At 67.6% G+C, this 57,335-nt stretch carries 47 protein-coding genes and 2 tRNA genes (1 of these 49 cut by a window edge); 32 read left to right on the forward strand and 17 right to left on the reverse strand.

What is annotated here, in order from left to right:
• The first annotated feature begins 141 nt into the window (after positions 1-141).
• The 5 genes from FBZ90_RS21575 (at position 142) to FBZ90_RS21595 (ending at position 4,623) form a co-directional block, all read left to right on the forward strand.
• A complete protein-coding gene (locus tag FBZ90_RS21575; protein WP_145735056.1) occupies positions 142-1,140 on the forward strand; it encodes a cysteine synthase A in 999 nt (332 codons plus the stop codon).
• Between the two features lie 14 nt (positions 1,141-1,154).
• The gene (gene sseA / locus FBZ90_RS21580) at positions 1,155-2,021 is read left to right on the forward strand and encodes a 3-mercaptopyruvate sulfurtransferase (RefSeq protein ID WP_145735057.1); all 867 of its coding nucleotides are present in this window, start codon (positions 1,155-1,157) and stop codon (positions 2,019-2,021) included.
• An 8-nt stretch (positions 2,022-2,029) separates the two neighbouring features.
• The gene (locus FBZ90_RS21585; protein ID WP_145735058.1) at positions 2,030-2,653 is read left to right on the forward strand and encodes a GNAT family N-acetyltransferase; all 624 of its coding nucleotides are present in this window, start codon (positions 2,030-2,032) and stop codon (positions 2,651-2,653) included.
• A gap of 105 nt (positions 2,654-2,758) precedes the next feature.
• Positions 2,759-3,481 carry a GNAT family N-acetyltransferase gene (locus FBZ90_RS21590; protein ID WP_246130654.1) on the forward strand — a complete coding sequence of 241 codons (723 nt, stop codon included), beginning with the start codon at positions 2,759-2,761 and terminating at the stop codon, positions 3,479-3,481.
• Complete coding sequence (locus FBZ90_RS21595; protein WP_145735059.1) at positions 3,478-4,623, forward strand: FUSC family protein; 1,146 nt, start codon at positions 3,478-3,480, stop codon at positions 4,621-4,623. Before FBZ90_RS21590 ends, FBZ90_RS21595 begins: the two co-directional genes overlap by 4 nt.
• A 6-nt stretch (positions 4,624-4,629) precedes the next feature.
• Here FBZ90_RS21595 and FBZ90_RS21600 read toward each other — a convergent pair whose 3' ends face one another.
• Together FBZ90_RS21600 and FBZ90_RS21605 are read right to left on the reverse strand one after the other, a co-directional pair.
• Positions 4,630-5,007, reverse strand: coding sequence for a hypothetical protein (locus FBZ90_RS21600; RefSeq protein ID WP_145735060.1), 378 nt, complete (start codon positions 5,005-5,007; stop codon positions 4,630-4,632).
• 328 nt (positions 5,008-5,335) lie between these two features.
• The gene (locus tag FBZ90_RS21605; RefSeq protein ID WP_145735061.1) at positions 5,336-5,647 is read right to left on the reverse strand and encodes a hypothetical protein; all 312 of its coding nucleotides are present in this window, start codon (positions 5,645-5,647) and stop codon (positions 5,336-5,338) included.
• A gap of 374 nt (positions 5,648-6,021) precedes the next feature.
• Here FBZ90_RS21605 and FBZ90_RS21610 point away from each other — a divergent pair, with 374 nt between their 5' ends.
• From FBZ90_RS21610 to FBZ90_RS21625, 4 genes are all read left to right on the forward strand, one after another.
• A complete protein-coding gene (locus tag FBZ90_RS21610; protein WP_145735062.1) occupies positions 6,022-7,350 on the forward strand; it encodes an amidohydrolase in 1,329 nt (442 codons plus the stop codon).
• A gap of 101 nt (positions 7,351-7,451) precedes the next feature.
• Positions 7,452-8,633, forward strand: coding sequence for a cystathionine beta-lyase (metC, locus tag FBZ90_RS21615; protein ID WP_145735063.1), 1,182 nt, complete (start codon positions 7,452-7,454; stop codon positions 8,631-8,633).
• On the forward strand, positions 8,630-9,076 hold the full coding sequence (gene hisI / locus FBZ90_RS21620) for a phosphoribosyl-AMP cyclohydrolase (protein ID WP_145735064.1): 447 nt from the start codon (positions 8,630-8,632) through the stop codon (positions 9,074-9,076). The genes metC and hisI overlap by 4 nt, the downstream gene beginning before the upstream one ends.
• Positions 9,077-9,212: 136 nt before the next feature.
• The gene (locus tag FBZ90_RS21625; protein ID WP_145735065.1) at positions 9,213-12,257 is read left to right on the forward strand and encodes a response regulator; all 3,045 of its coding nucleotides are present in this window, start codon (positions 9,213-9,215) and stop codon (positions 12,255-12,257) included.
• A gap of 73 nt (positions 12,258-12,330) precedes the next feature.
• Here the strand turns inward: FBZ90_RS21625 and FBZ90_RS21630 are convergent, their stop codons facing one another.
• Complete coding sequence (locus FBZ90_RS21630) at positions 12,331-15,327, reverse strand: autotransporter outer membrane beta-barrel domain-containing protein (RefSeq protein ID WP_145735066.1); 2,997 nt, start codon at positions 15,325-15,327, stop codon at positions 12,331-12,333.
• Between the two features lie 331 nt (positions 15,328-15,658).
• On the opposite strand from FBZ90_RS21630, the gene FBZ90_RS21635 reads away from it, so the two are divergent.
• Positions 15,659-16,012, forward strand: a complete 354-nt coding sequence (locus FBZ90_RS21635) for a hypothetical protein (RefSeq protein WP_145735067.1) — start codon at positions 15,659-15,661, stop codon at positions 16,010-16,012.
• Positions 16,013-16,156: 144 nt separating this feature from the next.
• Here the strand turns inward: FBZ90_RS21635 and FBZ90_RS21640 are convergent, their stop codons facing one another.
• Positions 16,157-18,022, reverse strand: coding sequence for a flagellin N-terminal helical domain-containing protein (locus tag FBZ90_RS21640; protein ID WP_145735131.1), 1,866 nt, complete (start codon positions 18,020-18,022; stop codon positions 16,157-16,159).
• A gap of 549 nt (positions 18,023-18,571) precedes the next feature.
• Between FBZ90_RS21640 and FBZ90_RS21645 the strand changes: the two genes are divergently transcribed.
• The 5 genes from FBZ90_RS21645 (at position 18,572) to FBZ90_RS21665 (ending at position 20,777) form a co-directional block, all read left to right on the forward strand.
• A tRNA-Pro gene (locus FBZ90_RS21645) sits at positions 18,572-18,648 on the forward strand.
• A gap of 109 nt (positions 18,649-18,757) precedes the next feature.
• On the forward strand, positions 18,758-19,063 hold the full coding sequence (locus FBZ90_RS21650; protein ID WP_145735068.1) for an ETC complex I subunit: 306 nt from the start codon (positions 18,758-18,760) through the stop codon (positions 19,061-19,063).
• A gap of 49 nt (positions 19,064-19,112) precedes the next feature.
• Positions 19,113-19,189 (forward strand) — tRNA-Arg (locus FBZ90_RS21655).
• 125 nt (positions 19,190-19,314) lie between these two features.
• Positions 19,315-20,037: a helix-turn-helix transcriptional regulator gene (locus tag FBZ90_RS21660; protein ID WP_186455974.1), complete on the forward strand. Its 723-nt coding sequence runs from the start codon at positions 19,315-19,317 to the stop codon at positions 20,035-20,037.
• A 317-nt stretch (positions 20,038-20,354) separates the two neighbouring features.
• Positions 20,355-20,777 carry a hypothetical protein gene (locus FBZ90_RS21665; protein ID WP_145735070.1) on the forward strand — a complete coding sequence of 141 codons (423 nt, stop codon included), beginning with the start codon at positions 20,355-20,357 and terminating at the stop codon, positions 20,775-20,777.
• 77 nt (positions 20,778-20,854) lie between these two features.
• Here the strand turns inward: FBZ90_RS21665 and FBZ90_RS21670 are convergent, their stop codons facing one another.
• Complete coding sequence (locus FBZ90_RS21670) at positions 20,855-22,609, reverse strand: DUF885 domain-containing protein (RefSeq protein WP_186455975.1); 1,755 nt, start codon at positions 22,607-22,609, stop codon at positions 20,855-20,857.
• Positions 22,610-22,889: 280 nt separating this feature from the next.
• On the opposite strand from FBZ90_RS21670, the gene FBZ90_RS21675 reads away from it, so the two are divergent.
• Both FBZ90_RS21675 and chrA read left to right on the forward strand, forming a co-directional pair.
• On the forward strand, positions 22,890-23,423 hold the full coding sequence (locus tag FBZ90_RS21675) for a nuclear transport factor 2 family protein (RefSeq protein WP_145735072.1): 534 nt from the start codon (positions 22,890-22,892) through the stop codon (positions 23,421-23,423).
• Positions 23,424-23,500: 77 nt separating this feature from the next.
• Complete coding sequence (chrA, locus tag FBZ90_RS21680; protein ID WP_145735073.1) at positions 23,501-24,850, forward strand: chromate efflux transporter; 1,350 nt, start codon at positions 23,501-23,503, stop codon at positions 24,848-24,850.
• Positions 24,851-24,879: 29 nt separating this feature from the next.
• Here the strand turns inward: chrA and FBZ90_RS21685 are convergent, their stop codons facing one another.
• A complete protein-coding gene (locus FBZ90_RS21685) occupies positions 24,880-25,788 on the reverse strand; it encodes a DMT family transporter (protein WP_246130655.1) in 909 nt (302 codons plus the stop codon).
• Positions 25,789-26,294: 506 nt separating this feature from the next.
• Here FBZ90_RS21685 and FBZ90_RS21690 point away from each other — a divergent pair.
• Positions 26,295-26,879, forward strand: a complete 585-nt coding sequence (locus FBZ90_RS21690) for a flavin reductase family protein (RefSeq protein WP_145735075.1) — start codon at positions 26,295-26,297, stop codon at positions 26,877-26,879.
• A gap of 187 nt (positions 26,880-27,066) precedes the next feature.
• Positions 27,067-27,273 carry a hypothetical protein gene (locus FBZ90_RS21695; protein ID WP_145735076.1) on the forward strand — a complete coding sequence of 69 codons (207 nt, stop codon included), beginning with the start codon at positions 27,067-27,069 and terminating at the stop codon, positions 27,271-27,273.
• A gap of 36 nt (positions 27,274-27,309) precedes the next feature.
• Here FBZ90_RS21695 and FBZ90_RS21700 read toward each other — a convergent pair whose 3' ends face one another.
• Positions 27,310-29,394 (reverse strand): TonB-dependent receptor plug domain-containing protein, encoded by a 2,085-nt coding sequence (locus FBZ90_RS21700; RefSeq protein WP_186455976.1) that lies wholly within the window; start codon positions 29,392-29,394, stop codon positions 27,310-27,312.
• A gap of 271 nt (positions 29,395-29,665) precedes the next feature.
• Between FBZ90_RS21700 and FBZ90_RS21705 the strand changes: the two genes are divergently transcribed.
• The 4 genes from FBZ90_RS21705 (at position 29,666) to FBZ90_RS21720 (ending at position 35,716) form a co-directional block, all read left to right on the forward strand.
• Positions 29,666-30,484, forward strand: coding sequence for a ferritin-like domain-containing protein (locus FBZ90_RS21705; protein WP_246130674.1), 819 nt, complete (start codon positions 29,666-29,668; stop codon positions 30,482-30,484).
• Positions 30,485-30,627: 143 nt separating this feature from the next.
• Positions 30,628-32,505, forward strand: coding sequence for a DUF885 domain-containing protein (locus tag FBZ90_RS21710; RefSeq protein ID WP_145735079.1), 1,878 nt, complete (start codon positions 30,628-30,630; stop codon positions 32,503-32,505).
• Positions 32,506-32,875: 370 nt separating this feature from the next.
• On the forward strand, positions 32,876-33,721 hold the full coding sequence (locus tag FBZ90_RS21715; protein ID WP_145735080.1) for a glycosyltransferase family 2 protein: 846 nt from the start codon (positions 32,876-32,878) through the stop codon (positions 33,719-33,721).
• A gap of 285 nt (positions 33,722-34,006) precedes the next feature.
• Positions 34,007-35,716 (forward strand): hypothetical protein, encoded by a 1,710-nt coding sequence (locus tag FBZ90_RS21720; RefSeq protein ID WP_145735081.1) that lies wholly within the window; start codon positions 34,007-34,009, stop codon positions 35,714-35,716.
• An 87-nt stretch (positions 35,717-35,803) separates the two neighbouring features.
• Here the strand turns inward: FBZ90_RS21720 and prfB are convergent.
• From prfB to FBZ90_RS21740, 4 genes are all read right to left on the reverse strand, one after another.
• Positions 35,804-36,926 (reverse strand): peptide chain release factor 2 gene (prfB, locus tag FBZ90_RS21725; RefSeq protein ID WP_145735082.1). Its coding sequence is split into 2 segments (ribosomal slippage): positions 35,804-36,856 and positions 36,858-36,926, totalling 1,122 coding nucleotides; the frame shifts between segments, so codons are not numbered across the junction.
• A 151-nt stretch (positions 36,927-37,077) separates the two neighbouring features.
• A complete protein-coding gene (locus tag FBZ90_RS21730; RefSeq protein ID WP_145735083.1) occupies positions 37,078-38,574 on the reverse strand; it encodes a methyl-accepting chemotaxis protein in 1,497 nt (498 codons plus the stop codon).
• Between the two features lie 292 nt (positions 38,575-38,866).
• Positions 38,867-39,520, reverse strand: coding sequence for an OmpW/AlkL family protein (locus FBZ90_RS21735; RefSeq protein WP_145735084.1), 654 nt, complete (start codon positions 39,518-39,520; stop codon positions 38,867-38,869).
• Between the two features lie 114 nt (positions 39,521-39,634).
• A complete protein-coding gene (locus tag FBZ90_RS21740; protein WP_145735085.1) occupies positions 39,635-40,156 on the reverse strand; it encodes a hypothetical protein in 522 nt (173 codons plus the stop codon).
• Positions 40,157-40,292: 136 nt separating this feature from the next.
• Here FBZ90_RS21740 and FBZ90_RS21745 point away from each other — a divergent pair, with 136 nt between their 5' ends.
• On the forward strand, positions 40,293-40,679 hold the full coding sequence (locus FBZ90_RS21745) for a hypothetical protein (RefSeq protein ID WP_145735086.1): 387 nt from the start codon (positions 40,293-40,295) through the stop codon (positions 40,677-40,679).
• Here the strand turns inward: FBZ90_RS21745 and FBZ90_RS21750 are convergent.
• Both FBZ90_RS21750 and FBZ90_RS21755 read right to left on the reverse strand, forming a co-directional pair.
• Positions 40,676-41,392 carry a helix-turn-helix transcriptional regulator gene (locus tag FBZ90_RS21750; RefSeq protein ID WP_145735087.1) on the reverse strand — a complete coding sequence of 239 codons (717 nt, stop codon included), beginning with the start codon at positions 41,390-41,392 and terminating at the stop codon, positions 40,676-40,678. The genes FBZ90_RS21745 and FBZ90_RS21750 overlap by 4 nt on opposite strands.
• Before the next feature lie 51 nt (positions 41,393-41,443).
• The gene (locus tag FBZ90_RS21755) at positions 41,444-41,917 is read right to left on the reverse strand and encodes an OsmC family protein (protein ID WP_145735088.1); all 474 of its coding nucleotides are present in this window, start codon (positions 41,915-41,917) and stop codon (positions 41,444-41,446) included.
• 145 nt (positions 41,918-42,062) lie between these two features.
• On the opposite strand from FBZ90_RS21755, the gene FBZ90_RS21760 reads away from it, so the two are divergent.
• Positions 42,063-43,484 (forward strand): sigma-54-dependent transcriptional regulator, encoded by a 1,422-nt coding sequence (locus FBZ90_RS21760; protein ID WP_145735089.1) that lies wholly within the window; start codon positions 42,063-42,065, stop codon positions 43,482-43,484.
• Positions 43,474-44,853, forward strand: coding sequence for a sensor histidine kinase (locus FBZ90_RS21765; protein WP_145735090.1), 1,380 nt, complete (start codon positions 43,474-43,476; stop codon positions 44,851-44,853). Before FBZ90_RS21760 ends, FBZ90_RS21765 begins: the two co-directional genes overlap by 11 nt.
• Here the strand turns inward: FBZ90_RS21765 and FBZ90_RS21770 are convergent.
• From FBZ90_RS21770 to FBZ90_RS21785, 4 genes are all read right to left on the reverse strand, one after another.
• Positions 44,837-46,093, reverse strand: a complete 1,257-nt coding sequence (locus FBZ90_RS21770; protein WP_145735091.1) for an MFS transporter — start codon at positions 46,091-46,093, stop codon at positions 44,837-44,839. The genes FBZ90_RS21765 and FBZ90_RS21770 overlap by 17 nt on opposite strands.
• A complete protein-coding gene (locus tag FBZ90_RS21775; protein WP_145735092.1) occupies positions 46,090-46,650 on the reverse strand; it encodes an isochorismatase family protein in 561 nt (186 codons plus the stop codon). Before FBZ90_RS21775 ends, FBZ90_RS21770 begins: the two co-directional genes overlap by 4 nt.
• Positions 46,651-46,676: 26 nt before the next feature.
• Positions 46,677-47,141, reverse strand: a complete 465-nt coding sequence (locus FBZ90_RS21780) for a MarR family winged helix-turn-helix transcriptional regulator (protein ID WP_145735093.1) — start codon at positions 47,139-47,141, stop codon at positions 46,677-46,679.
• Positions 47,142-47,238: 97 nt separating this feature from the next.
• A complete protein-coding gene (locus FBZ90_RS21785) occupies positions 47,239-49,110 on the reverse strand; it encodes a lysozyme inhibitor LprI family protein (protein ID WP_186455977.1) in 1,872 nt (623 codons plus the stop codon).
• A gap of 181 nt (positions 49,111-49,291) precedes the next feature.
• On the opposite strand from FBZ90_RS21785, the gene FBZ90_RS21790 reads away from it, so the two are divergent.
• The 6 genes from FBZ90_RS21790 to FBZ90_RS21815 all read left to right on the forward strand — a co-directional run.
• The gene (locus tag FBZ90_RS21790) at positions 49,292-50,185 is read left to right on the forward strand and encodes a hypothetical protein (RefSeq protein ID WP_145735095.1); all 894 of its coding nucleotides are present in this window, start codon (positions 49,292-49,294) and stop codon (positions 50,183-50,185) included.
• Positions 50,182-51,300, forward strand: a complete 1,119-nt coding sequence (dprA, locus tag FBZ90_RS21795) for a DNA-processing protein DprA (RefSeq protein WP_145735096.1) — start codon at positions 50,182-50,184, stop codon at positions 51,298-51,300. The genes FBZ90_RS21790 and dprA overlap by 4 nt, the downstream gene beginning before the upstream one ends.
• Positions 51,301-51,367: 67 nt before the next feature.
• The gene (gene topA, locus FBZ90_RS21800; RefSeq protein WP_145735097.1) at positions 51,368-54,046 is read left to right on the forward strand and encodes a type I DNA topoisomerase; all 2,679 of its coding nucleotides are present in this window, start codon (positions 51,368-51,370) and stop codon (positions 54,044-54,046) included.
• Between the two features lie 33 nt (positions 54,047-54,079).
• The gene (gene rnr, locus FBZ90_RS21805; RefSeq protein ID WP_246130663.1) at positions 54,080-56,428 is read left to right on the forward strand and encodes a ribonuclease R; all 2,349 of its coding nucleotides are present in this window, start codon (positions 54,080-54,082) and stop codon (positions 56,426-56,428) included.
• A 2-nt stretch (positions 56,429-56,430) separates the two neighbouring features.
• Positions 56,431-56,844 carry a VOC family protein gene (locus FBZ90_RS21810; RefSeq protein WP_145735098.1) on the forward strand — a complete coding sequence of 138 codons (414 nt, stop codon included), beginning with the start codon at positions 56,431-56,433 and terminating at the stop codon, positions 56,842-56,844.
• Between the two features lie 188 nt (positions 56,845-57,032).
• Positions 57,033-57,335: the 5' portion of a DUF983 domain-containing protein gene (locus FBZ90_RS21815; RefSeq protein ID WP_246130664.1), read on the forward strand. 81 nt of this gene lie beyond the right edge of the window; 303 of the gene's 384 nt are visible here — the first part of the coding sequence; the start codon lies at positions 57,033-57,035; its stop codon lies off the right edge, out of view.

Genomic DNA, 57,335 nt, shown 5'->3' on the forward strand with positions numbered 1-57,335 from the left:
GGGGGCCGCGCTTGAAGGGTGGGCGCGGGCTCATTAGTCTCTGATCTTTCCCTCGCGGGCCATCGTGGCCCGCTGGGGCCCTCGCGGGTCTCGCGGCCCGCTGGGGCGGCGCCCCGACCCCTGGTGATATGGAAGACAGCCTTGGACATACGTGACGGTTTCATCGGAACGATCGGCCACACCCCCCTGATCCGGCTGGAAGCGGCCTCCAAGGCGACGGGCTGTGACATCCTGGGCAAGGCGGAGTTCCTGAACCCCGGCGGCTCGGTCAAGGATCGGGCGGCCCTGGCCATCATCCAGGACGCCATCACGCGCGGCGCGCTGAAGCCGGGCGGCACCATCGTGGAAGGGACGGCCGGCAACACCGGCATCGGCCTGGCGCTGGTGGGCAACGCCTGGGGCTTCAAGACCGTCATCGTCATGCCCGAGACGCAGAGCCAGGAAAAGAAGGACATGCTGCGCCTGATCGGCGCCGACCTGCGCCTGGTGCCGGCCGTGCCGTACAAGGACCCGGGCAACTACGTCCATGTCAGCCGCCGCATCGCGGAAGAACTGGCGGCGACGGAACCCAACGGCGCCATCTGGGCCAACCAGTTCGACAACCTGGCCAACCGCGAGGGCCATCGCGCCACCACCGGCGTCGAGATTTGGGAGCAGACGGACGGCAAGGTCGACGCCTTCACCTGCGCCGTGGGCACGGGCGGCACCCTGGCCGGCGTGGCACTGGCGCTGAAGGAGCGCAACCCCAACGTCCGCATCGTCATGGCCGACCCCATGGGTAGCGCCCTCTATAACTGGAAGAAGACCGGGGAGCTGGTGTCCACCGGCACCTCCATCACCGAGGGCATCGGCCAGGCCCGCGTCACCGCGAACCTGGCGGACGCGCCCATCGACGATGCGGTGCAGATCCCTGACGAGGAGGCCCTGCCCCTGATCTTCGACCTGGTGAAGACCCAGGGCCTGGTGCTAGGCGGGTCCAGCGGGATCAACGTCGCCGCCGCCATCCGCGTGGCCCGCGACCTGGGTCCCGGCCATACGGTGGTGACCATCCTGTGCGACTTCGGCACCCGCTATCAGTCCAAGCTGTTCAACCCCGAATTCCTCAAGGAACGGAACCTGCCCGTTCCCGGTTGGCTGTAAGGAGGCCTGACCCCGTGACCCCCAGTTCCACGTCACCGAGCGCGCTCGTCACCACCGACTGGCTGGCCCAGCACCTGAATGACACGGACATCCGCGTCGTCGACGCCAGCTATCACATGCCCGCCGTCCCGCGTGAGGCCAAGGCCGAGTTCGCGGCCCAGCACATTCCCGGCGCCGTGTTCTTCGATATCGACGGCATCGCCGACAAGACCATCCCCCTGCCCCACATGCTGCCCACGGCGGAAGCATTCGCCCAGGCGGTGACGGAACTGGGCATCGGCCGCGACAGCACCGTCATCGTCTACGACGTCTATGACCTGTTCAGCGCCGCCCGGGTGTGGTGGACCTTCCGCGTGTTCGGCCATGACAAGGTCTACGTCCTGGACGGCGGCCTGCCCAAATGGCTGGCCGAGGGACGGCCGGTGGAGGCCGGACCCGCCACGCCGAAACCGGCGGGGGAACCCATCGCCGCGCACCTGGACCCCGCCCTGGTCCGCAACGCAGATGCCGTGCTGGCCAACATCGACCGCAAGGTGGAGCAGGTGGTGGACGCCCGCTCGCAAGGCCGATTCGAGGCGACCGCGCCGGAGCCGCGCGCCGGCCTGCGCGGTGGCCACATCCCGGGCAGCCGCAACGTCCCCTTCAACGAGCTGATCGCCGGCGGCCGCCTGAAGCCGGCGGATGAGCTGGCCGCCCGCTTCCAGGACGCGGGCGTGGACGTCAACCGCCCGCTGGTCACCAGCTGCGGCAGCGGCCTGACCGCCGCCATCCTGGCGCTGGCGCTTTATGAGATCGGGCAGCCGGACGTCGCCATCTACGACGGGTCCTGGACGGAATGGGGCGGTCGCGCCGATCTGCCCGTCGCCACCGGCCCCGCCTGAGGCCACGCATGGAACTCGAAGCCGGCGTGCCATTGGGCAACGTACCGGCGGGCAAGCTGCCCGTCACCATCACCTATCTGGAAATGGCGGAGCCACCCGTCGGCCCGCAGGCCATACGGCCCGCTGGTGTCGACGGGCCGGTCCACGCCGTCAATTGCCCGCCGGCCTATTACCGCTTCCTCTACGACACGGTGGGGGAACCCTGGCTGTGGGAGTATCGCCGCCGCATGGCGCCGGAGCGCCTGGCCGAAATCCTGGCCGACCCGGCGGTGGAGGTGCACGTCGTGTCCATCCAGGGCGTGCCCGCCGGATATATCGAGCTGGATGCGGACAAGCTGGCGGCGGACGGCACCATGGACGTGGCCTATTTCGGCCTGATGCCCTGGGCCATCGGCCGGGGCATTGGCCCCTGGCTGCTGGACTGGGGCGTGCGCCGCGCCTGGGCCAGGCCCGGGGCAAGGCGGCTGACGGTCAACACCTGCACCTTCGACCATCCATCGGCGCTGGGCCTGTACCAGCGCGTCGGCTTCCACCCTCTGCGCACGGAGGACAAGCTGGTGGATGACCCTCGCCTGACCGGCCTGCTGCCCCTCTCCGCCGCCCCCCAGATTCCCCTGGCCCGGCAGCCCTGACGGCGCGCCTGTCCTGCCACCATATGCCGCAGGCCGGCGGCGCAGGGTTGATGGAAATCCTGTCGTTACACCCCGCATCGGAAACCGATACGGGGCTGAGCGAAAATGGGCGTCGGGGAGATGGGCGTCGGGCAGGTGGGCAGGACGCCGCCCGGCAAACTGCCGGTCCTGATCACCTTCATGGAAATGGCCAAGCCGCCGCAGACACCGCCCCGCCCCGCCCCCGGCATCGCGCAGGGTCCGGTCTTGGCCCGGAACTGCACCTTGGCCTATTATCGTTTCCTGTACGATACGATCGGCGAACGATGGCTGTGGTCATTGCGGCGCAGCATGGACCAGGATGAGTTGTCCCGCATGCTGGCCGACCCGCAGGTGGAGGTGCACGTGATCCATGTCGACGGCATGCCCGCCGGCTTTGTGGAGTTGGACTGGCGTCTGTTGCCGGCCGACGGCACGGTGGCCATCGACTATCTTGGTCTGATGCCCTGGGCCATCGGCCGGGGGCTGGGTTCCTGGCTGCTGGACTGGGCGGTTCACCATGTCTGGCAGCGGCCCCGCGTTCGCCGCCTGACCATCAACACCTGCAGCTTCGATCATCCGGCGGCCTTGCCGCTATACCTGCGCACCGGCTTCCGCCGCCTGCGCCAGGAACGTAAATTCTCCGACGACCCCCGGTGGACCGGCGTCATGCCGCCGACCGCCGGGCCGCACATTCCGCTGGCCGAACCACCGCTCCCCACCCCGTCCCCGCCGGAGATGCAGCCGACCGCCACCGACGCGCCGCCCCGGCGCCCGATCGCCTTTCGCCCCTTGGCCTATCGCCCATGACGATGATGGCGGTTCTGCGCGCGCCGGAACTGCGGCTGGCGTTCCGGGTCACGGTCGCCGGTGTGGCGGCATTGGCCATGGCGCGCCTGGTGAATCTGCCCCAGAGCTATTGGGCGGTGATCACCGCCATCATGGTCATGCAGACCAGCATCGGCGGGTCGCTGAAGGCGGCGCTGGACCGCTTCGCCGGCACCCTGGCGGGGGCGGCCTGGGGCGCCCTGGTCGCCTCGGTCGGCCTGCGGGATTCCCCGCTTCACCTGTGCCTGACGCTGGCCGTGGCGCTGGCGCCGCTGGCCTGGCTGGCGGCACGCCACCCAGTGTTCAAGCTGGCCCCCGTCACCGCGACCATCGTGCTGCTGACATCCGCCAGCAGCACCCAATCGTCCCTGGCGCTGGCGATGGACCGGGTGTCCGAAATCGTGATCGGCAATATTGTCGGCCTGGCCGTGGCCCTGTTCGTGCTGCCCTCGCGGGCCTACGGGACGGTGCTGACCACCGCCGCGCGGGTCACCGACCTGTGCGCCGACATGCTGGACGCGCTGCTGGACCCGGCGCTGCCGGAGGAGGTTCGCCAGGGCCTGTCCAAGCGTCACGCGCAGCTATGGGCGGCCCTGCGCCCCTTGGACACGGCGGTGGAGGAGGCACAGCGCGAACGCCGCACCTGGCTGGGCGACCAACGCGACCCTGCCCCCCTGGTCCGCACCCTGACCCGGGTGCGTCATGACCTGGTGATGGTCGGCCGCGCCACCGCCGACCGCGCCGCGTCCGATGGGGCGGCGGCCCGGCGGCTGGAAGGTCCCCTGGCGGACGTGCGGCGCCAGGGCGTGCTGTTCCTGCGCCATGCCGCCACCACCCTGCGCACGCAAGGCCAGGCACCCGATATCGAACCAGTGCAGGCGGCGGCGCGCGCTTACCTGGATACGGTACAGGCACTGCGGGCCGAGGGCGTGCTGCGGGAATTGCCCCGAGGCGTCACGGGACAGATTTACACCCTGTCCTTCGCGCTGGAGCAACTGACCCAGGATCTGACGGACCTGCACGCACGCGCGGCGGAAATGAGCCCGCCGCCCCGGCATGGGCGCAAACCGGGGGCGACGGCGGTTCCCCAACCCGCGGAACCGCCGGCCGCGCAAGATGGGTAGGTCCCCTCAGTGGGCGGTGTCGGCCACCTGCTCCGCCGGCAGGGTGGCGAAGTCGCGGGCCACGACCTTCAGGTCGCGGATGGTGCGGTCATAGCTGCTGGCGATGGCGGCGCGGCCATCGGGCGTCCAGGCGATGACACTGCTGGCGCTGAGATTGTCCAGGCAAGCCAGGCGGGCCTGGGCGGCCTTGCCATAGGCGCGGACCTCGGCGGTGGCGGCGCTGACATCGGCCGGGGTGGCCGTGGCGGACAGGTGGTTGACCGGGGCGACGGGGGGCTTGCCGCAGGCGCGCTCGACACCCAGCGACTGCGCCATGGCGGGCGCCGCGGCGGTGACCAGACCACCCAGGACAAGGGCGGCGAAAACGCGGGAAACAGAAGCCATAATCATCTCCGATGGCGAAAGGTGGTGCCCTTGACGGTCGCGCCCTCCCCCGCGGATTGATTGGCGAAACAGCAATTTCGCATACGCACATATTTATTGTGCGTTGCGGCAAAGCTACTGCCGCCAGGTTGGCCCGTCAACCATCGCACCTGAAGGTGATAACGCTATCAGCGATGTGGACCTAGCCCGGAACGTATTGCCGCAAAAGAGAATTATGCTTCTGATACACTGACATGCGGTTTTCGCAGCCTTGCCATGCGCAAAGCACGCCAAAGGCGGCCAGTTTCCCGGCCGCCTTGATTCAGCACCTGTTGGATGGGTCTTGGGCTCAGTCGCCGGAGGGGGCGGGCGCCATGGTCGGCCCGCTGGTGCGGGCGGAGGCATCACCATTGGCGGCGACCTGGGCCAAACAGGCGCCACGGGCCTTGGCCTTGGCGGCGTAGCGATTGACCTGGGCAACGAAAGCGTCGCCGTCGATGGCGGTCGGTGGCGCATCGAGGTGCTTCAGGGACAGGACGGGGGCCACCCCACAGGGGCTGGACGAAGCGCCGCCGGCACCCGCCGCCACGGCACTCCCAGCCCCGGCAAGGGCGACCATGGTGAAAAAAGCGTAAATCTGGGCGCGGGTTGCAAAAGTCATTAGTCTTATCCTCCAAGAAACAGTGACCCCACTATCCGGGCGTCACTCCGCCCCTTCATGGACATGGCGCCACCATTATTTGAAATAATGAACTTTCTGTTAAAAATACTCTTCTGCCCCCGCCCCATTCAACAGCTCGGAGGGTAAAGACATGACACCAAGGCCATAGGGCGGTCCGCGCAAATGGGGGAGGCCAGATCAGCGGGACACCCTCTCCGGAGATCGAAAGGGATAACCCGCCCCATCGCGCATACCTGCCATGCGCCACCATGCGGATGCGACAGGCTGGCCGGGACGGGGTGGATGGGTACCCTTTCCCCAGAAGGCCAAGCCAGTCCAAGGCGATGGCGGCAAACAACAAGGGGCGGTGACAGATGGGCAAGCGGCATTTTGGCTGGACGTTGGCCTTGGGTGCGGGCGTTGGGGCGCTGCTGGCCTCGGGAACGGCGGCCTGGGCCGGCGACCGGGAACAGGCGCAGGCCACGGTGGACACCCGCGCGGCGGTGGAACAGCCCAAGATCATCGCCTGGCGTCGCGACATCCATGAGCACCCCGAACTGGGCAACCAGGAGACGCGCACGGCGGCCCTGGTGGCCAAGCACCTGAAAAGCCTGGGCCTGGAGGTGCGCACCGGCGTGGCCAAGACCGGCGTGGTCGCCGTGCTGAAGGGCGGCAAACCCGGCCCGGTGGTGGCGCTGCGCGCGGACATGGACGCCCTGCCGGTGACGGAGCAGGTGGACCTTCCCTTCGCCTCCAAGGTGAAGACGCAGTATGAGGGGCATGAGGTGGGCGTGATGCACGCCTGCGGCCACGACACCCACGTCGCCATGCTGATGGGCGTGGCCGAGGTGCTGGCTGGAATGAAGGACCAGTTGCCCGGCACGGTGAAGTTCATTTTCCAGCCGGCGGAGGAGGGCCTGGCCAAGGGCGAGGTTGGCGGCGCGGAACAGATGCTGAAGGAAGGGGCGTTCGAGAACCCCAAGCCGGACGCCGTCTTCGGCGTGCACGTCATCTCCACCCTGCATGCCGGCGACGTGGGCTACCGCCCCGGCCCGTTCATGGCGGCGGCGGATGAGTTCGTCATCACCGTGCATGGCCGACAGAGCCATGGCGCCCTGCCCTGGACCGGCGTCGACCCCATCGTCACGGCATCGCAGATCGTGCTGGGCCTGCAGACCATCGAAAGCCGGCAGATGGAAGTGATCAAGGAGCCGTCGATCCTGAGCGTCGGCAGCATCCACGGCGGCAACCGCAACAACATCATTCCCGACACGGTCACCCTGAACGGCACCATCCGCACCTTCGACGAGGGCATGCGCGCCGACATCGACAAGCGCCTGCGCCGCACCGTGGCCGGCATCGCCGAGTCCGCCGGCGCCACCGCCGACGTGGACATCATCAAGGGCTATCCCGTCACCATCAACAACCCGGAGCTGACGGCCAAGATCGTCCCCACCCTGCAGCGCGTGGCGGGCAAGGACCATGTGAAGCTGATCGACAAGGTCACCCCGTCGGAGGACTTCTCCTTCTACGAACAGCAGGTGCCGGGCGTATACCTGTTCGTGGGCATCACCCCGCCGGACGCGGACCTGTCCAAGGCCGCCTCCAACCACTCGCCCAAGTTCTTCGTGGACGAGTCCGGCCTGATCGTCGGCGCGCGCACGCTGGCCCATCTGACGGTGGATTACCTGTACGGGCTGTAACGCAACGGAGGCATGATGGGGCGCGGCGGCGGGGCCGCTTCCCCTGGAGCCGGGGGTGGTGCCAAGATGGCCGCCCCTTTCCGTTTATGACTTGGCGCCTCATGTCTGACGACACGAAAAACCCCGCCACCTTGCTGGTCCACGCCGGCCGCAACCCGCTGGACAATTACGGCGTGGTCAACGTGCCGCCCTATCGCGCGTCCACCATCCTGTTCTCCTGCCTGGATGAGCTGGAGGGCCACGATCCCGAGCATCGCGCCCCGCGCTATGGCCGCCGCTCCACCCCCAGCAGCCTGGCGTTCGAGGACGCGGTGGCGGCGCTGGAGGGCGGGCACCGCGCGGTGGTGGCCAGTTCCGGCCTGGCCGCCGTCACCACCGCCCTGCTGGCCTATGCCAAGGCCGGCGCCCATCTGCTGGTGGCCGACACCGTCTATGGCCCATCCCGGGACTTTTGCGACACGGTGCTGACCCGCCTGGGCGTGGTCGTGGAATATGTCGACCCGCTGATCGGCGCCGACATCGCGCACAAGCTGCGTCCCGAGACCACGGCCATCCTGCTGGAATCCCCCGGGTCCCTGACCTTCGAGGTCCAGGATATCCCCGCCATATCCCGCGCCGCCCATGACAAGGGCGTGGCCGTCCTGGTGGACAGCACGTGGTCGGCCGGCATCTGCAGCAAGCCGCTGGACCTGGGCGCCGACGTCGTCATCCATGCCGCCACCAAGTATTTCGTGGGCCATGCCGATGCCACGGTGGGCGTCATCGTCGGCACGCGCGAGGCGTGGCAGCGGGTGAAGAACACCGCCTTGCAACTGGGCCAGAACGTGGGCGGCGACGACCTGTACCTGGCCATGCGCGGCATGCGCACCCTGGCCGCCCGCATGGCCCGCCATCAGGAAACCGCGCTGGCCATCGCCCGCTGGCTGAAAGGCCGGGAGGAGGTGCAGCGCGTTCTGCATCCCGCCTTCCCCGACTGCCCCGGCCATGACATCTGGCGCCGCGACTTCACCGGGTCCAGCGGGCTGTTCACGGTGGAACTGAAAAAGCAGCCGCGCGCCGCCGTAGCCGCCCTGGTGGACGGCATGTCCCACTTCGGCATCGGCTTCAGCTGGGGCGGGTTCGAGTCCCTGATCCTGCCGACCGACCCGCGCAAGATCCGCACGGCCACGCCGTGGACCGGCACCGGCACGCTGATCCGCCTGCACGCGGGGCTGGAGGACGCCGACGACCTGATCCGCGACCTGGAGCGTGGACTGAACCGCATGACGGGAGCCGCCGCATGACCACAGCGATCAGCTATCCCCTGCCCCCGGCCGTGGTCGAGGCGACGGTGGCCGCCATCCGCTTCGACGCCAATGGCCTGGTGCCGGCCATCGCCCAGCAGCATGACACGGGCGAGGTGCTGATGATGGCCTGGATGAACGCCCAGTCCGTGGCTGAGAGCCTGACCACTGGGCGCGCCTGCTATTGGTCGCGGTCCCGCCAGTCCTTCTGGCGCAAGGGCGACACCTCGGGCCAGGTGCAGCATCTGCGCGAACTGCGCGTGGATTGCGACGGCGACACCCTGCTGCTGCTGGTGGATCAGGTGGGCGTGGCCTGCCATACCGGCCGCCGTTCCTGCTTCTACCGGGCGGCGGCACCGGACGGCCTGTCGACAATCGCCGATGTAGTCACTGATCCCCTCGTCCTGTATCCGCCGCATGCCCATGACCATCAGGCACCCTAGCTAAAAGATCAGCAATCCTTATCCGTTTGAAGTATTGTCCCCGATTGACGGCCTGTGTTTGGCCGCCAATGATTGGCAGTGGAAACCGGGCCGGTTTTTGGGTGGAACCGACGGTTCCCCGTGGGGGAAGACGGGAATGACTGGCGCTGTTCAGGGGGCTGGTGGCCGACGGGGACTGGCATCCCCTCGCTCCAGGGGCGTGGCGCCGGCCACCACCCTGTTCATGGCCCCCACTACGCCGTCGCAACATGCGGCGGCCTTCCTGGTCGGCCTGGCGCTGCTGGGGCTGTTCCTGGTCGGGGCCATGGGGGCGAAAACGCCGGTGGGCAACATCCCCGGCCTGCTGCCGGCCTATGCCGTCATCATCCTGGTCACCGACCTGCTGACCGCCTTCTTGATCGCCAGCCAGTTCCTGCTGTCAGGGCAGCGCCCCCTGCTGTGGCTGGTCGGTGGCTATGCCTATTCCGGCCTCATGGCCGTGTTGCAGGTGGCGGCATTGCCGGGCGCCTTCGCGCCCCTGGACCCGGATGGGACGCTGTCGCAATCGGCCCTGTGGCTGTACATGGCGTGGCATACCGCCTTCCCCATGGCGGTGTTGGGCTTCGCCTATTGGCAACGGCGGGAACCGGCGCCGGTCGCGGTCGAGTTCCGCCGACGGTTGACCTTGGGCGTGGGTATTGGCGCCGCGGTGACGGCGGCCTTGACCATGGTCGCCGTGCTCATGTCCATCGACCGCTGGCTGCCGCACGTCACCCTTGTCAACACCTACAACAACGACGTGACGGTCAAGGCCGTCTACCTGGTGATGCTGCTGATCAACTTCTGCACCCCGGCTGTCCTGGCCTCGGTGACGAAGGTGCGGACGGTGGGCCATCTGGGGCTGTTGATCTCCACCGTCGCGCTGGCGATGGACACGCTGTTGAACGGGCTGGGGCTGGCGCGCTTCACCCTGGGCTGGTTCCTGGCGCGCGCCGACGGCGCCGTGGCGTCTAGTGTCGTTCTGGTACTGCTGTTGGCGGAGATGGTCAGCCTGTACCGGCGCGTGCATGTGATGAACGGGCAGTTGAACGCCCAGCGGGAACGGTTGCTGACCCTGACAGGCGACCTGGACCGGGCCCGGCGGACGGCGGAGGAAGCCCGCCAGGTGGCGGAGCAGGCCAACGCCGCCAAATCGGATTTCCTGGCCAACATGAGCCACGAGATCCGCACGCCCATGAACGGCATCACCGGCATGGCGCAGATCCTGCTGGACACGCCGCTGACGACGCAACAGCGCGGCTACGCCGAGATCATCCGCGACAACGCCGACGCCCTGCTGGGCGTCATCAACGATATCCTCGACATCTCCAAGCTGGAGGCCGGCAAGGTCACGCTGGAGCGCATCCAGTTCAACCTGGATGAATTGGTGGATGGCGTGCTGGCCATCCTGGGCCCCCGTGCGCGGGACAAGGGGCTGGAGATCGGCGCCCTGGTGCATGACGACGCGTCCGGCATGTGGTGGGGCGACCCCACGCGGGTGCGCCAGGTACTGCTGAACCTGGTGGGCAACGCCATAAAATTCACCGCCAAGGGCGCGGTGTCGGTGGACATAACCCTGCTGGGCGAGGGCCCCGCCCTGCCGCAGCAGTCGCGGCGGCTGCGCGTCAAGGTGCAGGACACCGGCATCGGCATCGATCCCGCCCAGGCCGGCAAGCTGTTCCAGATGTTCGAGCAGGCCGACAGCTCCATCACCCGCCGGTTCGGCGGAACCGGCCTAGGGCTGGCCATCAGCCGCCAGTTGGTGGAGCTGATGGGCGGCAGCATCGGCGTGGAGAGCACGCCCGGCGCTGGTGCCACCTTCTGGTTCGACGTGCCGCTTGAGCGGGGGATGGCGCCCAGCCGCACGGTCCAGCCCCTGGGCGATCGCCTGCGCGGCCGCCACGCGCTGGTGGTGGATGACACCCCCGTCAACCGCCTGATCTTGGTCCACCACCTCATGACCTGCGGCATGACGGTGGACGAGGCGCCGGGCGGCATCCAAGCCCGCAACCACCTGCTGTGGATCCTGGCGGTGCAGGACGGCAGCCTGACCGGGGCCTGCGCGGAGGGAAGCCGGGCGACACTGCCCGATGTCATTCTGATCGACCACCATATGCCGGACCTGGATGGCCCCGGCCTGGCCACCTGGATCAGGGAGGAGCCGCGGCTGGCCGGGGTCCGCCTGCTGCTGGCCAGTTCGCTGGAAACGCCCGCGGCGGCTGGTGACAAACTGTTCGACGCCGTGGTGCCCAAGCCCATACGCCGGCCCCAATTGCTGGAAGGCCTGGCCCAGGCGTGCGGCCTGCAGGTGGAGCCGGCGCCCGTCGCACCGGTGGCGTCCCCCGCGCCCCAGGGCGGCCGGGGCCGCATCCTGGTGGCGGAGGACAATGTCACCAACCAGACCATCGCGTCGGTGCTGCTGGAAAAGGCGGGCTACCAGGTGCAGATTGCGGAGAACGGGGAACAGGCCGTGCGCGCCTGCCTGCAGACCCGGTTCAACCTGGTGCTGATGGACGTGCAGATGCCCGTCATGGACGGCATCGAGGCGACGCGCCGCATCCGCGCCGCCGACCATCGCACGCCGCTGATGCCCATCATCGCCATGACCGCCAATGCCATGACCGGCATGCGGGAGGATTACCTGGCGGCCGGCATGGACGACTATGTCTCCAAGCCGTTCAAGGCCGAGCACCTGCTGGACATGGTGGCGCGCTGGCTGGCGGAGCGGGCACCGCCGCCCGCCGAGCTGGAAGAGGACACCCTGCTGCTGGAGCCCAGGGTGCTGGCGCGGCTGGAGCGGACATTGCCCCCGGAGGAGTTCCGCGTTCTAGTCGATGGCATCATCAACCGCGGCCGGAGCCGCCTGGAAGCCGTCCTGGATCTGGCGGCGGCCGACGCGCCGGCGGCGCTGCGCGACGCCACGCGTGACTTGGCGGCCATGGCCGACAGCTGCGGCCTGGTGCAACTGGCCCGCGAAGCGCGGCGTTTGGGTGACAGCCTGGCTGGCACGGACGCTGGGCCGGGTGCTGGGCCACATGGGGGGCCACATGGGGGGTCACATGGGAGGGCAGATGTCGCCGCCCGGTTGCCACCGCTGGCGGACCTGGGCCATCGCTCCTGGGACGCCTTGCGCCAACGCTTCCTGGGAGCGCCCGTTTCCTGACATCCAGACTGCCCCGACATACAGAAAAGGGCCGCCCGCAGTGGGGCGGCCCTTCTGACAGTGGGACGGGGAATCAGAAGCGGAACTTGCTCACGAACCGGGCGTCATACCCGATGTAGCCATGGCGGCTTTCGCCCCCCAGTTCCAAGGCGATGTCGGAGTAGCGGTTACCGCCCTGGACGGTCAGCCGGGCGATGGGCCCGCCCCCGACCATGGACTGGGGCACCAGGGTGAAGCTGGAGCCACCGGCGAAGCTGGCGGTGGTGTCGCCCGCGCCATCGCCGAACACCTGCTTCCAGCCCACGGTCAGGGCCGGCTTCCACTGGAAGTCACCACCGAGCTGGGTGCCGAAGGTCAGCGCCGCCTCGGCGTTGCCCTGCTGGCCCGTGCGCTCGCCGATCTTCAGGTTGAAGGCGTCGGTTCCACCGCTTTCCTGGTGGGCGCCATCGGACAGGACGAAATAGTCCAGCGATGTCGTGGGACGCACGAACATGAAGCCCAGCGACTGCTCATACCCCAGACCGATATGGGCATCGCCCATGTAACCGGTCCAGTGCGCGCTGGCGTCCCGCTCGAACGAGGCGCTGTCGTCATCAGTGCCGGTGAAGACGCGCGTGCTGGAGAAGCGGATGTAGCCGGCGTTCACGCTGGCGTTGGCCATCAGTCCGCCGTAGCGGTCGCGCCAGTAGGCGCCGCCGGTGAAAACCTGGCCCTTCACCTGGTTGCCGCTGGAAGCGTCGGGGTCGTTGACCGCGGTAATCATGTAGGCGCTGGACAGGCCGACGATACCGACATTCTCGACCGACTTCTCGTAGCCCCCCATCAGGGCCACACCATTGCCGTTGTAGCCCGGCCCCTGGTCACGGTTCTGCGACACGGCGAAGCCCAGTTCCTGGACCCAGGCGCCGCGCTTCTCATCCACCATGGCGACGGTGGGGTCGGCCTGGGTGCGGGCCAGCGCCATCATGCCGCGGTTCAGCAACTGGAACGGACCGCCGTTATAATCCGGCAGCATCTTTTCATAGAGGCTGCCGAAGGTGCTGGCGCTGGTGGCGTTGAAGAACGCCTCGCCCATCTGCGTGTCCTTGTCGAAGGCGCCGTAGATGGCGTTGAAGGCGCTGGCGCCGACGGTGATGCCCGCCTCGGCCGCGCTGCGGCGCGCCACGTTCACCGTCACCGTGCCGGCCGTCGTATCGGCGGCGATGCTGGCCTTGTACCAGTAGGACACGTCGCCCAGCAGCGACTGGTCGGTGGTTCCCACACTCAGGCTGCTAGCCTTGATGACCGTGAAGCTGTTGCTGTCGGTGACCTTGCTCTTGAAGATCAGGCCGATCTTGGTACCCGAGGCCAGCGACGCGGCGCCGGAAACGTTGAACAGCGTGTTGGTGTTGTTGGCCGGGTCAGCGGTGAAGTCGATCTCGCCGCTGGAGCCCACGGTCAGCGAACGCATGTTGATGGTGCTGGTGCTGGTGTCACGCAGCTTACCGTTGGTCACCGTGGCGGCCAGGGTGCCATCGCTGGTCAGCGCACCAGAGTAAGTGGCACCGCCATCGATGGTCAGCGTGTTAGTGCCGCTGCCGTAGGACAGCGCGCCGGTCACGGTGCCGCCGGTCAGGTTGACGGTGGCGTCGCCCGAACCCAGCAGAATGTCGCCGGTGATGGTGCCGCTGCTGTTGATGGTGACGCCGCTGGTGTTGGCCCGCAGATCCAGGGCCGTGGCCGTGCCGGTGATGCCGGTGTTGTCCGTGGATTCGGACACCTTCGCCAGGATGGTGCCGGTGTTGGTGATCTGCGTGACGGTGCCGGACGCGTCGGAAATCGCGACCGCGTTGCTGGCGACCGGGGTGGTGGCGCCGGCGAAGCCCGTGGCGTAGGCCGCGACGGTGCCGCTGATGGTCAAGGTGCTGATGGAGGCGCCGCTGGCAATGGAGATGGCGGTCGCCTGCGAGGACTGCGATGAGACGGTGGTGCTGATGGAACCGGACACGGTGATGTTGGGCGCGCTGGCACCCGAACCGACCTGGATGCCGGTGGAGTCCGCCTTGTAGGACAAGGTGGTCAGGCTGCCGGCCAGGTCGATACCGCCATCGATCACGACCGAGCCGCCCAGGCCGCCGATCTGCACGCCGGTGGTGCTGAAGCCGTCATAGACGCCGCTGGCCACGACGGCGCCCGCCAGTACCAGGCCATAGGTGCTGCCCGGCACGGCGCCCAACTCGACTGTGTAGCTGGTATTGCCGATCAGCAGCGCGGGAGCCGAGCCGTAGGAGGTGATGGACCCCGTCGACAACAGGTTGAGGCCACCGGTCGTGGTCGCGGAAATGCGGAAGGCAGCGCCGCCCTGAAGTTCGTCGTTGGCGGTCAGCGCCGCGAAACCGGCGGTAGTGGTGGGGCGCGTGGTCGACAGGTAGCCGGTGGAACTGACGGAACCCGAGACCTGGACCGTCCCTTCCGTCACGCCGTCCAGCGCAACGCCAACCGAACCAGTGCCAAGCGCGCTGACGGTACCGGAAATCAGGATGGTGCCGGCGGTGATCGCCGTAGTCTGGATGCCGTAGGAGTTGTTGCCGGTGACCGACACCGTGCCGCTCATGGTCAGGCTGCCGTCCATCTCGGTCGCGACCCGGATGCCGGCACTGTCGTTGCCCCGCACCGTGATGGTGGCCGAGGTGTTGATGTCGCCCGTGAACACCCCTGTCCCGGAGACCCAGATGCCGTTGCGCCGCTCGGCCGACGTCAGCGGGATGGTGGAGCTGACGCTGCTGTCGGTCAGGGTCAGGGTGCCGCTCAGGCTGACGCTGCCGGTGTTGCCCCCCTTCACCAGGATGCCCGTCGTGTCGTCGCTGCCGGTGATGGAAATCGTGCCCGAGCTGCTGACGGTGTTGCTGCTGTCGAGCGTCACCGCCGTCCCGCTGGAGGGGCTGACCGTGCCGGTGATGGTAAGGTCACCGGTTGTGGACGTCGCAACCCCGCTGGACCGGGTGTCGGAGATCGTCGTCGCCGCGTGGAGGTCGGTCAGGGCGGCGAGGCACAGGGGCGCGGCGGCCACCGGCGCGAGAAGACGCTTCATTTGCTGAGAAATCCTGCCTGTTCAGACGAATTAAGAAGTTCGGGGCCGGCCTTATGGGACACGACCGGTGACGGGTCGGCTGGGGTTGCGGTGGTGGCGCGGGACCTGGGTCACTGTCCCGGGGGCGCGAGTTACACGCGGTGGACATCGAATCCCGGCGCGGGTCGGCGAAAAAAATTCCCACATTCGCAAGCATCGGCGTATTTGCCGCAGCCCGGCACGCGGGGCGGGAGGAGCCTTGGAAGGCGATGCCATATCCCATTTGCAACTGGCGGCGGCGCCGGAAGCTGGCGTAAGGTTCCGCGTCCCTGGCCTGTCGGAACGCGAGCGCATGAAGGAACTCCGCTGCATCGTCTTTACCGACCGCGAAGTGGTGAGCGCCATCACCGAACGGCGGCGCAAGCTGAACGAGGCCTTTCCCGAAGGCGAGGTCAGCGCCCTGGAATACACCATCAACCGCGGCGTCACGGCCCGCGTGTCCGTTACCCAGGAAGGGGTGGCCAACGACGTCGCCATCCCCGAGCAGGAGCTGCAGGCGGCCCTGGTGGGCTATTGCATGTCGCGCAACGTTCCCCTGCCCGTCGTGTCCGACAAGGCACTGTACGTCATCAAGGGTCGGGCCACCCTGATGATCACCATGAATTTCCGCAAACCCGCCCGCCTGGTCGTTTTGGGAACGGAATGACCCCGGTTTCCAGCGCTTGATGAAATGAAGAAGGGCGGCCCCGCGAGGGACCGCCCTTCTTCGTTGTGCCCACCAGCCGAAATGGGGGCCGTCGGAATGGGGGACCATGGAGATGGGGACTGCGCCCCATCCCCCCGTCACCGATTAGAACAGCTTCAGGATGGCCTGCTGGCTCTGGTTGGCGAGCGACAGGGTGGTGACACCCAACTGCTGACGGGTCTGCAGGGTCAGCAACTGCGCGCCGGCCTGGTTCTGGTCGACCTGGACCAGGCTGTCGGCACCATCCGAGAGGACGTTGTTGAAGGCGTCGGTGAAGTCGGAGCGGGTCTGGATGACGTTCAGGTTGGTGCTGAGCGTCTGGCCGGCCGACCGCAGCTGGTTGGTGGCATAGGTCAGCTGGGCCACCGCGGCGTCGATGTCCGACCGGTCCAGGAAGTTGTTCTGGGCATAGTCGAGGCGCAGGCCCTGACCGTCGGTGGTGACGTTCGTGGACTTCACCGTCAGCGAGTTGGTGTTGGTCTCGTTGAACTGCACCGACAGGTCGTTCTGCGTGTTCGCCGGCGTCTGCTGCGTCGTCGTCATGTTGGCGAAGGCGCTGGTCGATGCCGCCTGCATGATCTTGGTCGGGTCGACGTTGATGCGCACCGTGCCCGTGGTGAAGGACATGGCGTTCTCGCCATCCGCCAGTTTGCCGCTGCCACGGTCATTGGCGCCCGACCGGGTGATGGACACGCCATTCAGGTCGGTGGCGGTCACGGCGACGTCCACGTCCTTTTCAATGGTCGAGGTGCCATTGCCCGTGGTTCCCAGGGCCTCAAGGGTGGTGCGGTCCACCGTGAACGACACCACCGTGCCTGACGAGAAGGACACGGAAATGTCCTTCGTCAGGGCGTTGGACGCCGAGGTGCCCAGGGTGAAGGTGTTGGCGGTGCCCGTGCTGCCGGGAGCCGTCAGCGTGAAGCTGTTGGTGGTGCCGCCGGGATTCGAAAGCGTGAACGTGGACAGCGAACCGCCGGCGACCGTGGCGGCATTGATCTTGCCGTACAAACCAGCAGCGATGTTCTTCTCACGGGTGGCGGCGTCCGGCGCGGCGACATCACCAGCCGACGCGGTATAGGTGAAGGACGTGCCGTTGACCGTGGCGGTGAAGGTGTCACCCTTGTCGACGTTACCGGTGATGGTGATCGTCGACGTCTGCGGGGTGCCGGACACGCCAGCGGTGGTCAGGGAATTGGAAACCGCCTGGGTGTTGTCGAAGAAGGTGATGGACCGGGATTCGCCACCTTCCGTGATCACGGCCGTGCGGGTCTGGCCGACGGCGCCGCGCATCTCGATGGACACGTCGGAGAAATTGCCGGCGGTCGAGCTGAGCTTGCCGGAAACCTTCAGGCCGAACAGGCCGCGGGCGGTTTCGGCCGAGGCGATGTCGCCGGCACTGCCCGAGATATCACCCGTGCCGGACACGCGGATGGAATAGGTGTCCGACGTGGTCACGTTGGTGACGCGGCTGTTTGACAGGCCGGTGATGGAGTTGATGGTCGCCCGCGACACGGAGGTGGCGTCGAAGGTCTGGCCGCTGCCGGCCAGCAGGTTCTTGCCGCCGTAGCCGCTATCGGCCGCCAGCTTGTCGATCTGGTCCTTGATGGCGTTGAACTGGTCGGCCAGCGACTTGCGGGTGGCGATGGCGCCCGGATCATTGCCCAGGTTGGAGTAGGCCGAGGTCGTCAGACCCTTGGCCTGGTCGATCAGCTTCTGGATGGAGGTGACGCCCTGGTTGCCCGCCTTAATGGTGCTGATGGCCTGGCCCATCGCATCCTTCAGGGTGGACAGGTCGCTGGCACGCTGGTTCAGACCCTGCGCGGCGAAGAAGGCCGTGGGGCCATCCAGCGCGCTGTTGATCTTGTTGCCCGTGGACAGTTGAGCCTGGAGCTTATCGATCGAGCTGTTGGTGTTCTGCAGCAACAGCAGGTTCGAACGCATTGCCGAAGAAAGCGCGACTTGAGAGGACATCATTCATCTCCTTTTGAGCTGCCGGAGGGCGGCCGTTTGGGCCGGTCTGATCCTTCTGGCGAGAGCAAGCTGCTGGTCCCATGACACCGAAAGCACCACCCGCCCGCTGCCGGGGGGGCCTAAGTCCCCGTCTCCGGGCGGCGGCCCCTCCCCGCCGACGCGGCGGGAATTGGTCCGTCCGGGAAAGTCCGGGGGCACTACGCTGTTATGGACGCCATCAACCTCCTCTGATGGACGGTTAGGTTCGGCTCACGAACCGCAGAAACCGTGCCAACAGCCGGGCGAGATGTTTACGTATCTGTGAATAAAGGGATTTTCGGCGTCCCGGGGGAAATCCCCCACACGTTCGCAAATAAATGGGCCGGCCATATTTTCCCTGTGCCCGGTCAAATTTGCCGGGCCGGCCGATCAGGGGCGGTCGGGATTTCCTGGTGCAACGTCCCCAGGCAGAACCGGGGCGCGGGGCGTACCAGCCTTGCCGGCGGGCGGGCCGCTTTCCTGATTGACCATGGGCCCGGGAACCGCGTAAACCCTAGCTCGCGATGGTTTCGGGGCGTAGCGCAGTCTGGTAGCGCGACGGTTTTGGGAACCGTAGGCCCCCGGTTCGAATCCGGGCGCCCCGACCATCGCCCGGACCGGCGCCGGCGGGCGACGTCCGGCTCCCAAGCCGCCCGGCGGCCGTTCAAGCCGGACGGCGGGCACCAAGCGTTGTGTTCAACCGGGGACGTTCCAGAGATGCAGGTTCGTATCTATCAGCCGGCCAAGACGGCCATGCAGTCCGGCCGCGCCAAGACCCACTCGTGGATCCTGGAATATGAACTGGCCACCCCCCGCCGGCCGGAACCGCTGATGGGCTGGACCAGCTCGGGCGACACCCTGAACCAGGTGAAGCTGACGTTCGAAAGCGCGGACGAGGCCATCGCCTATGCCACGCGCAAGGGCTGGACCTACGAGGTCATCACCCACAACGACCGCATCGTCCGGCCGAAGAATTACGCCGACAACTTCCGCGCCGACCGTCCCCGCGTCGGCCGTTTCTGATACCCTGTCGATATCGGGCGTCCCGGCCATGGGGTCGGGACCGCCCTGGGGCCCCATAGCTCAGTTGGATAGAGCAACCGCCTTCTAAGCGGTAGGTCGCTGGTTCGAATCCAGCTGGGGTCGCCATTCCCCAAGGGCTTCTTCCTTCTGTATCCTGGCTGCGCCCGGCACCTCGAACGTTGGGGATTGGACGAAAAGGTCCGCTCGGGCCATACTCGCACTGGCATCCAATGTCGTGGGCGGGCGTCTCCATGAACCAACTCGACCGATCCCTCGACAAGCTGGCAGCGGCAAAAACCATCCCGCAGGTCGCCGAGGCGCTGGGCGCGGAAACCGCGCGCATGGGATTCGAATGGTTTGTTTATGACGTCCTGGTGCATCCCAACGGTTGGACCGGCCAGTTGGTGTGTGGGAACTATCCCCAAGCCTGGGTCGATCATTATATTCAGCAGCGCTATACCCGCGACGACATCGCCATGATCCGGGCGATGCAGTCGGTGGTTCCCAGTGCCTGGGGTGGGCCTGCCACCCACCTGCATCTGACGGAACGGCAGCGCATCGTCCTTGAGGAAGGCGCGGAGGCTGGATTGAGATCCGGAGCCATTGTGCCGGTCCACGGCCCCGGCCCCGGCAAAAGCGTGCTTGCCGTCAGCAGTTCCCTCACAGGTGAGGGATTCACCCGCCTTTTCGCCAATCATCGGCACGAGTTGCAGGTGATCGCCACATACGCCCAGGAACAGATCATCAAGTTGGACGTCGGCAAACCAAGGGCCTCCCTGTCGCTATCCCCTCGTGAGGCTGAAATCTTGACCTGGACCGCTGTCGGCGAATCCGCCCTGCAAATTGCGGGTCGCCTGAACATCTCGTCCCATACCGTCCACCAGCATATCGACAGCGCCCGAAAGAAGTTGGGCGCCCGGAATAAGGCACAAGCCGCCTCCATCGCCATCGCGCACGGCCTTATCCGAATTTAGGGCCAAATCTCCAAAGGTGCATCCCCCTTGGGCGCAAATCTGCCTGCGGACAGCCTCACCGGAAGCCGGCTGCGTCCCGCGCCCATGCTCGCCAACCACCGGCATTGCCCTGCATCCGACGTGAGGACTCGCCTCCCTAAAAATCGGGATATTGGCCATCACGCATTTTCGCGCTAGAATCTACCGAATAAAACAACAGTTAATAATGGCAGGCGCGGGCCATATGCTGGGCCGGGATACTATAACCCGGCAATAATATATTAGTCTCCCTACCTGCCAAGACGCAGATCCCATTTACTCTAATTGGGGAAAACAAAATGTCTTCAGAGAATATTTTCAAAAATCAACAAATATTCTCGGCGGAGAACGTCAGGGTGATCCGGGATTATTGTCTTGATAATAACACGATATGCTTCGGCGCTTCTGTCGCCTACATTACCTGCTACCAGCAAGACGGGAGGTTGATGGCCCATTTGGTGGCGAACTGTCTGGTCATCGGCCTAGGCCATGGGAAAACGGGGCTCACCCTTCAACTAGCGGCCCCCCTCGGCGACGGTAACTATATCCGCATGGCCGATACTGAAGTGACCAGCCTCATGGTCGCCCTACCCTGTTTCGAGGGCCCAGTCATCGCCTTCGCCGACAACCGTTACATCGAGGCCATCAGAGGCTTCTTCAACACCCTCGGCGACGCCTCGACCGAACCTTCGCCACCCCGCCTGCGGCTCGTGAAGCCATAGATGCTTCCGGCCTTCAGTGAGTCGCCATCACGACTCTCCACTTTTATTCCGTCACGCGATAGCCAACCCGGCACCACTCAGGGCCGGGCGCTCTGCCGCGCCCCCTGGCGGGCCAGCCAGCGCCCCATCTGGTCGTGCAGGATGTCCATGGGCATGGGGCCGTCGTCCAGCAGGGCGTCGTGGAAGGCGCGGATGTCGAAGCGCGATCCCAGCGCCTGTTCCGCCCGCCGCCGTTCCTCCAGGAACTTCAGCTCCCCCACCTTGTAGGCCAGCGCCTGGGCCGGCCAGGCGATGTAGCGTTGCGTCTCGCCCAGCACGGCGCGTTCCGGCAGGGCCGTGTTGTCGCGCAGACAGCTCGCCGCCTGGTCGGCGCTCCATCCCTTCCAGTGGATGCCCACGTCCATCATCAGGCGGCAGGCCCGCCACATGTCGAAGGACAGGCGGCCGAAGCGTTCATAGGCCGTGCGGTAGACGCCCATGTCCTCGCCCAGTTGCTCGGCATACAGCGCCCAGCCCTCGATGAAGGCGGTGGGCTCATCCTTGCGGCGGAAGGCGGGCAGGTCGGTGCGCTCCTGCCCCAGGGCGATCTGCAGATGGTGGCCCGGCACGCCCTCGTGCAGAATCCAGGCGGGCAGGCCGAACAGCGGGTCCTCGAAGGAGCGGGAGCCCACCACCACCCGGCCCGGCACACCCTTGACCGGGTCACCCAGATCATAGCCGCTGGACGACCCTTCCTGCTCCGGCGGCTTTTGCCGGATGGTCCAGGTCAGGCGGGGCAGCGTGCCGAACCACAGCGGCAGCAAGCCATCGACGCGCTTGCCGATCTCGCTGGCCTTTTCCACATAGGTGGCGAGGTCGGGAGCATAGAATTGCTTGTCCGTGCGCAGCTTGGCGATGAACTCAGGCAACGTGCCGGTGAAGCCGGTGGCCCGCATCGCCGCCTCCATCTCCCCCCGGAGGCGTGCCACCTCCCGCTCCCCCAGCGCGAACACCGCATCAGGCGTCAGGTCGGTGGTGGTGGAGCGGCGCACAGCATAGGCGTAGTAGTCGCGCCCGCCCGGCAGGCTGCTGGCGCCCAGCGTGTCGCGGGCGTGGGGCAGGTAATCCTGCTCGAAGAAAGCCACCAGCTTCGCCTGCGCCGGCTTCACCGCCTGGGTCACCGCCGTCAGGGCGGCGGCGCGCAGCGCGGCCTGGCGGTTGGCCGGAATGGTGGCGGGCAGCGCCTTCAGCGGCCCCAGCAGGGGGCTGGCCTCCGCCGGCTGGTCCGCCGCGATCTTCAGGATGTTCAGCACCGAGGCGGCGGTGGGGCGCGGCTGGACGAAGCCCGTCTCGAGCCCCCGCCGCATGTTGGCGATCTGCTGGTCATAGTAGGCGGGCAAGGCCCGGAGGCGCGCGATCCAAGCCTGGGCGTCCGCCTCCGTCCGGATGACGGTGGTGGCCGCGGCGTAGTTGGCCGTGTTGAAGAAGCCGTCGCCATTGTCGAAGGGGATGCGGTCCTCATCGAACTTGGCCCCCTCCACCAGCACGCCGAGGCGCCAATCCAGCAGGCGGCGGGTCAGCGCCTCCTCACCATCGGCGGCAGAGGGCGGCAGCTTGTCCAGGCGGGCCTTGAGCGCGGCATAGCCTTGGGCGCGGCGGTCGGCGGCGCCCTTGCTGACGTCCGGCCAACCGGGACCGTCGGTGCCGTCCGTCTGGCGGGCCAGCGCCTCATAATCGGCGATGACGGACGCGACACCGCTGGCGGTGGCGGCGACTGGCTTCGCCTGTGGGGACGCGCCCAGCGGATGGGCGACCGACAAGCTGAAGGCCAACGCCCAAACGGCCCGGTTCATGGTCGCGCCCATATGTTTGCCCCTGTCATCCCCATTTGCCGCCAGCGTCAGTTTCCGGATACCGCATGTCAAATATTTTATCCCCGCCGATGCCCCCACGCCGGGGACACGGAAGCAGGTCCCTTCGCCGTATAATGGTTCGGGGCCTTAACCCTTCCCCGCCGCCACCCCAGAGTCGCCACAATGCCGGTGCAGGTAAAGGCGACGCGGGATGGGCGCGGGTGGGGCGAGGTCGCCCTGGTGCCCGCCTTTCCCGTGATGCTCAGCCCATGAGGAAGAGATGCGTCTGATCATCCGCGCCCTGGTCCTGGGCGCCGCGCTAGCCGGTTCCGGCCTGGCATCGGCCGAGGCCGTTCAGTCCCCCCACACCCAAGCCGCAGCCAACCAGCCAGCAGCCAACCAATGGGCCGGCGCCACCAGCAGCCGCATACCGGGCACCATGGCCGAGGGAGAGGCCAACCGCCACACGGTCCTGGACTTCTATGACGCCTTCTTCAACAAGCATGACCTGTCCGCGGCGGACCGGTACGTGGCGCAGGACTGCAAACAACATACGCCCGGCCTGGCCGATGGCCGCCGCGCCCTGCAGGACGCCTACGCCGAGATTTTCCAGCGCCACCCGGACTCGAAGGCGGAGGTGGTGCGCAGCATAGCCCAAGGCGACCTGGTGGTGCTGCATGTCCATCGCATCCCAGCACCCGGCGACCGGGGTGAGGCGGTGGTCGAGATCTTCCGCGTGGCGGATGATCGGGTGGTGGAGCATTGGTCCGTCAGCCAGCCGGTGCCGGCCAGCAGCCCCGACGGCATGTTCTGAGCGGCAGCCGCTTGACGCCTGATCGGGGGCGGGGCTTAGTCGCGGGGTAGCCCTGTCACCCCGCGCCGGCGATCCCCATGTCCCCAACCAGCGCGCCCCCACCCAGCGCGCGCCCACCCACCCTGGGCGAGGCCACCCGTGTCTGGGCTCGCATCGGTTTGCTGAGCTTCGGCGGCCCGGCCGGTCAAATCGCGCTGATGCATCGTGAGCTGGTGGAGAACCGCCGCTGGATCGGGGAGGCGCGCTTCCTGCACGCGCTCAGCTATTGCATGCTGCTGCCGGGGCCGGAGGCGCAACAACTGGCGACCTATGTCGGCTGGCTGCTGCATGGCCGGCGCGGTGGGTTGATCGCCGGCCTCCTGTTCATTCTGCCGGGCGTGCTGGTCATGCTGGGCCTGAGCACGCTCTACACCCTTTACCACCAGGCGCCGCTCACGGGCGCGCTGTTCCATGGCCTGAAGGCCGCCGTCCTGGCGGTGGTGCTGGACGCCGTGCTCCGCCTGGGCAAGAGGGCCCTGCGCGGGTGGCCCGGCCTGGCCATGGCGGGGGCCGCCTTCCTGGCGCTGGCGGTCGGCCATGTGCCCTTCCCCGTGGTGATCCTGGTGGCGGGCCTGATCGGCATGGCGGCCCGCCCGGCGTTCGCGCCCGCCGCTGCCACCCCCACCCCGACGGGCGGAGCTCTGCTGGACCGGCAACTGGACGCCGCCGTGCCGCCGCATGCCCAACCCAGCCGCCGCCGGGCCCTGTCGACCCTGGCCCTGTGGCTGCCCCTCTGGCTGGGGCCGCTGGCGGCCCTGCGCCTGGTCACCGGCGCCGACAGCGTGTGGACCCACCTGGCGCTGTTCTTCAGCGGCATGGCGCTCGTCACCTTCGGCGGCGCCTATGCCGTGCTGTCCTATGTGGCGCAGGCGGCGGTGACGGGATACGGCTGGCTGACGCCGGGGGAGATGATCGATGGCCTGGGTTTGGCGGAGACGACCCCCGGCCCGCTGGTGCTGGTGCTGCAGCATGTCGGCTTCCTCGCGGCCGCCCACGCCCCCGGAACGCTGCCGCCGTTGCTGGCCGGTTTCTTCGGCGCCCTGCTGACCAGCTGGGTGACCTTCGCGCCGTGCTTCCTGTGGATTTTCCTGGGTGGCCCCTATGTCGAGCGGGTGCGGACCCACGCCACGATCAGCGCCGCCCTCGCCGCCATCACGGCGGCCGTGGTGGGCGTCATCCTGAACCTGGCGGTGTGGTTCGGCGGGCATGTGCTGTTCAGCGGCAGCCGGCCGCTTCACCTGGGCCCCCTGGCCCTGCCCTTGCCCACCGGCCTGGACATCCCCGCCGCGCTGCTGGCGCTGGTGGCCTTCATCGCCCTGCGCCATACCCGCCTGGGCCTGCTGCCCACCCTGGCCGCCTGCGCGGCGGCGGGGTTGATGCTGGGATAGGCGCCGACGGTCGACGATCGTGTGACGTCTCAGGCCGTGGCCGCGTCCACGCGCCGCTTGCGCCAGGTCTTGGGGCCCAGCACCAGCAGGTTGCCGGCCACCGCCAGCGCCAGGCCGACGAAGGCCGCCGCCGACCAGTGATAGCCTTCGAAGATGGTGGAGATGACCAGCGCCAGGATGGGGATCATCACGGCGATGTAGCCGGCGCGGTCCGCCCCGATGCGCCCTATCAGGGAGAAATAGGCCAGGAAGGCGATGACCGAGCCGAACAGCGCCAGATAGCCCAGGGAGGCGGCGTAGCTGAGGCTCGTCGGAAAGCTGAAGACGGCGCCCCGGGCCAACGCCACGCCCACCATCAGCACGGCGCCGAAGGCCATGCTCCACGCCGTGGCCGGCAGTAGGGGCACGCCGGTGCGGGCGCCGCGCTGCACGCAGATGCTGCCCAGCGAGGCGCTGACGTTGCTGAGCATGACCAGCGCCAGGCCCACCGCCGACTTGCCCGTCAGGCCGTCCACCTGCAACTCGGGCAGGAACAGCAGCACCACGCCGCTCATGCCGATCAGCCCACCCAGCAGCACCAGGGGACGGATGGGCTGGCGCAGGAAGATACGGGCGTTCAGCACATTCATGAGGCTGAGGGCCGAGCCCGCCACCGCCACCAGGCCGGACGGCAACCGCTCCGTCGCCAGATAGACCAGCAGGTAGTTGGTGGAAAAGGTGAAGGCGCCCACCAGGGCGACCTGCCGCCAGGCGTGCCGCGGGGGGATCAGCCTTTGCCGCGTCACCACCAGCCAGCCCATAAGCAGCACGGCCGCCAGGCCGAAGCGGTAAGCCACCGACACCGCCGGGTCCACGGCCCCCAGCTGGAATTCGATGACATACCAGGTCGATCCCCAGATGAGGACGGCGGCGAGGTACAGGCCCAGGATGGGGGACATGGCGGCGATCCGGCGGCAACGATGGCGATGCGCCGATGGGGACACCGGCGCGGGCGGCAACGGTAGAGCGCGGGCCCCCGCCGGCCAATCCGTTTCTTGTGCCGGTGACATTTTTTGAAAGGCGACGGCATCCGCCGCTATTGGGCCGCCGCTTTGGGGGAGGGGTGCCTTCGGCGGACAGCAGGCAGGATGCCGCCGCCGTTGGCGTGTTCACAACGATATCACTGTCAGCCGCCCGACTGGCGACTGGAGGAACAAGGGTCGCGGCGGCGCAAGCCACCGCGAACAAGATTTTCCTATTATCTATTTTCTTCCCATATCCTGCCAGGAACGGGGGCTTCGTTCCGTGCCCCTCCCCATTCCGACGCGAAACTTTAATAGTGTCACGCCAACCGGCAACGGCGGGGCCCGACGCCAGCCAGAAAACCGTACCGGACGGGACCGACATTTCCTTCTTCCCTTATTCTTCCGCCCCGTTCGCCCTGCCTCGACGAAAGACGGACACCATGGACGCCGCAGCCCAAGCCCCCTTCATCCAGCCCGTCGCGCTCGCCAAGGCGTATCGCCTGCTGAACCACGGCCCCACCGTGCTGGTGTCCGCCCACCACGACGGTACGGACAACGTCATGGCCGCCGCCTGGGCCTGCCCGTTGGACTTCGACCCGCCCAAGGTCACCGTGGTGTTGGACAAGGCCACCGCCACCCGTACCCTGATCGAGGGCAGCGGCGCCTTCGCCCTGCAGGTGCCGACACGGGCGCAGGTGCGTTTGACCCGCGGCGTGGGCGGTGAAAGCCTGGCCGACAACCCCGACAAGTTGGTCCGGCACGGGGTGGAGCTGTTCCGCATGGACGGCCATGTCCCGCCGCTGGTCGCGGGCTGCGCCGCCTGGCTGTCCTGCCGGGTCGTTCCCGAACCCCACAACCAGCAGACCTATGACCTGTTCATTGGCGAGGTGACGGCCGCCTGGGCCGATACCCGCGTCTTCAAGGACGGTCACTGGACCTACGAGACGGCCGACCCCGCCTGGCGCAGCCTGCACCATGTCGCCGGCGGCCACTTCTACACCATCGGCGACCCGGTCGAGGGCTGAGGTCTGCGCCGGCGGGATGGCTTGAGCATCCCGCCTTGCGAAAAATTCAGCCCCGCGGCCCCCGCCGTTAGCGACCTGTTCATCTTCCAGGGCGTAAAAATACCGTCATGAGCCGCAACGCGCACCTTCCCGCCATAATCCTTCCACAATAAAGGATGAGGTTAGAGGAAGTTCAGGAGTAGGGATCATGACCGCCGTGTTCAATAAAGATCGCCTGGTCACTTTATGCCTGTGGGTACTATTGCTGGGCATAGCCTGGTCCCTGCCCGTGGTCAGCTACATGCGGTCAGAGCATGAACGGGCGCTGGTCAAGGCCGGCCATTATTATAAACCCGCCTACCCGGCCGAGTTCTACGTGAACCAGCAGCCCCCCACCCCGGCCACCTCGCGCTGAATACCACGCGCTATTCCAGCAACCCTTCGCCCACGCCTACCAATTCACCCGCACCCCGCCCGAGATGATCCGGCCCGGTGCGATCGCCACCAAGCCATCGACGCGGCGCCCTGATTCCACCGTGCGGTCGAACAGGTTCTCCGCCGTGGCGAACAGCTCCAGAGACTCCCGCACCCGCCAGGCCGCCGACAGGTCCACCGTGACCGTGGGCGCCAACGGGCGTGTGTTCAGCCCGTCCTCATATTGCTGCCCGCTGGCCTTCACCCGCAGGGCCGTGGTGACGGCCGCCACCGGCGTCCAGGTCAGGTCCGCCGTGCCGGTATGCAGCGGGCTTTGTGACAACCGCTTGCCCACCAGGGCCGGCAGGCCATCGGCGCGCAGCACGGTGGAGCGGCTCCACAGATAGCCCAGGCCGGCCTCCAGCGTGGGGTCCAGGGCCCAGGTCGCCCTCATCTCCACCCCCTCGGCCCGCACGCGGTCCAGGTTGCGGCGCTGGGCGAAGGTGCCGCCGACCGGCACCACCACGCCGAAGCCCGGCACGGTGCCCGGCCGGTCGGTGATCTGCACATTATCCACGGCGTCGGTCACGCCGTCATGATAGGCGGTCAGGCTGACCGTCGGCCCCGTGGCGGGCGCCCAGGTCACCCCGGCCTCCACCCCCGCCAGGCGCTCCGGCTTCAGCCGCGCGTTGGCCTCGACGATATCGTTGCCGACGCGATAGGGGCGGTACAGCTCATTGATGGTGGGCAGGCGGAAGCCGGTGTAGGCGGCGGCGCGCAGGGTCCAGTCGCCCGGCTTGCCGAACAGCTCGGGCCGCCAGTCGGCCCCCAGCCGCGCCGAGGGCAGGGCCCCACCCCGGTCGTCATAATGATCGTTCCGGGTCACGACGCCGGTCTGGCCCCCTATCGGGACCAGGGAGCGTTCGACCCGATGGCCGTCACCGGTGGTCCAGCCATCCAGGCGCACACCGCCGTGCAGGTCGATGGTCTCCGTCAGCGGCCAGGTCTGCTCGGCGTAGACGCCGCCCACAACCTGGTCGCCGCCGGCGTCGCGGTCGCGCTGGAACACGCCGGCCACGGGCTGGAAGCGCTCATGCGTCGCCCCCTCGGCCCAGCGCAGGTCGGCGCCCAGCACGGTGCGGCGGCCCCCGCCCTCCTCCACCGTGGTGGACAGGGACCCGCCCGCCGCCGTCGCCGGCACGCGGTACTGGTCCAGGGCCGGCGTTTCCGCCGTGCGGGCGGCGTTGACGGAGGAGAAGCGGTTCTTGAAGACGTAGCGCCGCAGGTACAGCGTGCCATGCCAGGGCAGGCCCAGCGGACCGTCGGCCGCGCTGAAGCGCAGGCTGCCCTCCAGCGCATCCGTACCGTTTTCCTGGAAGGGCGTGCCGTTGCCGCGATGCTCATGAAAGGCGGAAACGGTGCCGGCCAGGGCCAGGGGGCCGGCCTCCCCTTGCGCCTTCACATCCACCCAGGCGTCGTCCCAGCCGGCCTGGATGTCGATGGGGCCCCGCTGGTCGGAGCGCACCAGATAGCTGCCGTCGCTGCGGCTGGCGTGCGCCAGGATGGAGACGCCGCCGGCGGCCACGCCGGCGGTGCCTTCCGCCAGGCCATTGCTGCCGGCGCGAACCTCGCCCCCCTCCAGCGGCTTGGTCGTGATGCGGATGACGCCATCCAGCGCCTGGTTGCCCCAGGGGCCGGCGCCGCTGCCCTCCGTCACCGCGACGCTGGCAATGGCGGCGGTGGGCAGGCGGCTCCAATACACCCAGCCGCCGAAGGGATCGTTGACCGGAATGTCATCAACCAGCACCAGGGTGCGGCCGGCACCGTTGGGCCCCAGCGCGCGAAGCGAGACGCCCTGCGCGGTCGGATGTGCGCTGGTGCTGCCGGTGCGGCGGAAAAGGGAGAAGCCGGGCACGCTGCGCAAGGCCTCATCCAGGCGCCGTTCCGGCGCCGCGTCCAGCCAAGCCCCGTCCAACTGGACGGTGCCGTAGATGCGTTCGGTGGCGGCGTCGGGCGGCACGCGGCCGGTGATGATGATGGTGGGCAGTTGGTCCACCTCCGCCGCCGCCCATCCAGCCGTCGGCGGCAAGGCCATCGCCATCGCCATCCACGCCCGCCTCATGACACGCATCCTCCTCCCCCCATCCCTTATTTATGGGTCTTATTTTATGTGCCCTATTTTACGCCGGCACCCGTTCCCCGTGCCGGTTATGGCCTGGACGCCCCTTGACTTCACCCCGCCGGTTGGCGTCCAAAACGCCATGGCACCTTATCATGTTCCCGATACCGCCCCGGGCGCTACTTTAGAACCATTCCAGGATGGTTCGGCCGGTCAACCGTTGCCGCCCAGCCTGGCCGCCGCGGCCGTGACCGTGCTGACCACGGCGGCACCGATGGAGAAGGTGCGGCTGACGCGGACCTTCGCCGCGGCCTGGCGCGCGGGTTCGCTGCCGGACCTGTCCGGCCCCATTTCCCCCGATCTGGTCCCCCCCGACCGGCCGGCGCGGCCTGCGCGGCCGGAGCTGAAGCTGCCGCGCGACATGCCCAAGCGGCGCAAGGCCGGCAGCGTGGCGGGACGGGTGGCCTTGCTGCACGCCCTGGCCCATATCGAGCTGAACGCCATCGACCTCGCCTGGGACATCGTCGCCCGCTTCCCCACCTTCCCCGACGGCACCCCGGCCCCCCGCGCCTTCAAGGATGATTGGGTGAAGGTCGCGGATGAAGAGGCCAAGCACCACGCCCTGCTGGCCCAGCGCCTGGCAGCATTGGGCGCCGCTTATGGCGACCTGCCGGCGCATGACGGGCTGTGGCAGGCCAGCGAGGTCACGGCCCACGACCTGGCCGCCCGCCTGGCCCTGGTGCCCATGGTGCTGGAGGCGCGCGGCCTGGACGTGACCCCGATGATGATCGCCAACCTGAAGAAGGTGGGCGATGAGGACAGCGCCGCCATCCTGCAAATCATCCATGATGAGGAAATCGGCCATGTCGCCGCCGGCCGCCATTGGTTCGGCGTGATCGCGGCAGCGGCCGGCAACGACCCGGCGGCGCAGTGGCGCGCCCTGGTGCGCCGGTACTTCAAGGGCGATATCAAGCGCCCCTTCAACGATGCCAGCCGCGCCAAGGCCAACTTCCCACCGGACTGGTATGAGCCGCTGGCGCCGGTGGAAACCGTCCTGGCCGGACGGAAAGCCGAAATGGAAAGGCCGGACTGATCCGCCCGGTTACCGTTCGGTAACAAACTGATCTTGGGCCCGTCACTCCGCCCTTGCTACCATCCCCGCCAACGGTCCGCCCCCGGGCGGCGTCTTCCCTTCTCCGCTGCCCCGCCAGCCCTGACCATGGTACCCGAACGCCCATGACCGCCTCTTCCTCCGGTGAAACGATGTCCCGCCGTACCCTGCTGCGCCGCGGCCTGATGGCCGGCACCGCCCTGGTCGCCCTGACCGCCCTGCCCGAGCTGGCGCCCCAGCCCGCCGTGGCGGCCCCGTCCCCTGCGGCGGAGCCATCGGCGACGGAGAAGGCGCTGAACGCCTTCTTCGAGGATTGCTGGAATGAGGACCTGGCCCGCGACCCGCAGCAGCGCACCGTGCTGGGCCTGCCGGGCCCGCATGACAAGTGGACCATCCCGGACGACGCCCGCCTGCTGGAGAGTTTCCACCTGGCCGAACAGCGGTTGAAAACCCTGAAGGGCTTCAAGGAGGCGGACCTGTCGCCCAGCGCGCTGGTCAGCAAGCAGTTGTTCGAGAATGAGCTGCAGCAGACCATCACCCAGTATCCCTGGCGCAACCACAGCTATGTGATCAGCCAGCTGACCGGCCCCCACACCGACATCGCCAGCTTCCTGATCACCTACCATGCCGTGGGCGGCGTGCAGGACGCAGAGGACTACGTGGCCCGCCTGGTGGGCATCGCCCCGCTGATGGACGCCTACCTGGCGCGCATCGCCAAGCAGGCGGACATGGGCGTCCTGCCGCCGGCCTTCGCCTTCAAATCCATCCTGGAGGCGGCGCGCAACGTCATCACCGGCAAGCCGTTCACGTCCAACGCCACCGAAACCAGCCCCCTGCTGGCCGACTTCACCGAGAAGGTGACGGCGCTGAAACTGCCCGAGGCGGACCAGGCCCGCCTGCTGGCCGCCGCGGAGAAGGCCCTGACCGGCCAGGTCCAAGCCTCCTTCCAGAAGCTGATCAGCACCGTGTCGGCGCTGGAGACCAAGGCGACCACCAGCAACGGCGTCTGGGCCCTGCCGGATGGCGAGCGCTTCTATCGCGCCCAGGTGCAGTTGATGACCACCCTGCCCCTGGACCCGGCGGCCGTGCACGTGCAGGGGCTGAAGGAGGTGGCGGCGCTGCAGGATGAGATGCGCGGCATCATGGCCAAGGTGGGCTTCAAGGGTGACCTGCGCGCCTTCTTCGACTATCTGCGCACCGACAAGCGCTTCTACGACCCGGCCACGACCGAGGGCCGCGCCACCTATCTGAAGCGGGCCAGCGACCTCATCGACCGCATGCGCTCCGACCTCGACCGGTTCTTCCTGACCAAGCCGAAGGCCCCCATCGTGGTGAAGGCGGTGGAACCCTTCCGGGAAAAGGCCACGGCCAGCGCCTTTTACGAGCCGGCCTCGCCCGACGGGTCGCGGCCGGGCGTGTTCTACGCCAACCTGTATGACATGTCGGTCAACCCCATCCCCATGCTGGAAAGCCTTTGCTATCACGAGGGCATTCCCGGCCATCACATGCAGATCGCCATCGCGCAGGAGATGGCCAACCTGCCGACCTTCCGCCGCTTCATCTGGAACAGCGCCTATGGCGAGGGCTGGGCGCTGTACGCCGAGCGCTTCCCCAAGGAGTACGGCTATTACCAGGACCCGTATTCGGATGCCGGCCGCATCGCTTCGGAACTGTTCCGCGCCGCCCGGCTGGTGCTGGACACCGGCATCCACCTGAAGCGGTGGACGCGCGAACAGGCCATCACCTACATGAACGAGAACACGGCCAACCCCGAGCACGACAACATCACCGAGATCGAGCGCTACTTCGTCTGGCCCGGTCAGGCCCTGGCCTACAAGATCGGCATGAACAAGATCCTGGAACTGCGTGAGGCCGCCAAGGCCAAGCTGGGCGCGAAGTTCGATATCCGCGCCTTCCACGACACGGTGCTGACCTCGGGCTCCGTCAACCTGCCGGTCCTGGAGGTCCTGGTGCAGGATTGGGTGAAGCGGACGGCGGCCTGATCCCCCGCCCCCAATTCCAGATCCACGGCGGCGCGCGTGCCAGGCGCGGCGCCGCCAGCGCCATAACGGGTATGCGTTATATTATCACATAAATCTGTGGCCCTCGGCGACGGGTCCGGGCAGGGTGCCGCGTATCAAGGTCAAGGGCAGCCCAACCCAAGGTGGCGCCCGTCCGAACGAGAGCTTTGGCAGTTCACGTATGTGCGGGGGCGGCGTCCTGGCGGATGCCGCCCTTTTCACGTTTTCAGGCCGGGGCGGCCCGGAACACCAACCGGCCCTGGAATAGACCTCTCGCACAAGCGTTTACGCCAAGGCTGGCTACACGCTATCATGGCAATGGCAAGGAAAGGACGACGCTGGACGGCCATAGATGAAACTGCATGCCATACTGATCACACGCAATGACGACCTCATCATCGGGGATTGGCTGCGGCGGCATCACGGCTTTTTCGACACCATCGCCGTCGTCGATGGTTCCGATGGCACCTACACCCGCACCCTGTGCGCCGACTATGCCAACGTCCGCTATGACCGCGACCCGCCCGGCCCCATCACCGACCAGACGCTGCGGCACCGGGGGTACGAAATGCTGCGGGACGCGGTGACGGAAGGGGACTGGTTCTTTGCCGCCCACCCCGACGAGTTCCTGATCCACGACCCGCGGTCCTTAATGTCCATCACGGCCAATATAGTAATGTGGCTGCCGCTGCACATCCTGCCGCACACGACGGAAATCGAAGCGTGGCGGGTCGCCGAAGGACGCCATCCCACCACGCTGTTCAGCCACTTCTGGTGGCGGCGCGGCGCCGTGCCCCACTGTGAATACCGTATGTGGAAACTGGTGCGCGAGCCGGTGTGGGATTTGGTCAGCACAAAGCCCAGCACCTCGGTGATCCCCATGAACTACATGGGGGAAGCCATCCCCACGCTGGTGCCGATCTATCTGCACTACAAGTGCTACAACCCCTGCCCCGACCTGTATGAGGCCGACGGGCGGCTGAAAAAATCCAACCTGAATACGGGTATGCCCTCCGCCGGCCAGGGCGAATACTTTTTCGACGATGACCACCCCTACATGGAACAGGGCGTGGCTTGGAACGTCGCCCGCTTCACCACGCCCGCGGATCTCGTGGCCCGCTTCGGCAACCCGCCTCGCTTGGTTCAGGTCGGGAACGAGTTGACGATGGTCAACGACGAGGGCGCCGTCGTCCATTGACGGCGTCTTCCATCCCGCCCCCTCCATCACACCCGGCCCGATGCCGGACCTGGACGCCTTGGCGCTGGCTGACCGGATCGGCGCTCTATTATTAAGAGCGCCACGCCCCCAGAATTGATATAATGGAAATTGGTGCGGCGGCCCGATATGTACTCCTAAATATTCCAGAATATTGGCGCGGCCCAGCCTGATCGCGCACGAGCGCGTAAGAATTAATTAGAATCATGGGCAGTCGGAATGCAAACGGCGCTGAACGTCGCAGATTCAAAAAGAATCTCACAGATTGTGTGGCTGAAATACGAGCAATGGATCGTGGGCTTGGCCAACCTGCTGATTCTCGGCGCCGTCGTGGTCGCGGCGGGAAGGCCGTTCACCTATCCCCTGGACGACACCTACATACAAATGGCGATCGCGCGGACATGGGGTGACAGCGGCGTCTGGGGCATAGACCGCCTCGACCCGGCCGCCGCCTCCTCATCGCCCCTGTTCGTCCTGGTCCTGGCGGCGGTCCACCTGCTGTGGGGGGCGCGGACGGGCTTCGAGCTGGTGCCGCTGGCGATCAACGCGGCCGTCATGATCGGCTGCGCGCTGGCGTGGGATGCCATCCTGGATGCCGCATCCGCGGCGGAAGGGGCGAGATCACGGCCAACCCCGCGCTTCCGGTCCCTCGTGCGCGTCGGCATGCTGATGGCGCTGTCCGCCGCCACCCCCTTGTTCGTGACGGCCATCATCGGCATGGAGCACACGCCACAGGTGCTGGCCTACAGCCTTCTCGCCTATCACGGCAGCCGGGCGGTGGCGGAGCGCCAGGCGTGCCCTGGCCGCACCATCATCCGCCTGGCCATCGCCGCCTGCGCCGTCGCCGCCCTACGGTATGAGGCCGTGCTGATCATCGGGCCGCTGTGCCTAGTCGCCGTGATCAATGGCCAGCTGCGCCTGGCGGCGGCCCTGGCCTTGGGCGCCGCGGTGCCCATGGCGGCATTCGGCCTGGCCTGGGTCACGGATGGCGGATGGCCGGTTCCGAATTCGATCCTGATGAAGCTGATGCTGCATGATCAGGACGGTCAGCATGTCATCCAGTTCTTTCCGGCGGCCTGGACCCTGTTCGGGATCATGACCATCACCGCCGGCTTGGTCGCCCTTCGCGCCCATAGGCGTTGGTGCGACCTCGGCCTCGGCAGCCTGCGTCACGACTGGGGCCTGGTTCTCGGCGGGGTCGCCCTGTGCTGCGCGGCCGCCCAGGTCGTGCTGGGCATGGCGGGTTGGCTTTACCGATATGAAGCCGCCGCCATCGCCCTGAACATGCTGGCCGCCTTCGTCATCCTGCTCCAGGACCATCGCCTGCGGGTCCAAGCCCTGGTGCTGCTGGCCCTGGTCGCGATGGCGAGCTACCGGACGGCGGATGCCGTCACGCTGGCGACCGCCGCCCCCCACGATAGACGATGGGAACATGTCGAGCCCGCCGCGTTCGTGGCGCGCTTCTATGGGACGTCGCCAGTCATCGTGAATGATATCGGCGTCATGGCCTGGCTCGCCCCCCAGGCACGGGTGCTGGATCTGGCGGGCCTCGCCAACAACGACATCGCGCGACAGCGGCTATCGCCATCCGGCTTGTCGTGGCAAGCCGTTGACGATTGGACCCGGCGGACCGGGGCGCCGCTGGCCGTCATCCAGATTTGCTGGGACCCCATCGCGCATGTCCTGCCTGACGGCTGGCGGATCGTCGCTTTGTGGGTGGGACCGCGGAACGTGCTGTTCGGCGACCGGGTCGTCGGTATTTTCGCCACGTCCCAGGCCGAAGCCGCCCCATTGGCGGCGAACCTGCGCCGGTATGAGACAACGGGCGGCCGCCTGGTCTACTTCGACGATCTTCCCCAGCCCTATCACACGGCGTTCATGCGGAAACTGCGGCAAACGGGCTGCTCTGCGATCAAGGACCTGGCAATGGCGGCCCAGCGTTGGCGGGCCCAAGCGCCGGGACCCGGCGCCCCCTGACGGGTGGCCGGGGCCCGGCCAATAAAAAAGCCGGGGAGTCGCCCCCCGGCTTTTTTTATTACAACACCAAAACGATCGGAGCCCCGGTCAGGCGTCCGCCTCGTCGCCCTGACCCTTGATGCGATGGGCCAGCGCCGCCTGCAGGAACTCGTCGATATCGCCATCCAGAACAGCGCCGCTCTGGCTGGTTTCGACACCGGTACGAAGGTCCTTCACCATCTGGTAGGGCTGCAGGACGTAGGAACGGATCTGGTGGCCCCAGCCGATCTCCGTCTTTTGCGCTTCCAGGTTGGCGGCGGCCTCCTCGCGCTTGCGCAGCTCCATCTCATAGATGCGGGCGCGCAGCATGTCCCAGGCCTTGGACCGGTTCTTGTGCTGGCTGCGCTCCTGCTGGCAGGCGACGACGATGCCGGTGGGCATGTGGGTCAGGCGGACGGCCGAGTCCGTCTTGTTGACGTGCTGACCACCGGCGCCGGAGGCGCGGTAAGTGTCCACCCGCACATCCTTCTCGTTGATCTCCACCACGATCTTGTCGTCGATGACAGGCGTGACGGAAACGCTGGAGAAGCTGGTGTGCCGGCGCGCCTGGCTGTCGAACGGGCTGATGCGCACCAGGCGATGCACACCCGATTCCGTCTTCAGCCAGCCATAGGCGTTGTGGCCCTTGATCTGGATGGTGGAGGACTTGATGCCCGCCTCTTCCCCGTTGGTCTCGTCCAGCAGTTCCACCTTGAACTTATGCTGTTCGGCCCAGCGGCTGTACATGCGCAGCAGCATCAGGGCCCAATCCTGGGCCTCCGTGCCGCCGGCGCCGGCGTTGACTTCCAGATAGCAGTCGTTGGCGTCGGCCTCGCCCGACAGCAGGCTTTCCAGTTCCAGGGCCGCCGCGCGCTTCTGCAGGGCGACCAGGCCCTGCTCGGCGTCGGCGATGATTTCCTGGTCGCCTTCCAGCTCACCCATCTCGATCAGCTCGATGCCGTCGTTCAGGTCGCGCTCCAGCGCGCGATAGCCTTCGATGGCGGTCTCAAGCTGGGTCTTTTCCCGCATGATCTTCTGCGCGCGGTCGGAATCGTCCCACAGCTTGGGGTCTTCCGACAGGGCGTTCAGTTCGTCGTAGCGGCGGAGGGCATTCTCCCAGTCAAAGATGCCTCCTTAGCAGCGTCAAGGACTGTCGCACAGCCTCGACGACCGCCTCGATCTCGGCCCGCATCGCGGTCCTCCTCGTCTCGGGTCATGAAATGGTCTTGTAACGGACCGCTTAGATACCCGCTCAGGGCCTTGATTTGAACCCTGCATTTCGAAGGGGGGCGTTGCGGCGGCAATGCGCCCGCCTCCAGGAAGGCGGGCGGAAGCCAGACGCGTCAGCCCACCATGGCCAGCGACGCCTCGTTGACGCGGCGGGTCAGGGCGTTGGCACCCTCGGTCGCGTCGGCGATCTTGGTCAGGCTTTCGCTGATGCTGGAAACGCCATCCGCCGCTGTCTGCATGTTGCGGGAGATGTCGCGGGTCACCGCGTTCTGCTCCTCCACCGCCGCCGCCATGGCGCTGGAGATGGCGTTGATGCGGTTGATGATGCCGCCGATGCCCTGGATGGCGCGGGCCGAGTCGGTGGTGGCCAGCTGCACCGTGCTGATCTGCTCGGCGATCTCACCCGTGGCCTTGGCCGTCTGGGTGGCCAGTTGCTTGACCTCGTGCGCGACAACGGCGAAGCCCTTGCCGGCCTCGCCCGCCCGCGCCGCCTCGATGGTGGCGTTCAGCGCCAGCAGGTTGGTCTGGCTGGCGATGTCGCTGATCAGCTTCACCACTTCGCCGATGCGCTGGGCGGCGTTCAGCAGGCCGGTGACGGAGGTGTTGGTCAGGTCCGTCTGGCGCACCGCATCCTCGGAGATCTTGGAGGCTTCGGCCATCTGGCGGCTGATCTCCTCGATCGAGGCCACCAGCTCGGTGGCGCCGCCGGCGATGGCCTGCACATTGCCGGACGCGACCATCGCCGCGTTGGACGCGTGGCTGACCTGGTCGTTGGCCACCGACATGGCGCCGGCCAGCCCCTGCAGATCCTGGGCGATCCCCTTTTGCGTGGCCACGCGCTGCTCACGGGCTTCCACTTGGGGGGTGATGTCGGTGGCGAACTTCACCACCTTGTAGGGCTTGCCGCTGATGTCGAAGATGGGGTTGTAGGTCGCCTGGATCCAGACGGCCCGGCCGCCCTTGCCCAGCCGCTTGTATTCGGCGGTCTGGAATTCGCCACGGCCCAACGCCGCCCAGAAGCGCTTGTACGCCTCGCTGCCCTTGACACCGTCGTCCACGAACAGGCTGTGAGAGCGCCCCTGGATCTCCGCCAGGGTGTACCCCATGGCGGTCAGGAAGTTGGCGTTGGCGGTCAGGATGGTGCCGTCCATCGCGAACTCGATGACCGCCTGGCTGCGGTGGATGGCCTCCAACTGGCCCATGACGTCCAGCGAGCGCCGCTTGGCCTCGGAGATGTCGGTGGCGAATTTGATGACCTTCACCGGCCGGCCATTGGCGCCCATGACGGGGTTGTAAGTGGCCTGCAGCCAGATTTCCCGCCCGCCCTTGGCCAGGCGCTTGTATTCCGCCGCCTGGAACTCCCCACGGTTCAGGGCGGCCCAGAAGCTCTTGTACGCCTCACCGGCCTTGACACCGTCATCCACGAACAGGCTGTGGTGCCGGCCCCGGATTTCGCCCAACGTGTAGCCCATGGCGTCCAGGAAGTTCTGGTTGGCGGTCAGGATGGTGCCATCCATCGCGAACTCGATGATCGCTTGGGAACGGTTGACGGCGTCCAATACAGCACGCGTATCCGAACCCGCGCCGTGGGAGAAGAAACCGTTCCTCATGAGCGACCCCGTTACTTCTTTGGTAATAGGCCGGAAACGCCGACCCGCCCCCAAAAGCTAGAGTTGCATCCTTAAGTTTCCCTTAAGCGTCCAAACCCGCCAAATTCCATATACGTGTTCTTTATCAATGATTTATCTTTTCATTCATACCCGGTTGATTGCTAACCTGAAGTATTAGCCCGCCGACGCAAGCCGCGACTCCCAGGCCAACAGGGCTATCCGGAATGCGAAAAGGCCGCTCCACCGGTGGCGGAGCGGCCTTCGCAACAACTCTTGGCGGGAGCGTCAGGTCTTAGAAGCGATACCCGACACCGAAGCCAACCAGCCAGGGGTTGATGTCAACGTCAGCCTTGATGGGCGTGCCCAGGCCGGCATTCACCGTGGCGGTGGTGTTCAGCATCAGCTTCTTCAGGTCGACGTTCAGGGACCAGTGGTCGTCCAGCTTGTAATCGACACCGGCCTGGAAGGCGTAGCCGAAGGTATTGTCGTACTTCAGGCCCAGGGCATCACCCTTGTCGACGCCGTAGAACAGCGTGTAGTTCACGCCGACGCCGATATAGGGGCTGATCTTCTCATGCGGCATGAAGTGGTACTGCAAGGTCAGCGTCGGCGGCAGCAGCCAGACATTCCCCAGGTCCACCTTGCCCAGCGGCGTGCCCGACGCCTTGACGTTGTGCGGCGTGGTGCCGGCGATCAACTCGGCGGCGATGCTGTCGGTGAAGAAGTAGCTGAAGTCCAGTTCCGGGACGATGGCGGTGCTGATGTCGGTGTGACCCGGGATACCGGCACCGCCCAGGGACAAGGAACTGCCGACGTCCGGGGCCACCACCAGGGCACGGCCCCGGATCAGGAAATCGCCCGCGTCGGAGGCGCGCGCCGTCGAAGCGGCACCGTAAACACCAGCCAGAAGCGCAGCAGCGGCTGCCGTGACGGACAAGAACTTCATCACTTACCCCTCCTTGAATAGTGAGGCCGGCGAATGTTCCACCGCCTTGGCGCCACACTTATTTCCAATGAGAGGTGTTTTATTGCATCCTGATGGCCGTATCCCTGACCTGCATCAATCAGCGTCTACAAGCGACGCAATGCGGACCGGCGGAAAGGCCATGCCGGTTTGATCAGGGTCATGTCCGCCAACGGCCAGCGCGACAGCGTCCAGGCTGGCGCCATCCAGCCGCATCAGCCCCACGGGCAGGCTGAGACCCCATCCCATGGCCGCCAGTGCCCCGTCCAGGGCGGCGGCCAGCCGCACGGGCCGCGACGGCAGATAGGCCACCGGCAGGCATATCCAATCGCGTCCGGCGGCGTCACGCTCGTCATACATCGCCCCGGGCAGGACGTGCCCCACCGCCAGGAATGCGGCGCCACCCATGGCATCGGGGGCGAAACAGGCCACGCGGTCCCCCACCCCCAACCGGTGCAGCACCCCGCCATGACGCGCCGGCAGGCGCACGTCCCCCGCCTCGCGGCCGCGCCCGATGGCGCCGACGGAGGCCACCCACACCCAGCCGGCAGCGCCGGTGGCGCAGGACAAGGAGAAGGACGGCGGCACTTCAGACGTGAAGGCGGCTTCGGTGGACATGACAGCGGCTCCATCAGACGAAGCCGCATCTTGCCCCCGCCCCCTGACAAGTCCTGTCAGCAGCATCGATGCCCTCGCCAAACCTTTGCCCAAACGTTAGTCTGCCGGCCTTCGTGCCCGCCCCGGGGAGAATGTTATGCTTTTCAAGACTCTGCTGCTGGCGGGCTTGGCCGTCGGCGGCACCTTCCCCGCCCTGGCCCATGACTGCCAGCCCTACCAGCCGGAGCCCGTGACTCTGACCGGGGAAATCACCCTGCAGCACGGCACCCGCAACGGCCCCAAGGGCGTCACCCGCGAGGATTATTATGTGCTGACCCTGCCGCAGATGATCTGCGTCGCCGGCGGCAGCGCGGAAACGGATGAGGATGTGGAGTCCATCGCCGCCCTGCAGTTGAAGCTGCCCCCGGGCGTCAAGCCGCCGCTGGGCCGCCGCGTGGCCGTGACCGGCACCCTGTTCCACAGCGTGGGCGATGGCCACACCGACGTGCTGTTGACCTACGACAGCGCCAAGCCGGCGCCTTAAGGCACCTTGTCGCACTTGCCAACGCCTGATGGGCCGGCGTCCATCTCCGCCCGCCAGTCGGCCAGCAAGGCATGGCGACGGCGGGGATAGCGCTCATCCGCCACCGCCACCTCGACGATGCGGTCGGTGCGGAAATGGCGGAACGCCTGCCGCGTCTCGCACCAGGCGGCGACCATGCGGATGCGCTCGAAAAAGGCCAGGGCAAAGGGCCAGATGACGCGGTCGCTGGCCCGCCCCTGGCCGTCGGTGTAGGCGATGCGCAGCTTGCGTTCCGTGCGGATGGCGCGCCGGATCTCCGTCAGGTCGCGCGGTTCGGCCACGCTGGGCTGGAGGGAAACGGGCAGCAGGCCGCTATCCTCCGCCAGCGCCTTCAGGTCGGCGGGCAGCACGGCCATGATCTTGGCGGCCGCATTCTGCGCCGCCAGCCCCAGGGGGCCGTCGCCCCGCTGCGCCACCCAGCGCAGGCCCAGCACCAGGGCTTCGATCTCATCATCCCCGAACATGAGCGGCGGCAGCATGAAGCCGGGCCGCAGGACATAGCCCAGCCCCGCCTCCCCCTCCACCGGCACGCCCTGGCCCGCCAGTGTGCCGATGTCGCGGTAGACGGTGCGGATGGACACGCCAAGCTCGGCCGCCAGTTCGGCGGCAGTCACCGGCCGCCGGTGACGGCGCAGGGCCTGGATGAGGTCGAGCAGGCGGGCGGAGCGGGACAAGGGCGGCGGGTCCGGGCGGATGAAGCTGGCTGGAGGATAGCCCGCGGGCTCTCACGCCGTCTCCACCAACCCGTCGGTCACCACCGGGAAATTGACCGAGTTGGCGATGAAGCAAAAGTGGTGCGCCTTGTCGTGCAGGGCCTGGGCCAGCGCCGGGTCCCCGCCGGCGGCGATGGTGACGACGGGGCGCAGGGTCACACCGGTGAAGTGGCCGTTGCCGTCCGCCGTTTCCACCATGGTGCCTTCCGCCGCGTCGCGATAGCCGGTGACCGTCAGCCCGGCCGCCGCCGCCAGGTGGAGGTACCAGAGCTTGTGACAGGCGGAGAGGGAGGCGACCAGCATCTCCTCCGGGTTGTAGCGGGTGGCGTCACCCAGGAAGGCGGGATCGGAGGAGCCAGCGATGACCGGCTTGCCCGCCGCCTGGATCTCATGGTCGCGGGTGTAGGCGCGATAATGGGCGGTTCCTTGCCCCGTGTTGCCGGTCCAGGTGACGGTGACACGGTAGGTGTGCTGCTTGCCGGCCATGCGGTCGCTCCCTTCATTGATGAACGTTTCGATGATTGGAAGGGAGCCACTCCGGCAACGCCAGGGGGAACCATCGCACAACGGACATGCGCTAAGGCCACGCCCGGTGTACGTTTCCGGACAGTACCCTGGAGAGCTTGCACCCATGACACAGAAAAGCGGCCGCATCCTGATGGTGGACGACGACCAGGACATCCTGGTGGCCGCCCGCCTGCTGCTGAAGCGCGAAGGCATCCTGGTCCATACCGAAAGCCAGCCGGACCGCATCCCCCTGCTGCTGAAGGATGAGGCGTTCGACGCCGTCCTGCTGGACATGAACTTCGCCATCGGCGCCAACACCGGCCGCGAGGGCTTCCAGTGGCTGAAACGCGTGCTGGAGATCGACCCCACCCTGTCCGTCATCCTGATGACGGCCTATGGCGACGTGGGCACGGCGGTGGAGGCGATGAAGCAGGGCGCCTGCGACTTCGTGCTGAAACCCTGGTCGAACGAGCGACTGGTGGCCACGCTGATGAGCGCCATGACCCTGACCGCCTCGCGGCGGGAGGCGGCGCAGTTGGGCGCCCGCAACAGGGAACTGGCGGCGGCCCTCGATCAGCCGGGCCAGACCCTGATCGGCGACAGCCCGGCCATGGCGCGGGTGCTGACCCTGGTGGATCGCGCCGCCCCCACCGACGCCAACGTCCTGATCCTGGGCGAGAACGGCACCGGCAAGGAGGTCATCGCCCGCGAGATCCATCGCCGGTCGCGTCGCGCGGACCAGGTGTTCGTCGCCGTGGACCTGGGCGCCATCGCCGAGAACCTGTTCGAGAGCGAGCTGTTCGGCCATAAGAAGGGCGCCTTCACCGACGCCAAGGAGGACCGCGTGGGCCGGCTGGTGGCGGCCAACGGGGGCACCCTGTTCCTGGATGAGATCGGCAACCTGCCGCTGTACCAACAGAGCAAGCTGTTGTCGGTGCTGGAACAGCGCGTTGTCATCCCGGTGGGGGGCAACCGTCCCATCCCCATCGACGTGCGCCTGATCTCCGCCACCAACATGCCGGTGGACCAGCTGGAAAGCCCGGACACCTTCCGCCAGGATCTGCTGTACCGCATCAACACGGTGGAGCTGCGCCTGCCGCCCTTGCGTGACCGGGCGGAGGACATTCCGGCACTGGTGGCCCATTTCATGGCGCTGTACGCCCGCAAATACGCCATCCCGCCCCGCCGCCTGTCGGAGGACGCGGCGCGGCGGCTGAAGTCCTATCACTGGCCCGGCAACGTGCGCGCCCTGCGCCACGCGGTGGAACGGGCCATGATCCTGGGCGCCGGCGACGTCCTGGAGGCGGAGGACTTCTCCCTGCCGTCGGCCCCCGGCGGCGCGCCCCGCCCTGCGGCCCCGGCGCCCGTCTCGGGCGGCGGGGCCGCTGATGCGCTGACCCTGGGCACGTTGGATCTGGAGACGGTGGAGGCGCAGGTGATCCGCCGGGCGCTGGACAAGCACCAGGGCAACATCAGCCACGCCGCGGCGGAACTGGGCATCACCCGTACCTCCCTCTACCGCCGGATGGAGAAGCATGGCCTTTAAGGCGTCGTTCAGCACGGCGCTGACCCTGCGGGTCACCCTGCTGTGCCTCAGCTGCGTGGCCCTGGGGCTGCTGTTGCGGTCGACGGACTATCATGCCACCGAACTGCTGGTGCTGTTCCTGATCGCCTTCCAGATCGGCGGTGTCGTGCGGGTGGTCAACACCACCAACCGCGAGCTGGCCCGCTTCCTGAACGCGCTCAGCCACTCCGACTTCACCCAGAGCTTCAGCTATCGCGCCATGGGCCCCAGCTTTCAGGAGCTGGGCCGCGCCTTCGCCGGGGTGTTCGACAAGTTCCGCGCCGCCCGCGCCGACGCCGAGCGCAAGGCGGACTACCTGAATGTGCTGGTGGAGCATGTGCCGGTGGCCCTGGCGGAGGTGCATCCCGACGGCCGGGTCAACCTGCTGAACAACGTCGCCCGCCGCCTGATCGGCCATGACGACCTGAACCGCCGCCTGGTGGACGGCGGCACGCTGGACAGCGCCCTGCGCGTCCTGCAACCGGGGCAGAGCGCGCTGCTGAAGGTGGCCGGCGGCGTCACCCCCCTGCACCTGACCGTGCGCGCCACCCAGCTGACCCTGGCCGACGGGCCGCGCCTGCTGATCTCCCTGCAGAACATCGGCGGGGAGCTGGAAGCGACCGAGGTCAAGGCTTGGTCGGACCTGGTGCGGGTGCTGACGCACGAGATGATGAATTCGCTGACGCCCGTCTCCTCGCTGGCGGGCACGGCGCAATCGCTGCTGGCCGATTTGCGCGCCCAATTGGCCGCCATCCCCGACCTGCCGCCCGCCGTGCTGGTGGACGCGGAAGACGCGGGCGAGGCCATGGACACCGTCACCCGCCGCGCCGGGGGGCTGCTGCGCTTCGTCGAGCGCTATCGCCGCTTCACCCAGATGCCCCGCCCCCAGGTGGAGCGTCTGAAGGTGCGCGAGCTGTTCGCGCGGGTGGAGCGGCTGATGGGCCCCGCCCTGGCCGAGCATGGCGTGGCGCTGGAGGTGGTGGTGCTGCCGCCGTCGCTGGAGATCAGCGCCGACCCGGATCTGATCGACCAAGTGCTGATCAACCTGGTGAAGAACGCGGTGGAGGCCCTGGATGAGTGGAGGACCAGCGGCACGGCCAACCGAGCGCCCGCCATCACCCTGGCGGGCCACCTGGACGTGACCGGCCACCTGAACCTGCTGGTCCGCGACAACGGCCCCGGCATCCCGCCCGATGTGGCCGACAAGATCTTCGTGCCCTTCTACACCACCAAGCGCGAGGGCAGCGGCATCGGCCTGCCGCTCGCCCGCCAGATCATGCTGGCCCACGGCGGCACCATCGCCGCGTCCCCGGTGGAGGGGGGCGGCACGGTGTTCACGCTGCGGTTTTGAACCGGCCCCAGGGCCGCCAGCCCACATGCCTCACCAGATAGCGCAACCCCACCAGCGCCGCCACCAAGCCAGCGGCGGCGCCCACCCCCAGGGCCCAGCGCGGGCCGGCCACATCGGCCACCCAGCCGACGACAGGGGCGCCCAGGGGCGTGCCCCCCACGCCGATGGCCAGCAGCAGCGCCACCACCCGGCCGCGCATGGCGCTGTCGGTCGACAGCTGCACCAGGCTGTTGCTGGAGGTGGTGAAGGTCTGGGCCGCCACACCGATGATCACCAGCACGGCGCCGAAGGTCCAGGTGGTGGGCATGACCGCCGCCAGGGCACATCCCGCGCCGAACAGCAGGGCGGCACCGATCAGCAGGGGCACGGAGGGGGCCCCGCGCCTGGCCGCCAGCAGGGCGCCAACAACGGAGCCTATGGCCATGGTGGAACTGAGCACCCCATATTCGCCCGACCCGGCCTGGAAGGCGTGCACCGACATGGTGGAGATGAAGATGGGGAAGTTCAGGCCGAAGGCGCCGATAAGGAACAGCATCAGCAGCACGGCCAGCAAATCCGGCCGGCGCCAGACATAACGGAAGCCCTCGACGAAGCTGCCCCGGCTGCGCACCGCCCGCACACGGGAGTGGAAATCCGCCGGCCGCAACAGGCACAGCGACCCGATGACGGCGACGAAGGAGGCGGCGTTGATCAGGAACACCCAGCCCGTGCCCACCGCCGTGATCAGCACGCCCGCCACCGCCGGGCCGATCATGCGGGCCGCGTTGAAGGAGGTGGAGTTGAGCGCCACGGCGTTGGCCAGGTCCGCCTCCCCCACCAGTTCACCGATGAAGGTCTGGCGGGCGGGAGAGTCGAAGGCCGCCACGCAGCCCAGCAGGAAGGCGAAGATGTAGACATGCCATAGCTGCACCAGCCCCAGCACGGTCAGGAGTCCCAGGCCCAGCGCCAGCAGGCCGGAGGCCGCCTGGGTACAGAACAGCAGGCGGCGGCGGTCGAAATAATCGGCGGCGAAACCGCTGAAGGGCAGCAGCAGCGCCAGCGGCCCGAACTGCAGGGCCATGACGACGCCCACGGCGGAGGCGCCGTTGACGTGCGCCAGTTCCGTCAGCACCAGCCAGTCCTGGGCCGTGCGCTGCATCCAGGTGCCGACATTGGACACGATGCCGCCTGCGGACCACAGGCGGAAATTACGGTTGGCCAGGGCGCGAAAGGTGCTGGTCGAAATAGCGGGCGCGGTCATGCCGTGCCGGCCAGCAGGGCCAGGATATCGGCCGTCGTCCCCGTCTCCCCCAGGCGGGGGAAGATGCGCGTGACGCTGTGGTCATGGGCCGCGGCATCGCGGTCGGCCATGGCGTCAACCGCCAGCGTGACGTTGTAGCCCAGGGCATGCGCCTCGCGCGCCGTGGATTCCACCCCGATGCCGGTGGCCACACCCGCTACCACCACCTGGGTCACGTCCTGGGCCTTGAGGTGGGCATCCAGGTCGGTGTGGGGAAAGGCGCCCCAGGTGCGCTTGGTCACGCGGTGGTCGCCGGGCTGGGCGTTCAGTTCAGGGATCAGCTCGGCCCAATCGGGCGGCAGGTCGCGGAGAACACGCCCGTGCTCTGTCCGGCCCGGGGGGCCGCCGGCCACGGTGACCAGCACCACCGGCAAGCCCTTGCGGCGAAAGGCGGCGGCGAGATCGGCGGCGTTGCCCACCACCCCGCCCAGGGGCGGCAGGCCGGGCATGGCCAGCAAACCTTTCTGCAGATCGACGATGATCAGGGCGGTGCGGGCATCCAGGGTGGTGACGGCCATGGCCGATCTCCTAAAATTTGGGACTGTCAGTCGTTGACCAGACGCTTCAGAAGGTCGACGGCGCGGCCCAGTTCGGCCCGCTCCGCCGCCGACAGGCGGGCGTTCATGGCGCGGAACAACCAATCCTCCCGCGCGGCGCGGCTTACCCGCAGCCACTCCCGGCAGGCGGGGGTCAGGTCCCACAAGGTCTGGCGGCCATCGGCGGGATCGGGATTGCCGGCCACCAGGCCGGCCGCCTCCAAAGCGGCGACGGTGGCGCCCAGGGACTGGGAGCGCACCCCCTCCGCCTTGGCCAGGGCCGTTACCGTGGCCGGCCCACCGTCCAGCCGGCGGAGCACGGCGATTTGCGAGGGCGTCAGGTCGCCGACGTTGGCCTGCTCACGCAACTTGCGCCGCAGCTGACCCAGCACCACGCGCAGTTCCACCGCCGTCGACATGACGGCCGAGGCATCGGGGTCGCCCGCGTCGGGCATGTTCAGGGGATCGCTCATGCCCATCAGGCTAACAGATAGGAAGGTAAACTACAAAGTCTTCCTTCATATATCGGTCCGGCGTGGCAACGATGGCTGGCACCGCCGCCGCCCGCCATCAAAGTCCGCGCGGGGTGAGCAATGTCCGCGCCGTGGCCAACTCGGCACCCGTCAGCAGTGGATTGGCCGGCACCGGGCCCCGCCCCTCCAAATAATCCAGCGCCGTCAGGCCGGTGCTGTCCTTCAGGGCGGTATCGGCGCCGGCGGCCAGCAACGCCTCGATCACCGGCAGGCCGGCGTTGGCGGCGGCATACATCAGGGCGGTGCGCTGGCCGTGGGTGATGGCATAGGTGCCGCAGGCGGACTGCATATCGCCCTCGCCTGGCGGATCGTTGCCTTCGATACGGTCCGGCGCCAGGCTTTGCCGGTTCACGGCTGCCTTGGCCTTCAGCAGCGCCTGCACCGCCTCCAGCGCGTTGAACTGCGCCGCCGTCATCAGGGGCGTCTTGCCGATGGGGTTGGTCCCATCTACCGGGGCACCCGCCGCCAGCAGGGCCGCCAGGGATGCCGGCCGCGCCACGGCCAGCGACAGCAGCGGTTCCGCATCCACGATTTGCGGCAGTGGGCCGGACGCCAGCACCTCCGCCAGAGACGGCTTGGCGTCCGCATCCATGATGGCGGCGCGCAAGGCATTAGGCCGTCCGCGCAGGGTCCAGTCGAAGCGGTTATTCAGGCCGATATGGGCCGCCAAAAGGGCCTCGTCCGCCTTCAGGCCATAGCGGCCACGGTACATCACCGCCAAATCCGTGCGGGCTTTAAGGAACAGGTCACGTATGGCCATGAATTTCTGACGGTTCCAAGGGCTGTCGTAGGACCACGCCAGCAGGGGCATGATCCTGAGGTCATGATCCGAATTGTTCTTCTCGTCCGGATCCGCCGCCTCCGCCAGCAGCCGGCGCGGAGCGACCTGCATCGCCACGTCAGCAAGACGAACTCTCCGCCGGTACATGGACCCCATGGTTCCGGTGCACCGGTCGAAAGCGCCGCCATCAAAAGCTGACAAAGCCTGTTCAATAGCAAATACGCTGCCTGGCAAGGCATAGGCCCGGGCGCCACAATCCGCGTTGGGCAAATAGCCATCCTGCGAGCTTCCGAACTCCGCCGCCATAGCATCGATCAATTCCGGATGGCGCTCATACATCTCGCAGGGAAACTCCGCCGACCCGGCGGCAGCCCGCATGAAGATCACCAAGCTGCCGATGGTCCCGTCGTAGCCTTCCGGCTTAGGGGAGAAATAAGCGACGTTCTCATCGTCCTTCGCCTCGGAAACCTTGGTCAACAGCTGGCGGATTTCCGCATCGTGGGCTTTGGGGTCAGAAGCCGTCACCCGCAGCACCACGGCTAAGCCCAGCCTCGCTTCTGTGGTCTGGAACAAGCGGAAAAGCCCCTCTGCAGCCTTCGGCGCCGCCAGCATGCCCGAAAACGCGGGCCGCAGCAGTTGCCCGGGCAGGAATTTTAGATCCCTGTCTACATCACCGGGCTGTTCGATAACGTGGTTCTGTCGCCGCAGCAGGATGTTTTGCTGACTTTTGCGAAGTGAATCACCGATAAGCGCCACCCGCTCCACTTGAGCCTCGTAGGCCTGACCCAGACAAATCACGCCCGCCGAATCCGGCGCATCATGACTGGAGCCGAGAAAGCATTCGCTGCGCTGGCTCAACCAAATCCGCTGCGCAAGGAAGACTGCTTCCTTCCAGGGACCGGCCACCGAACTGGCCGCCTGCACGGCCTGCTGATAGGTCTCATTCATCTGGCGGTCCAAGGCAGAAAGGTTGGCATCTCCGCATATGGCCTTTTCAACCGTCGTGGCGGCGGCGGCACAGTTGAAACTGGGTCCCTCACCCGCGTTTACGGCGGCCTGCACGCCAAGGGGCGCGCACATCAGCAACAGGGCGGCGGCCAGCGGGGCGAGACGGGCGAGCATCGGCATCGGGCAGCTTTCTAGGAACCGATCGGATGGACCCAAGGTATCCCCCGCGTGTCGCCACATGCCACCACTTTACTGCGGCGCGCTGTTTGGTCGTTCCCTCAATAGGTGTGTCGCGATAGATTTACCGCTCTCAGGCGGGGCCTTGCGGTTGGGGAGGGGCATGGTGCGCAGGATATTCTTGGTGACGGCGTTGCTGGCGCTGCTGGGTGCCGGGTTCCATATGGCGGCGACGACGGCCGACGCTCAGACAGCGCCGCCGGGGACAGTCACAGAAACGCCCGTCACCACCACGCCGACCCCGGACGCGCCTGCCACCGGGGGCGTGACGCGGATGACCCACATCGAAGTCGTTCCCGACCCAGCCGCGGCCCGGGATGCCAGCCTCGCGCTGGCCTGGAAATCCCTGCCGCAAGGCGAAAAAACCCTGGCGGTGGGCAGCGTGCTGCTGCTGGTGGCGGTCACCGCCGCCCTGCTGTACCTGGCCATGTCCACCGACATGCTGCGCGACAACGCGCCCGCCACCTTCGCCGGCGTGACCGGCGCCCATGGCAAGCCGTTGCGCCGGGCCTTCAGCCTGGCGCAAAGCCAGATGGCCTGGTGGTTCGTCATCGTGCTGGCGGCCTATCTCTACCTCTTCCTGGTGACCGGGGAGCTGGACACCCTGACGGGCCAGGCGCTGTGCCTGATGGGCCTGGGCACCGGCACCGCCATGGGGGCGGCGATGGTGGAGCAGAACAAGACCAACCCCATCCTCGCTGCCTACCAGGCCGTGCTGACGCAGATCGCCGACCCGGCCACGCCGCCGGCCGACCTGCCCACCCTGACCGCCACCCGCGACACCCTGGCCCGCCAACTGGCGTCCTGCAACTTCATCCACGACATCCTGACCGACGCCAACGGCATCAGCCTGCACCGTTTCCAGACGGCGGTGTGGACGGTGGTCATCGGCGTGCTGTTCCTGATCGAGACGGTGGTCCACCGCAAGATGCCGGACCTCGACCCCTACAGCCTGGGCGTCCTGGGCATCAGCGCCGGCACCTATCTGGGCTTCAAGATTCCGGAACAGCCGAATTGAGAAGCCCGCGCCCCCTTTCCCCTGTCGAGCGCCTGGACTGGCTACGCCTGACGCGCACGGAGTCGGTGGGGCCCATCACCTTCCACCGGCTGATGGAGCGGTTCGGCACCCCGGCGGCGGCCTTGGAGGCCCTGCCCGACCTAGCCCGGCGCGGCGGGCGCGACCGTCCCCTGAATATCGTGCCCCGCGCGATGGCGGAGCGGGAGCTGGTGGCGCTGGAGCGCATGGGCGCCCGCCTGCTGTGCTGGTGCGAGCCGGACTATCCCGCCCAGCTGGCCGCCATCGAAGACGCGCCGCCCGCCCTCACCGTGCTGGGCGACCCGGCGCGACTCAGTCGCCCGTCCGTCGCCATCGTGGGCGCCCGCAATGCCTCGCTGACCGGGCGCAAGCTGGCCGCCATGATCGCCCGCGACCTGGCAGAGGCCGGCATCTCCGTCGTTTCCGGTCTGGCGCGCGGCATCGATACGGCGGCGCATGAGGCGGCCCTGCACCGCTGCACCGTCGCCGCGCTGGCCGGAGGCGTCGACGTCATCTACCCGCCGGAAAACGCGGAACTGCACCGCCGTATCGCCGACCAAGGCGCCCTGGTGGCCGAATCGCCGCCGGGAACGGAGCCGCAGGCCCGCCATTTCCCCCGCCGCAACCGCCTGATCTCCGGCCTGTCGCGCGGCGTGCTGGTGGTGGAGGCGGCGCTGAAGTCTGGATCGCTGATCACCGCCCGGCTGGCGCTGGAACAGGGCCGCGACCTTTTCGCCGTGCCGGGCTCGCCCTTGGACCCGCGCGCCCAGGGCTGCAACCGCCTGCTTAAGGAGGGCGCCGTGTTGGTGGAGACGGCGGAGGACATCCTGGCCTATCTGGGGCAGCAGGGTTTGGCGGCGTTCAACGCCCCGCCGCCGGGCGCCGGCCCCGCCCCGCCCCCGGCCGATCCTGGCGAAAAAGAGATAGAGGCGGCCCGCCCGCAGGTGACCCTGTGCTTAAGCCCCACCCCGGTACACATTGACGAAATTGTCCGGGACTGCCAATTGTCTGCGGCGGTGGTGCTGACCATCCTGCTGGAACTTGAGCTGGCGGGCCGTCTGCACCGCCATCCCGGCGGCCGGGTCAGCCTGGCGTGAAGCTGGCGGTCCCGCCGCGGGGGAGCGTTTCGGAAAGCATCGCCACCTATTGCAGTGCGGGGTCCCCTTGTCGGGCAGCAACGTCCTCATCGTCGAATCGCCGGCCAAGGCGAAGACCATCAACAAGTACCTGGGCGATGATTTCACCGTTCTCGCCAGCTACGGCCATGTGCGCGACCTGCCGGCCCGCGACGGCTCGGTGAAGCCGGACGAGGACTTCGCCATGGAGTGGGAGCTGGGCGACCGCTCCAAACGCCATATCGACGACATCACCAAGGCCGCCAAGGGCGCCACCCGCATCTACCTCGCCACCGACCCGGATCGCGAGGGGGAGGCCATCGCCTGGCACGTCAAGCAGCTGCTGGACGAAAAGCGCATCACCGGCAAGGTGGACGTGAAACGCGTCACCTTCAACGAGATCACCAAGAGCGCCGTCCTGGACGCCATCGCCCATCCGCGCGAGGTGCATCAGGAACTGGTCGACGCCTATCTGGCGCGCCGCGCCCTGGACTATCTGGTGGGCTTCACCCTGTCGCCGGTGCTGTGGCGCAAGCTGCCGGGCTCACGCTCGGCCGGCCGCGTGCAGTCTGTGGCCCTGCGTCTGATCTGCGAGCGTGAGTCGGAGATCGAGGCCTTCCGTCCGCAGGAATACTGGACCATCGAGGCGGAGTTCCGCACACCGTCCGGGGCGCCCTTCACCGCCCGCCTGGTGGGCCTGAACGGTAAGAAGCTGGACAAGTTCACCCTGGGCAACAAGGGCGACGCCGACGCGGCCCTGGCCACCATCCGGCCGCTGTCCTTCATGGTGCGGTCGGTGGAACGGCGCCAGGTGCGCCGCAACCCCTTCCCGCCCTTCACCACCTCCACCCTGCAGCAGGAGGCCAGCCGCAAGCTGGGCTTCGGCGCCACCAAGACCATGCGCATCGCCCAGAAGCTGTATGAGGGCGTGGACATCGGCGGCGAGACGGTGGGCCTGATCACCTATATGCGTACCGACGGCGTGCAGCTGTCGAACGAGGCCATCGACGGCGCCCGCCGCCTGATCTCCTCCGCCTTCGGCAACGAGTACCTGCCCAACGCCCCGCGCGTGTACAAATCCAGCGCCAAGAACGCGCAGGAAGCGCACGAGGCCATCCGCCCCACCGACATGTTCCGCCGGCCGGACCAGATGGGCCGCTTCCTGGACAAGGACGAGCAGCGCCTGTACGAGCTGGTGTGGAAGCGCACCGTGGCTTGCCAGATGGCCAGCGCCGAGTTGGACCAGGTGTCGGTCGACATCGCCTCGCCCAAAGCGGAGGCACAGTTCCGCGCCACCGGCTCCATCGTCACCTTCGACGGTTTCCTCAAGGTCTATCAGGAGGACCGCGACGACGCCGGCGATGAGGAGGAGAAGGACACCCGCCTGCCCGCCATGAAGGACGGCGACGACCTGGCCAAGGGCGAGGTCAAGTCCGACCAGCACTTCACCCAGCCGCCGCCGCGCTATACCGAGGCCAGCCTGGTGAAGAAGATGGAGGAGCTGGGCATCGGCCGCCCCTCCACCTACGCCAGCATCCTGCAGGTGCTGCAGGACCGCAACTATGTCCGCCTGGAAAAGCGCCGGTTCGAGCCGGAGGACCGCGGCCGCCTGGTCACGACCTTCCTGGAGAACTTCTTCAACCGCTATGTCGAGTACGGCTTCACCGCCGACCTGGAAACCAAGCTGGACGACATCTCCGGCGGCCGCATCGACTGGAAGACGGTGCTGCGGGATTTCTGGCGCGACTTCTCCGGCGCGGTGGATGGCACCAAGGACCTGACCATCACCCAGGTGCTGGACGCCCTGGACGAGGCGCTGGGCCCGCACTTCTTCCCGGCCCCGAGCGAGGGCGGGCGCGACCCGCGCGTCTGCCCCGTCTGTGGTGAGGGCCGGCTGTCGCTGAAGCTGGGCAAGAACGGCGCCTTCATCGGCTGTTCCAACTACCCCGGCTGCAAGTACACCCGCCCCCTGAGCGTCGAGGGCGGCGAGGAGGGCAACGCCGACCGCGAGCTGGGCAACGATCCGGAAACGGGCTACCCCGTGTCCATGAAGCGCGGGCCCTATGGCGTCTATGTCCAGACCGGCGCGCCGGATGAGCCCAAGCCCAAGCGCGTGTCGCTGCCGCGCGCCATGAACCCGCAGGACGTGGACCTGGACATCGCGCTGCGCCTGCTGGCGCTGCCGCGCAGCCTGGGGCCGCATCCCGAGACGGGGCAGGAGATCACGGCCGGCATCGGCCGCTTCGGCCCCTATCTCAAGCATGGCGACGCGTACAAGAACCTGACGCCGGACGACGATGTGCTGACCATCGGCCTGAACCGGGCCGTGGTGCTGCTGGCCGGCGTGGCGGCGCGCAAGACGGTGGCGGGCCGGGAGTTGGGCAACCATCCCAAGGACGGCAAGCCCATCACCCTGGGCAGCGGTCGCTTCGGCCCCTATGTGAAGCACCTGAAGCTATTCGCCAGCATCCCCAAGGCCATCAACGCCGACACCATCACCCTGGAACAGGCGGTGGAGCTGCTGGCGGCCAAGGCGGCCAAGGACAGCGGCAAGAAGGCGGCCACCACCGCGGCTGATGGCGAGGAGAAGCCGAAGAAAACGGCGGCCAAGAAGGCGACCACCAAGGCAACGGCGGACAAGAAGGCCGCCGCCCCGAAGAAGACCGCCACGGCCGCGAAAAAGCCGGCGGCCGCCAAAACAGTGAAGAAGGCGGCGGCGGGCGACTGAGCCCGCCGACCACCACGAGCTTAAGGAAGTACCATGCCGAAGCGTCCGGAGGGCCCCCGGCGGGCTTCGCCCAGGCCGGTGCCGGCCCGCCGTGCGGCCGACGCCCCCTTCCCCACCCGGGAAGAGATCATGGACTATATCCAGTCCAGCCCCGTGCCCGTGGGCAAGCGGGAGATCGCCCGCGCCTTCAACATCACCGGCGACGGCCGCATCGTCCTGAAGGAGCTGCTGAAGGAGCTGGAGGGCGAGGGCAGCATCGAGAAGGGCGAGGGCCGGCGCGTGGCCGTGCCCGCCGCCCTGCCCGAGGTCGCGGTGCTGATCGTGGCGGAGGTGACGCCGGATGGCGAGGTGCTGGCGAGGCCCACCAGCTGGGCGCATGAGGCGCCGCCGCCCCGCATCTACATGGCGGCCGAAAAGCGCGGCCATCCCGCCCTGGCGGTGGGCGACCGCGTGCTGGCCCGCCTGTCGCGCCAGCCCCAGTTACGTGACAGTGGGCCGCAGAGCGAAGAGGACGTCTACGAAGGCCGCACCATGCGCAAGCTGGACGGCGGCACGGCCACCCGCATCGTCGGCATCTATGAGCGCGCCCGTGACGGCGGCCGGCTGAAGCCGGTGGACCGCCGCGCCAAGGCGGAATTCGCCGTGGCCGACGCCAACGCGGAGGGCGCGCAAGCTGGCGAGCTGGTGGTGGCCGAACTGCTGCCGTCCTCCCGCCTGGGTCTGAAGCAGGTACGGGTGGTGGAGCGGCTGGGCAGCATCGAGGAGCCGCGCGCCGTCAGCCTGATCGCCATCGCCCAGCACGCCATCCCCACCCAGTTCGCCAAGGCGGCGATCGAGGAGGCGGAGGCCGCCCCCGAACCCACGGTGGAGGGGCGCACCGACCTGCGCGACATTCCCCTGGTCACCATCGATGGGGAAGACGCGCGCGACTTCGACGACGCCGTGTTCGCCGAACCCGACACCGACCCCAACAATCCCGGCGGCTGGCACCTGCTGGTGGCCATCGCCGACGTCAGCTTCTACGTCCGTCCCGGCATGGCGCTGGACCGCAACGCCTTCGACCGGGGTAACAGCGTCTATTTCCCCGACCGCGTCGTGCCCATGCTGCCCGAGGCGCTGTCGAACGAGTTGTGCTCGCTGAAGCCCGAGGTCAACCGCGCCTGCTTGGCGGTCCACATGTGGATCGACGCGCAAGGGCGCCTGAAGCGTCACCGTTTCGTGCGCGGCCTCATGCGCTCCGTCGCGCGCCTGACCTACACCCAGGTGCAGAAGGCCCGGGATGGGCAGCCGGATGACCTGACCGGCCCGCTGATGGAGCGGGTGATCAATCCGCTGTACGGCGCCTTCACCGTGCTGCAGAAGGCCCGCGACGCCCGCGGCACCCTGGAACTGGACCTGCCGGAACGGGTGGTGAAGCTGGATGAGGCCGGCACCATCCAGAGCATCGGCGTGCGCCCCCGCCTGGACAGCCACCGCCTGGTGGAGGAATTCATGATCGCCGCCAACGTGGCGGCGGCGGAGGCCCTGGAAGCCAAGCACAGCCCCTGCATGTACCGTGTGCACGCCGAACCCGCGCGCGACAAGCTGGAGGCACTGCGCCAGTTCCTGGGGTCCCTGGGCTACACCCTGGCCAAGGGCCAGGTGATGAAGCCCATCCTGTTCACCCGCATCCTGAACAAAGCGGCGGAGACGCCGGAGGCGGACTTGGTGAACACCGTCATCCTGCGCAGCCAAAGCCAGGCGCTGTACCAGCCGGAGAACATCGGCCATTTCGGCCTGGCCCTGCCGCGCTACGCCCACTTCACCTCCCCCATCCGGCGCTACGCCGACCTGGTGGTGCACCGCGCCCTGGTGAAAGCCTACGGCCTGGGGCCCGGTGGGCTGGATGAGGAGGAAGCGGGCCGCCTGGTGCAGGTCGGGGAGCATATCTCCGTCACCGAGCGCCGCGCCGCCACGGCGGAGCGCGACGCCCTGGATCGCTATGTCGCGGCCTATCTGTCGGACAGGGTGGGCGGCACCTTCACCGGCCGCATCGGCGGCGTCACCCGCTTCGGCCTGTTCGTCACCCTGGATGAAACGGGGGCCGACGGGCTGGTGCCCATCTCCACCCTGCCGGACGACTTCTACGACCATGACGAGGCCAACCACCAGCTGGTGGGCCGCCGCTGGGGCCGCACCTACCGCCTGGGCACAATCGTCAAGGTCCGCCTGGTCGAGGCCGACCGCATCTCCGGCAGCATGGTCTTCGCCCTGCTGGGTGAGGACACCGACGACGCCCCGTGGCTGGCCGGCGGCCAATCAGACAGCAAGGGCGGGCGCGCGCGGCTGACCAAAAAGACGGCCAAGGCCCGCATCAAGCGGCCACCGCCGAAGAAGGACTGAGTATGACCACCCCCCGGCAATTCATCGGCGGCGTCGCCCTGGTGGTGCGCGATTATGACGAGGCCAAGGCTTGGTACCGCGACGTGCTGGGCTTCGACGCCGTGGAGGATACCGACCTGGGCGGCGGCAAGCGCTGGGTCGTCATGGCGCCGCCCGGCTCGCCGCCAAACTCTGGCGAGACCCGCCTGCTGCTGGCCAAGGCGGCGGGGCCGGAGCAGGAGGCCGCCATCGGCAACCAGGCCGGGGGCCGCGTCTTCCTGTTCCTGCGCACCGACGATTTCTGGCGCGACTATCATCGCATGGCGGCCGCCGGCGTGACCTTTTGCGAGGAGCCCCGCGTCGAGTCCTATGGCACCGTGGTGGTGTTCCAGGACCTTTACGGAACCCGCTGGGACCTGTTGCAGCTCAACGTGTGATTTCGCCGGCTCACAATTCGTGCAAATCACAACAGGTGAGGATGGCAAGGCTGAGGTCTGGCAAACGCGCCTGGACCATGGCTCCATCCATACCCATCATCTAGGCCATGACGACCGACCCCGTTCCCCCCGATAATCCCGTCAGGGTGACGCCGAGGCCCAGTGTCGCCGGTGAGAGGGAGGATGCCTTGACGGACACTCAGGAAGAGATCGTCGCCCCGCCCAAGGGCATGGTCGGCACGGCCATGATGCGCGGCATGCGCCGCTGCTGCCCCAACTGCGGCGCCCACACCCTGTTCGTCGGCTATACCAAGGTGGCGCCGGTCTGCACCAACTGCGGGTTGGAAACGGGTAATTTCCGCGCCGACGACGCGCCACCCTACTTTACCATCTTCGTCGTCGGCCATATCGTGGTCGGCGCCGCCCTGGCGGTGGAACAGAACTTTCATCCCCCCCTGTGGGTGCATGCCGCCCTGTGGGGACCGTTGACC

Origin of the sequence: Nitrospirillum pindoramense, assembly GCF_007827955.1 — a bacterium.
Lineage (GTDB): Bacteria > Pseudomonadota > Alphaproteobacteria > Azospirillales > Azospirillaceae > Nitrospirillum > Nitrospirillum amazonense_B.

Excerpts from the sequence above, each read along its gene's own strand:
- FBZ90_RS21585 (WP_145735058.1), top strand. The coding sequence starts at position 2,030 with ATGGAACTCGAAGCCGGCGTGCCATTGGGCAACGTACCGGCGGGCAAG.
- FBZ90_RS21590 (WP_246130654.1), top strand. The coding sequence starts at position 2,759 with ATGGGCGTCGGGGAGATGGGCGTCGGGCAGGTGGGCAGGACGCCGCCC.
- FBZ90_RS21595 (WP_145735059.1), top strand. The coding sequence starts at position 3,478 with ATGACGATGATGGCGGTTCTGCGCGCGCCGGAACTGCGGCTGGCGTTC.
- FBZ90_RS21600 (WP_145735060.1), bottom strand. The coding sequence starts at position 5,007 with ATGGCTTCTGTTTCCCGCGTTTTCGCCGCCCTTGTCCTGGGTGGTCTG.
- FBZ90_RS21605 (WP_145735061.1), bottom strand. The coding sequence starts at position 5,647 with ATGACTTTTGCAACCCGCGCCCAGATTTACGCTTTTTTCACCATGGTC.
- FBZ90_RS21610 (WP_145735062.1), top strand. The coding sequence starts at position 6,022 with ATGGGCAAGCGGCATTTTGGCTGGACGTTGGCCTTGGGTGCGGGCGTT.
- metC (WP_145735063.1), top strand. The coding sequence starts at position 7,452 with ATGTCTGACGACACGAAAAACCCCGCCACCTTGCTGGTCCACGCCGGC.
- hisI (WP_145735064.1), top strand. The coding sequence starts at position 8,630 with ATGACCACAGCGATCAGCTATCCCCTGCCCCCGGCCGTGGTCGAGGCG.
- FBZ90_RS21625 (WP_145735065.1), top strand. The coding sequence starts at position 9,213 with ATGACTGGCGCTGTTCAGGGGGCTGGTGGCCGACGGGGACTGGCATCC.
- FBZ90_RS21630 (WP_145735066.1), bottom strand. The coding sequence starts at position 15,327 with ATGAAGCGTCTTCTCGCGCCGGTGGCCGCCGCGCCCCTGTGCCTCGCC.
- FBZ90_RS21635 (WP_145735067.1), top strand. The coding sequence starts at position 15,659 with ATGAAGGAACTCCGCTGCATCGTCTTTACCGACCGCGAAGTGGTGAGC.
- FBZ90_RS21640 (WP_145735131.1), bottom strand. The coding sequence starts at position 18,022 with ATGTCCTCTCAAGTCGCGCTTTCTTCGGCAATGCGTTCGAACCTGCTG.
- FBZ90_RS21650 (WP_145735068.1), top strand. The coding sequence starts at position 18,758 with ATGCAGGTTCGTATCTATCAGCCGGCCAAGACGGCCATGCAGTCCGGC.
- FBZ90_RS21660 (WP_186455974.1), top strand. The coding sequence starts at position 19,315 with ATGAACCAACTCGACCGATCCCTCGACAAGCTGGCAGCGGCAAAAACC.
- FBZ90_RS21665 (WP_145735070.1), top strand. The coding sequence starts at position 20,355 with ATGTCTTCAGAGAATATTTTCAAAAATCAACAAATATTCTCGGCGGAG.
- FBZ90_RS21670 (WP_186455975.1), bottom strand. The coding sequence starts at position 22,609 with ATGAACCGGGCCGTTTGGGCGTTGGCCTTCAGCTTGTCGGTCGCCCAT.
- FBZ90_RS21675 (WP_145735072.1), top strand. The coding sequence starts at position 22,890 with ATGCGTCTGATCATCCGCGCCCTGGTCCTGGGCGCCGCGCTAGCCGGT.
- chrA (WP_145735073.1), top strand. The coding sequence starts at position 23,501 with ATGTCCCCAACCAGCGCGCCCCCACCCAGCGCGCGCCCACCCACCCTG.
- FBZ90_RS21685 (WP_246130655.1), bottom strand. The coding sequence starts at position 25,788 with ATGTCCCCCATCCTGGGCCTGTACCTCGCCGCCGTCCTCATCTGGGGA.
- FBZ90_RS21690 (WP_145735075.1), top strand. The coding sequence starts at position 26,295 with ATGGACGCCGCAGCCCAAGCCCCCTTCATCCAGCCCGTCGCGCTCGCC.
- FBZ90_RS21695 (WP_145735076.1), top strand. The coding sequence starts at position 27,067 with ATGACCGCCGTGTTCAATAAAGATCGCCTGGTCACTTTATGCCTGTGG.
- FBZ90_RS21700 (WP_186455976.1), bottom strand. The coding sequence starts at position 29,394 with ATGAGGCGGGCGTGGATGGCGATGGCGATGGCCTTGCCGCCGACGGCT.
- FBZ90_RS21705 (WP_246130674.1), top strand. The coding sequence starts at position 29,666 with ATGGAGAAGGTGCGGCTGACGCGGACCTTCGCCGCGGCCTGGCGCGCG.
- FBZ90_RS21710 (WP_145735079.1), top strand. The coding sequence starts at position 30,628 with ATGACCGCCTCTTCCTCCGGTGAAACGATGTCCCGCCGTACCCTGCTG.
- FBZ90_RS21715 (WP_145735080.1), top strand. The coding sequence starts at position 32,876 with ATGAAACTGCATGCCATACTGATCACACGCAATGACGACCTCATCATC.
- FBZ90_RS21730 (WP_145735083.1), bottom strand. The coding sequence starts at position 38,574 with ATGAGGAACGGTTTCTTCTCCCACGGCGCGGGTTCGGATACGCGTGCT.
- FBZ90_RS21735 (WP_145735084.1), bottom strand. The coding sequence starts at position 39,520 with ATGAAGTTCTTGTCCGTCACGGCAGCCGCTGCTGCGCTTCTGGCTGGT.
- FBZ90_RS21740 (WP_145735085.1), bottom strand. The coding sequence starts at position 40,156 with ATGTCCACCGAAGCCGCCTTCACGTCTGAAGTGCCGCCGTCCTTCTCC.
- FBZ90_RS21745 (WP_145735086.1), top strand. The coding sequence starts at position 40,293 with ATGCTTTTCAAGACTCTGCTGCTGGCGGGCTTGGCCGTCGGCGGCACC.
- FBZ90_RS21755 (WP_145735088.1), bottom strand. The coding sequence starts at position 41,917 with ATGGCCGGCAAGCAGCACACCTACCGTGTCACCGTCACCTGGACCGGC.
- FBZ90_RS21760 (WP_145735089.1), top strand. The coding sequence starts at position 42,063 with ATGACACAGAAAAGCGGCCGCATCCTGATGGTGGACGACGACCAGGAC.
- FBZ90_RS21765 (WP_145735090.1), top strand. The coding sequence starts at position 43,474 with ATGGCCTTTAAGGCGTCGTTCAGCACGGCGCTGACCCTGCGGGTCACC.
- FBZ90_RS21770 (WP_145735091.1), bottom strand. The coding sequence starts at position 46,093 with ATGACCGCGCCCGCTATTTCGACCAGCACCTTTCGCGCCCTGGCCAAC.
- FBZ90_RS21775 (WP_145735092.1), bottom strand. The coding sequence starts at position 46,650 with ATGGCCGTCACCACCCTGGATGCCCGCACCGCCCTGATCATCGTCGAT.
- FBZ90_RS21780 (WP_145735093.1), bottom strand. The coding sequence starts at position 47,141 with ATGAGCGATCCCCTGAACATGCCCGACGCGGGCGACCCCGATGCCTCG.
- FBZ90_RS21785 (WP_186455977.1), bottom strand. The coding sequence starts at position 49,110 with ATGCCGATGCTCGCCCGTCTCGCCCCGCTGGCCGCCGCCCTGTTGCTG.
- rnr (WP_246130663.1), top strand. The coding sequence starts at position 54,080 with ATGCCGAAGCGTCCGGAGGGCCCCCGGCGGGCTTCGCCCAGGCCGGTG.
- FBZ90_RS21810 (WP_145735098.1), top strand. The coding sequence starts at position 56,431 with ATGACCACCCCCCGGCAATTCATCGGCGGCGTCGCCCTGGTGGTGCGC.